Below are 44005 nucleotides of genomic sequence, written 5' to 3'. Positions count from 1 at the left end.
ACCCGGAAGTTAAGCCCTTCAGCGCCGATGGTACTGCACGGGAGACTGTGTGGGAGAGTAGGACACCGCCGGACTCTTTTTGTGAAAGGCCCCGCCATTCGGCGGGGCCTTTCTCATTTCTCCAGCTCTTTCAGAAGTGACTGCACGGCCAGCAGGTCGTCCTCGCTGAAGACGCTGACGCCGTTGCGTTCCAAGAGGACGGTGGTCACTCCGTCTCCCGCGACGGACACGCCGGCGAACGTCCCGTCGTGGACCCGCCCGTTCCCGCAGGAAGGGCTGCCCTGTTTCAGAAGCGCGATCCGGGCGCCGGCGCGCTCAGCGGCCTCCAGGGCGAGCCGGGCCCCGCGGACGAAGTGCTCCGTGACGTCCTCGCCTGCGGCGGTTCGTACTTGGGCCGTGCCGTCGAGCACCGCCGCGGCGTCACCGACGATCTCGGCCGGGGGGCGCGGCACCGGCAGACCGCCCGACACCTCCGGGCAGAACGGGACGAGACGTCCCTCCGTGCGCCACTGCGCGAACAGTTCGTCGTGCACGGCCTTCCCGCGCCCGTCGTACCGGACGGGCCTGCCGAGCAGACAGGAGCTCACCAGAATCGATTCCACACGATCAGCCTATGCGGACCGCTTCGATGGGACTCCCCGGCGACTCCCACTGGTCCTGGCCGGCGGGCCGTCGTGGGGCGGATGCTCACTGAAGTGGGTCCTGCCCGCTGCCAACTTCGCGTCGGCCCTGTGTATTCGTTCGGAACGGCGAGCGCTCCGTGCAGTTCGCGGGCGGCGGTGCCGGTAGAAAGGCAGGCGCTCTTGGTAGGCGGGGACTCCCGGCGGGACAGGCATTTCTGGCGAGGAAGGCAGCTCTGGCGAACCCGTCGCTGCTTTTCGCCGATATCCCGCTGCAAAATGTGATCACCTGACTACAATCGGCCATTGTCACTGACACTGGGTACCTCGTCCAGGGAGAGCGGCGATGCTTCATGCCTCGATCGCACCAGCCCGGCCGCAGCACCGGATTCGCGGGGGCGATGCCATCGTGATCACGCTCGCCGCCCTCATCGGCGCCATCACGGCCGCCGACCTCGTTCTGCCCGACCGCTACACCACCATGGCCCTCCTGGTCGCCGTCCCCACGCTGGCGGCGCTGTACCCCTCCTGCCCGCCCCGATACGCGCTGCTGATCGGGGCGCTGACGCTGGCCGTCGCGACGCCGCTCGCGATCCTGCACCGCGAGGCCCATCCGATCGTCGCGGTCGGCAGCCCGCTCGGCATCGCGGCCACCACGGCGATGATGTACATCTCCGCGCGCAGGCAGCAGCGCAGCGATACCGCCCAGGCCGACCTGCGCGAGATCGCCGAGGCGATGCAGCGGGCGCTGCTGCGGCCGGTGCCCGAACGGCTCGGCCCGGTGCACGCGCGGGTCCGCTACCTGGCCGCCGCGGCGCAGGCCCGCGTGGGCGGCGACCTCTACGACGTCGCCAGCACCCCCTACGGGGTGCGGCTGATCGTCGGCGACGTGATGGGGAAGGGGCTGGCCGCCGTCGAGCAGGCCACCGACGTGCTCGGCGCGTACCGCGAACTCGTCCAGCACGAGAAGTCGCTGCCCGAGGTCGCCGCCCGGCTCGACGCGTTCCTCGCCACCCGGACCGGTGAGGAGGAGTTCGTCACCGCGCTGTTCGCCGAGGTCTCCGCCGACGCCGACACCGTTGAGCTGGTCACGTGCGGGCATCCGCCGCCGCTGCTGCTGCGGGCCGACGGCCGGGTGGGGTTCGCCGACATGCTGCCCCCGGCCCCGCCGCTCGGCCTGCTGCGCATGGTGGAGGGAGGGTGCGCGGCCACCACCCTTGCGCTGGGGCCGGGGGACCGGATGCTGATCTACACCGACGGGGTGAGCGACGCGCGGAACGCGGCCGGCCGCTTCTACCCGCTCGCCGAACGCGCCCGCGCGTTGGCCTGCGACGATCCCCGAGAGCTGATGGAACGCCTCGAGACCGACCTGCGTGCCTACGTCGGCGGACGGCTCCACGACGACACGGCACTGCTCCTGGTGCGCTTCGGCTGGTGACCCCCGCACGGCGCGGCGCGCATCACGCGGGGCATGAGCTCCGGAGGGCGCGGGGTGCGCGGCGCGCGAGTTGGGGCCGGTGGTGGAGCGGCCCGGTCGCGTCCGGCCGAGGTGCGGGCGGGTCAGCTCTTCTTGTCGGCGCGGACGCGGTCGACGGCGATCTGCGCGACGCGCACCGCGGCGGCCGGGTTGAGGCGCACGCCCCGCCAGGCCAGCCGGCCATGGGCGGGGGCGACGATCAGCGCCTGGTTCTTGTCGATGCCGCGGACGATGTCGCGGGCCAGCTTCTCGGCGGTGTAGAGGCGGGGCGACGCCTTCTTGATGTCGTTCTTGGCGTCGCCGCTCATCGGGGTCTCGGGCAGGTCGGGGTTGACGTTGGCGAGCAGGGGGGTGTCGACGAAGCTCGGGCAGACCACGCTGACCCTGACGCCGCGTCCGGCTGCCTCGGCGCGCAGGCCGAGGGACAGCCCCACCACGGCGTGCTTGGTGGCGGTGTAGGGGATGCCGATCGGCATCGGGACCAGCCCGGCCAGTGAGGCGGTGTTGACGATGTGCCCGGAGCCCTGCGCCAGCATGATCGGGTACGCGGCGTGCACGCCGTGCACCACGCCCTTGAGGTTGATGTCGATGGCCCGGTTCCAGTGGTCGAGGGTGAGCTCCTCGGCCAGGCCGCCGATCGCGATGCCGGCGTTGTTGAAGACCAGGTCGAGCCGGCCGTGCTCGGCGGCGGCGCCCTTGTACAGCTCCTCCACCGCGCCCGCGTCGGTGACGTCCAGCGCCGCCGAGGTCGCCCTGCCGCGGCCGAGGGTGTTCAGCCGGGCCGCGACCTTCGCGGCGCCGCCCGCGTTGATGTCGGTGACGATCACCGTGTCGCCGCGCGCTACCAGGGACGTGGCGACCGCGCGGCCGATGCCGGACGCGCCTCCGGTCACGATCGCAATGCTCATCGGGGCTCCGCTCGCTGCGAGGGCCGACCGCGCGGCCGGGCCCGAAGGGGGAGTGGGCCCGGCCCGCGGCGACTAATTGGATGGGGCGTTTAATTGGGTGGATTCTACGGGGCGGTGGACCGTCCCGGTACTCACCGCGGTGCTAAGGACGGCCGGCCGGCTGCTCCAGCCGCTCCACCTCGAAGTCGGCCGGGTCCAGGCGCCGGGTGCGGAGCCAGTAGTTCACCGTCGAGGCGGGCCAGGCGGCCCGGTTGGCGCCGTCGCGGTCGAGATACCAGCCGGTGCAGCCGCCGGCCATCCAGACGGCGCCCTCCGACTTGCGGCGCACCCAGGTGGTGAACCCGAGAAGCCGGTGCCGACGATGACGACCTTGTACGGTCCGCCCGGTCCCGCCGCGGGCGTCACCGCGGCGGGACGGGGGGAGGGCGCGGGCGCGTCCGCCGCGGCGCGTGCGCGGGTCACGGGTCACGGGTCAGGCGGCCTTGGCCGGCTGGACGGCGCGGCGCCGCTTCGGCTCGTCCCAGATGCCGAACGCCTTCCACACCCGCTTGTTGACCGGGTTGACGACGTCGAGCTCGGCCATCAGATCGCGGATCTTGCCGACGGAGTTGGCGATCTCGGCCTGGGCCGCGTCGTTCTTGTAGGCGTCGCGGACGACGTCCTTGGGGATGTTGAAGTGCCGCACCATCGGGCCGGGCGGGGAGAGCATGATCCGCGCCATCACGCCGAGCACGATCGGGGTGGCGACGCCGAGGATCCGGCGCCGGATCGGGTTCATGTTCGGCACCCGGTGCTTGAGGTAGTGCCGGGCGAAGGAGATGTGCCGGGCCTCCTCGGCGATGTGGATCTTCATGATGGTCTCCTCGAGCGGGTGCTTGATGTGCCCGCCCTTGAGGGACTTGCGCTGCACGTAGTCGATCGGGTCCTCGCCGCCGAGCACGAACACGAAGAACAGCTCGGTGTTGACCAGCGGGATCCACGGGGCGGCCTGCGCGACCGCGCTGAGCGCCCGCGGCATGCCCTTGATCGGCATCTTGGTGCGGTTGACGAACTCCTGGAACATCATCCCGTGGTGACATTCCTCGGTCGTCTCGTGGTAGACGTAGCGGAACTCGGGCCGGCCGTTCGGCAGCCGGTAGGCGTAGTTGAGCAGGCCGCGCTTGAGCAGGTTCTCGAACTGAAGGCCGATCTTCATGGCGGTGGCGACCCGCCACAGCCCGATCTGCGCCTGGATCTCGGGCGGCTGGGACTGGTACCAGGCGGTCTCGCCGAGCCGGTCGAACGGCGGGAGGATCCAGCGCGGGTCGGTCTTGTCGACCAGGAACTCGGGCTCGTTCCACGGGATGTCGGCGTACGCCTCCCAGTGCTTGTCCACCGAGGCCTTGTTGAGGCGCTCGATGACACCCAGGTAAGCCTTCTTGTCCTTGACCTGCTCGCGGACTTCCTCGGCGAGTTCGGTGGGGGCCTTGGTCATGTCGAGCGCTCCCTCGGGAGGTGGGCGGTGTTCAGGGGGTCGGCGTGCTGGGTGCGGTGAACGGGGTGGGGTGAACGGGGTGCGGTGCGGGGTTCACGGCGTTCGAAGCGCTGTGTCGGGATGCTTCAGGTGTGCGTCGCGGCCGGGGCGTCGGGGGCCCTGAACTCGGCCACGGGTGCTTTGCCGAGGGGGGAGGCGGATTCGGAGGCGGGTTCGGAGGTCGCCGCACTGGAGGGGGGCGCGGTGGCCGCCGCTCCCCTGGTGCAGGCGGTGGACGTGACGCTCGTGGGAGCGGCGTCGCCCGGCGGGGTGGAGCCGGTGTCGGTGGTGGGCGGCGGGGACGCCGCGGTGGCTGTTCCGGGCTGGGGGACGATCAGCCGGGCGAAGTCCTTGACCTGCCTGAGCACGGCCTCCTGGTGGCTGCTGGCGTCATCGTCCAGCGCGTTCTGCACCGACAGCCCGACGAACATCGCGAACAGGCCGCGCAGCAGCGTCGGGACGAAGTCGGGCGCGAGCTCGTTCTCGGGGAACATGCGCTCGAAGGTCTCGGTGATGACCTGGAGGATGCGCTCGTTGAGGTCGCGGCAGAGCGGGCGCAGCTCCTCGTCGGTGCGGGCCGCGACGGCCAGCTCCATGAGCGCCTTGGCGGGCGGGCCGCGGAAGACCTCCCAGAGCAGGTCGAGCGCGCCCTCGACGTTGCGCCGGCCGGCCGGCAGCACCGCGAACGCCGACTCGTACGCCAGCCGCTGCGCCTCCAGCAGGTGCTCGAGCGACGCGGCGACCAGCACCATCTTGGTCGGGTAGTGGTGCTGCTGGGCGCCGCGCGAGACGCCGGCGCGGCGGGCGACCTCCGTGGTGGAGGTGCCCGACCAGCCCAGGTGGACGAGGCAGTCCATGGTCGCCTCCAGCAGGCGTGCCTGCGTCTGCGACCGGCGCTCCTCCTGGGTGCGCCGACCGCCGCCGCTGCTGCCGCGCCTGCGCGGATGACGTCGCCGAGTGCTCACTGACACACCCCGACCGTACGAGCGCGACATACAAGCAAGCAAGCCTGCATGTATGTTGCGCGGGTCACAATTGGACGGCGAGTCTGATTCGCGGGGCGTCCCGGGCCTGTTCCTCCGGGCTCGGAACGTTCCCGCACCCTGTTCACCGGCTGACCGGACGGCCGGTACCGCGTTGGGCGTACGCGCGCCGCAGGTGGTGCCGCACGGGGAGCAGGCGGGGTGCCTCTCCTGGCCGGACGACGCGCCGCAGACCATGGCGCGACGATCCGGTCCATGGGAAACGCAGCGGAGGCAAGGCGATCGATCACCGACGGGGCGCCCGGACGGCGCCCGGTCCCCGAGGACGAGGCGGCCGGCGGTCCGTTGGGGGGCGGTGCGCCGGAGGGTGGTGCGCGGACCGTGGGGCTCAGCAAGGTGTACGGCACGGGGGACATGGCCGTGCGCGCGCTCGACAACGTCAGCGTGGTGCTCCCGGCCGGCCGGTTCACCGCCGTCATGGGACCGTCCGGGGCCGGCAAGTCCACGCTCATGCACTGCGTCGCCGGGCTGGACGGCGCGACGTCCGGCAAGGTCTACGTCGGCGGCCAGGAGCTCGGCGCGCTCTCCGACCGGCGGCTCACCCGGCTGCGGCGGGAACGGATCGGGTTCGTCTTCCAGGCGTTCAACCTGCTCCCGACGCTCACCGCGCTCGACAACATCACGCTGCCGATGACGCTGGCCGGCACCCGTCCCGACCGGGAGTGGCTGGACACGGTGGTGCGGGTCCTGCGCCTCGGCGACCGGCTGACGCACCGTCCGTCCGAGCTGTCGGGCGGTCAGCAGCAGCGGGTCGCGCTGGCCCGCGCGCTGGTCACCCGGCCGCAGATCGTGTTCGCCGACGAGCCGACCGGCAACCTGGACTCCCGCACCGGAGCCGAGGTCCTCGCGCTGCTGCGCGGCGCGGTGGACGACCTCGGCCAGACCGTCGCGATGGTCACCCACGACCCGGCCGCGGCGGCCCGCGCCGACGCGGTGGTGTTCCTCGCCGACGGCCGCGTCGCCGACGTCATGGACGCCCCGACCGCCGACCGCGTCCTGGACCGGATGCACGGCCTCGGGGGCCTGTCGTGACCGGGCTGGTCCTCAAGGAGCTGTGGGGGCGCAGGCGGCGGCTCGCGGGCTCCCTCGTGGCCGTGTTCCTCGGCGTGGCGTTCCTTACCGGCACGCTGGTGCTCGGCGACACGCTGGCGGGGAGCATCGACGACTACTACGCGCGCGCGTACGGGGACACCGATGTCACCGTACGGAACGCGACCAAGGTGAGCGACGCCCCCTGGGGCCCCCGTGGGCAGATCGACGCCGCGGCCCTGGACCGGGTACGGCGCGTGGACGGCGTCGCGAACGCCGAACCGGTCATCCAGGGGTCGGGACAGTTACTGGCCAAGGACGGCACCACGATCCAGTCGCGCGGCCCCAGGACGGCCGGGAACTGGCTGACCGACCCGAAGCTCAACCCGTACCGCCTCGCTGAGGGACGGGCACCCCGCGCGCCCGACGAGGTCGTCATCAACAAGATGTTCGCCGACGAGGGCAGGCTCCGTGTCGGGGACCGCACGGCCGTGCTCACCCCTGAGAAGGTCCCGGTCACCGTCGTCGGCATCAGCAGGTTCGGAGACGAGGACGCTTTCGGCGAGACCGCCTTCACGGCGTTCACCCTGGAAGGCGCCCGCCGCTACGTCGCGCGTACACCAGACCGCATCACCGCGGTCTGGATCCGGGCCGCGGACGGGCTGAGCCAGGACGCGCTGGCCGCGCGCGTGCGGCCGGTCCTGCCGGCCGGGACCGAGGCCATCACCGGCGACGGTCAGGTGGACGAGGGACTGAGCGCAGTGGAGAGCGGATTCCTGCGGGGCTTCCGCGTCGTGCTCGCCGCGTTCGGCGGGGTGGCGCTGCTGGTCGCGGCGTTCAGCATCCACAACACGTTCGCCATCACCATGGCGCAGCGGACACGGGAGTCGGCTCTGCTGAGAGCGCTCGGCGCCCGGCGCCGCCAGGTCGTGGCGATCGCCGCCGCCGAGGCCCTGGCGGTCGGCGCCGTGGCCACGCTCGCGGGGCTGGCCGGCGGGATCGGCTTCGCGGAGCTGCTGAGACGGCTGTTCTCGGCCTTCCGGATCGGGATCGCGATGCAGGGGCTGGTGTTCACCGCCACCGCCGCCCTGGTCGCCGTGCCGGTCGGCCTGGCCGTCACGCTGATCGCCGCGCTCGGCCCCGCGCTGCGGGTCTCCCGGGTGCCGCCGCTGGCCGCGCTGCGCGAGGTCGCCGCCGAGAGCACCGCGCCCACCGACACCAGGATCATCATCGGTTCGGTGCTGGCCGCCGTCGCCGCGGGCTCGGTCGCCCTCGGCGCGCTGACCGGGCGGGTCCCGATGACCGCCGCGGGCGCCGTGCTGTGCCTGATCGCGATGGTGGCGCTCGGGCCCGTGGTGGCCCGCCGGGCCGCCGCGGTCGCCGGCGCGCCCGCGGCGCGGCTGCGCGGCGTCCCCGGCGCGCTCGCCCGCGACAACGCCCGGCGCAGCCCGCGCCGCACGGCCGGCGCCGCGACCGCGCTGATGATCGGCGTCGGCGTGGTCACCCTGCTCATCGTGCTGATCGGCTCGCTGCGCGCGGGGCTGGAGGACGGCGTGGCGGGCTCCTTCCATGGCCGGATCGTGGTCAACGCCGGCAGCAACGAGACCGGTGGATTCGACACCCGCTTCGCCGCGGACGCCGCCGAGCTGCCCCAGGTCCGGAACGTCGCCGGGATGGGACGGGGCGACCTGCGGGTGGACGGACGGCCCGCCAACGTGCGGATCGCCGACCTGGTGAGCCTGCAACGCGTGCTGGACCTGGACGTCGTCCAGGGCGGCCTCGCCGCGACCCCCTCCACGGGCGGGGACGGCGCGACCGGCGGGCTGGCGGTGTCGGAGAAGATCGCCCGCGACCGCGGCTGGCGGCCCGGGTCCCGGGTCGGCGTGACGTTCGCCGACGGGACCCGGCAGACCCTCCAGGTCGGCGCGGTCTACAAGAACACCGATCTCGCCGGCGACTACCTGGTGCCCCGCGCGGTGTGGAACGCGCACACCGGGCAGCCGCTCGACACCCTGGCGTTCGTCGACCTGAGGCCCGGGGCGTCGCCCGCGGACGCCGAGCGGGCCCTCACCAGGGCCGCCGCGCCTTACGGGGCCCCCGAGGCGCAGTCACGGGACCGCTTCGTCGCCGCGCAGACCGAGGACATTAACGGTTTCATCGCCGTCGTGTACGGGATGCTCGCGCTGGCGATCGTCATCGCGCTGCTCGGCATCGCCAACACCCTGGCGCTGTCGGTCCACGAGCGGACCCGCGAGCTCGGCCTGCTCCGGGCCGTCGGCGCGACCCGGTCCCAGGTCAGGTCGATGGTGCGCTGGGAATCGGTGATCGTCGCGCTGTTCGGGACGGCCGGGGGGATCGGGCTCGGCCTGTTCCTCGGCTGGGGGCTCGGCCGGTCGCTCGGCAACCCGTTCGCGCCGTCCGGGACCCAGCTCGCGGTGATCGCCGTGGTGGGCGCGGTCGCCGGTGTACCGGCCGCGATCCGTCCGGCCCGGCGGGCCTCCCGGTCGGCGATCCTCTCCTCGATCGCCGCGCCGTGACGCCCTGACCTGATGCCGGTCCCGGCCCTGACCCGGTGGCTCCGGGCGGGTCCGGGCCGCGCAGCGTCCGCAAAACCGGCGGAAACCTCTGATCGCGCCCGGATATGGTGTGTCCATGCAGGTCAACCAGTCGGGAAAGCTCAGCAACGTCTGTTATGACATCCGCGGGCCGGTGCTCAAGCGCGCCAAACAGCTCGAGGCCGAGGGGCAGCGCATCCTCAAGCTGCACATCGGCAACCCCGCCCCGTTCGGGTTCGAGGCCCCGCCCGAGCTCCTCCAGGACATGATCCGCAACCTGCCGGAGGCGCACGGCTACAGCGATTCCAAGGGCATCCTGCCCGCGCGCCGCGCCATCGTGCAGCGCTACGAGGGCCAGGGCGTCACCGGGCTCGACGTGGAGGACGTCTACCTCGGCAACGGTGTCTCCGAGCTGATCGTGATGACGCTCCAGGCGCTGCTCAACGACGGCGACCAGGTGCTGATCCCGGCCCCGGACTACCCGCTGTGGACGGCGTCGGCCTCGCTGTGCGGCGGCACGCCGGTGCACTACCTGTGCGACGAGCAGGCGGGCTGGGCCCCCGACCTGGACGACATCGAGGCGAAGATCACCGACCGCACCCGGGCGATCGTGATCATCAACCCGAACAACCCGACCGGCGCGGTCTACCCGCGCCCGGTGCTGGAGCGGATCGTCGAGGTGGCCCGCCGCCGCAACCTGATCATCTTCGCGGACGAGATCTACGACCGGATCCTGTACGACGACGCGGTGCACACCTCGATCGCCTCTCTCGCCCCCGACCTGCTCTGCCTCACCTTCGGCGGGCTGTCCAAGAACTACCGGGTCGCCGGGTTCCGGTCCGGCTGGGTGGCGCTGTCGGGCCCGAAGGGGCACGCCGCGTCCTACATCGAGGGCCTGGACATCCTGGCCAACATGCGGCTGTGCCCGAACGTGCCGGGCCAGCACGCGATCCAGGCCGCGCTCGGCGGCTACCAGAGCATCGACGACCTGGTCCTGCCGACCGGGCGCCTCGGCGAGCAGCGCGACAGCGCCTGGAAGCTGCTCAACGACCTGCCCGGGGTGAGCTGCGCCCGCCCCGAGGGCGCCCTGTACGTGTTCCCGAGGCTCGATCCCGAGATGCACCCGATCGACGACGATGTGCGGTTCGCGTTCGAGCTGCTGGAGCAGCAGAAGATCCTCGTCGTCCAGGGGAGCGGCTTCAACTGGCCCGCCACCGACCACTTCCGCGTGGTCACCTTGCAGTACGCCGAGGACCTGGAGGAGGCCATCGGCCGCATCGGCGAGTTCCTGGAGAAGCGCCGCCGCTGAGCGGCGGACCCCCGAGCGGCGGACCCCTGAGCGGCGGACCTCGAGCGGCCGGCCCCGGGCCGGAGTCGGCCGGACCGTCCGGAAAGCGGTGGGACGGCCCGAATCTGGGAAGGCTTGCGACGGGGGTGAACGATGGACACAACTGATGGGACCGGAAGCGCGCCGGGACGTTCGGCACTGCGGGAACTGGACCGCGAGGAGTGCCTGCGGCTGATCGCCCCCGGCGGCGTCGGCCGGGTCGCGTTCGACGATGGGGAGGGCCCCACCGTCATCCCGGTGAACTACGTCCTGGACGGCGAGGCGGTGGTGTTCCGCACCAGCCTCGGCGGACGCCTGAACTGGAGCCTGACCACGGGCCTCGTCGGCGCCGAGGTGCGGATCGCGTTCGAGGTCGACCGCATCGACGACGCCGAGCACGAGGGCTGGAGCGTGCTGCTGCGCGGCGGCGCGCACCACCTGTCCGACGACGAGACCGCGGCCGAGGTCGTGCCCTGGCCGGGCGGCGAACGCGAGGCCCGCGTCCGCCTCACCCCCGGGGAGATCACCGGCCGCCGCCTCCACCGCGACTGAGCCCGCCGTCCGGTCGTGGCGGCGGTGGGGTCAGGGGCGGAGGTAGGGGCAGGGGCGGTGCGGATGTCGCCGTCATGCCCGACCGCCCCTTATGAGCCGTCCCCGCCCTACCTCACGCCGTCTTAGCCTGCGTCGCCCTAGCTTGCCTCGTCCTTGCCTGCGCCGTTCTGGCCCGTGCCGGGCTGCCCGGCCGCCTCGTCCAGACGGCGGAGGGCGCCGCGCACGGTATCGGGGTCGGTCGTCGCCCAGAACGGGGGCAGCGAGGTCTTGAGGAAGCCGCCGTAGCGGGCCGTCGCCAGGCGGGGGTCGAGGATCGCGACCACGCCGCGGTCGCTCATGGAGCGCAGCAGGCGGCCCGCTCCCTGGGCGAGCAGCAGCGCGGCGTGCGTGGCGGCCACCGCCATGAAGCCGTTGCCGCCGCGGGCGGCCACCGCGCGCTGCCGCGCCGAGGCGATCGGGTCGTCCGGCCTGGGGAACGGGATGCGGTCCATGATGACGAGCTGAAGCGCGGGACCCGGCACGTCCACGCCCTGCCAGAGCGACAGTGTGCCGAACAGGCAGGTCCGCTCGTCGGCGGCGAACTGCTTCACCAGCTGGGACGTGGAGTCCTCGCCCTGGCAGAGCAGCGGATGGGACAGGTGGTCCTTCAGCTCGTCGGCGGCCTGCCGGGCGGCGCGCATGGACGAGAACAGCCCGAGCGTCCGTCCGCCCGCCGCCTCGATCAGCTCGGTGATCTCGGTCAGGTACGCGTCGGCGAGGCCGTCCCGTCCGGGCTGGGGGAGGTGGCGGGCGACGTAGAGGATCCCGGCCTTGGGATGGTCGAACGGGGAGCCGACGTCGAGCCCGGACCAGCTGATCTCCTTGCCGCCGCCGCCGCCGGCGGCGTCGCTCGCACCGCCGCCGGTCTCCGCGTCGTCGGTCGCGGTGGTCGCGATGCCCTCGGCGGCCGTGCGGGCGCCACCGTCCTCGCCCCGCCGGGGACGGGCGGCGCCGCTCGGTCCGCCGAGGGACGGCAGGCCCCACTGGACGGCCAGCGGCTCGAACGAGCCGCCCAGGGTGAGGGTCGCCGAGGTCAGGATCGCGGTGCGCTTCTCGAACAGCGTGGTGCGCAGCAGGCCGCCGACGCCGATCGGGGCCACGCGGAGCGTCGGCGGGCGCCGGGGCCGGCCGTCCTGGACGAACGGCTTGTCGAGCCAGACGACGTCGGACCGCGCGGAGATCTCGGGCTGGAACGCCTCCAGCAGCCGCACCGCCGTGTCGTGCAGGTCGTTCAGCGAGGACCGGGCGGCCTTGCGCGCGCCCATGTCGCCCGGGTCGGTGTCCTTCTTCTCCGGGCCGATGGCGGTCAGGCAGGCGTGCGCCGCGTCGCGCGCGACGGCGAGGGCGGTGCCGATCGCGGGGGACAGGACGTCCATGCGCCCCGCCGGGTGGTCCTCCAGGAGAAGTCCGAGGCCCTCCGCCGACTCCGTCAGCCGCTCGGCGACGGACTCCTCGACGAGCCGTCCGCAGCGGCGCGCGGCGGTCTCCACCGCGGCCCCGCTCAGCTCGCCGGTCGCGACCGAGGTGACCCGGTCGACCAGCTCGTGCGCCTCGTCCACGATCACCACGTCGTGCTCGGGCAGGACCTGGAACTCCTCCAGCGCGTCGATCGCGAGCAGCGCGTGGTTGGTGACCACGATGTGCGCCTCGCCGGCCTCGGCGCGGGCCAGCTCGGCGAAGCACTCGGTGCCCTGCGGGCAGCGGGTCGCGCCGAGGCACTCCTTGGCGGTGACGGCCACCTGCCGCCACGCCTGCTCGTTCACGCCGGGGACGAGCTCGTCGCGGTCGCCGGTCCTGGTCTCCTCGGCCCACTCGTTCAGCCGCTTGACCTGCCGCCCGAGGGACGAGAGCTGCTGCGGGTCGAACAGGCTCTCGCTCTCCTCCTGGTCGTCGGGCATCCCGGCCTGCACCCGGTGCAGGCACAGGTAGTTGCGCCGGCCCTTGAGGATCGCGAACTTCAGATCGCGGCCGAGCAGCGGGCGCAGGGCCTCGGCCAGCCGGGGCAGGTCGCGGTCGACGAGCTGGCGCTGCAACGCGATCGTCGCGGTCGACACCACGACGGTGGTGCGCTTGTCCATCGCGTGCCGGATCGCCGGGACGAGGTAGGCGAGCGACTTGCCGGTGCCCGTGCCCGCCTGCGCGGCGACGTGCTCACCAGAGCCGATCGCCTGCTGGACGGCCTCGGCCATCTCCACCTGCCCGGGACGTTCAGCCCCTCCGATGGCCTCGACGGCGGCGGACAGCAGGGTCGCCATGTCTGGAATCTGGGTATCGCTGGCGGTCAGCAGATCAGGGGCGGGCACGTCGGCCAACGCTACCGGTCGTGGAGGACGAACGCGCCCGGCACCCATGAGCCGGGCCACATGATCGCGCGGACGCCCGGAGCGGGGCGGCCCCGGCGGGGGCGCCGCGCGGACCCGGCGTGTCCGGCACCGCCGCGGATCGGTCAAAATAGACGCCGTGTCTGCTGAAAGAGAAGTCCTGACCTGGGAGTCGTTCGGCACGGCCAGCCGTGAGCTGGCGCAGGAGGTCGCCGACAGCGGCTACCGGCCGGACCTGATCCTGTCCATCGCGCGCGGCGGCCTCTTCGTCGCCGGCTCCCTCGGCTACGCGCTGGACGTCAAGAACCTGCACGTCATGAACGTGGAGTTCTACACCGACGTGGACCAGCGCCTCGACCTGCCGGTGATGCTCCCGCCGGTGCCGAACGCCGTGGACCTGTCGGGCGCCAAGGTGCTGGTCGCCGACGACGTGGCCGACACCGGCGCCACCCTCAAGCTGGTCAGGGACTTCTGCGCCGATCACGTCGCCGACGTCCGGTGCGCGGTGGTCTACCAGAAGCCCCACTCGTCGGTGAAGTCCGAGTACGTGTGGAAGCACACCGACCGCTGGATCAATTTCCCCTGGTCGACGCAGCCGCCCGTGGTCAGCGCGGAGCACCAGGTGCTGGACGCCTGACCCCGGTTATCCACAGAACGCGATTCCAGTATCCGGGGCCCCGCGGTCCTGCGAGCGTCGAGTCATGCATCCCACGCCGGGAGGCGGCCCGACACCACTGGTGATCCGCACCGCCCCAGACGCCATCGCAGCCGTCCCCTACCTGCTGGGCTTCCACCCGTCCCGCAGCCTCGTCGTGATCGGTTTCTCCGGTCCCCACCAGACCTGCGCGATCCGCCTCGACCTGCCCTCCGCCGAGCTGACCGGCGAGGCGGCCGAACGGGTCGCCGCCATGCTCGCGGGCAACGCCTTTCGCGGCGCCCTGCTGCTCGGCTACGGGCCGGCCGACGAGGTCGCCCTCGCCGTCGGCCCGATGAGCGCGGCCCTGGAGGCACGGGGCCTCGCCGTCCCCGAGGCCATCCGGATCGCGGACGGCCGCTGGTGGTCCCTCACCTGCCCCGACGAGACCTGCTGCCCGCCCGGCGGCACGCCGTACGACAGCTCGGGCAGCGCCATCGCCGCCCAGGCCACCTTCGCCGGGCAGGTGGCCCTCGCCGACCGGGCCGAACTCGTCCGCTCCGTCGAGCCCGTCGGCGGCCTCGTCCGCACCGCCATGCGGGCCGCCACGGGCCGGGCCGAGCGGCGCTTCCTGAACTGGGCGCGCGACGGTCTCGGCCACGCCCAGATCCAGTCCCGCCTCTCCCAAGAGGGCCTGGCCCTGCTGCCCGGCCTGCTGGCCCGCACCCGCGACGGCCCCCCGAGCCACGACGAGACCGCCTGGCTCGGCGTCCTGCTGACCAGCCTGCGCGTCCGCGACGAGGCCTGGATACGCGTCGACCAGGACGCCCCCGGTGCCGACATCGCGTTCTGGCGCGACATCCTGCGCCGCGTCGAACGCCCCTACGCCGCGGCCCCCGCGTGCCTGCTGGCGTTCGCCGCCTACTCGGCCGGTGACGGCGGCCTGGCCAACATCGCCCTCGACCGCGCCTGCGACGCCGACCCCCGCTACTCGATGGCGTTCCTGCTCCGGGAGGTCATCGCCGCCGGCATCCCCCCGTCCCAGGCCCAGATGCGCATGACCCCCGAACAACTGGCAGCCGCCTACACCGACCAGGGGGACGGCTCCCCCGGAGAGGAGACCCATAAGGCCGGCTGACCCAGAGCCCGGCATCTCCCGACCACCCCTTGCCCGGATGCCGGGCCACCCACGTCCGCGCCATCGACCCGTCACCGCGTCCCTCATCACCTCAGAAACGCCGGCCGGCGTTCGGCAGGGGAGGCCCGTCGGCAGCCGCCCCATCAGTCGATCTCGGCGGCCGGCCGACCTCGGGCAGCGGGTGGTCCACAGCACGGCGGTGTTGAGGACCAGGCCGAGCTCGCGCGGACTCGGGCTGTCAGGAGGAGACGGCCTCGCCGGGGGTGCCCGGGTCGATGCGGCGGTCTCGGTTGCGGTCGTTCCAGGCGCGCATGCGCGGCGGGTAGCCGACGATCTGGACGTCGTAGATCGGCAGCGCGAGGTCGCGCGCGACCTTGCCGATGACCTTGGGGGAGCCGACCCGGCGGCGGGTCCACTCGCCGTCGGTGGCGACGGCGACGGCGGTGGTGTCGGTGGCGAAGGTCTCGGGCTCCACATAGAACTCGACGCCGGGGCGGGAGCGGGCGAACGCGATCAGGGCCTCGATGTCGGAGTCGGTGGCCTCGCGGTCGAGCCTGGTCACCGTGGACCCGCGGTTCTTGCGGATCCCGAAGCGGTCCCGGAACCTCATCGCGTTGCTCCGTCGTCTGCCAGCCCCGGGCGGATCCCGGAGTCACCGTGCGTGTACGACCATAACGATCCTTCCCCGCGCGCGGGTTCCCCGACACAGCCCCGTTGTCCGGTGGGCGGGGGGTGGTCCAGCCCTAAACTGGCGGACTCGAGTGATCAACAAGCGGGGGCGAGGGGGCGTTCATGGACGCGCGGCACGGGGCGGGCCTGGCCCGGCGATGGTCCGCCGCGGTCGTCGCGGCGGCGGTCTGCGGCTGGCTGAGCACGATGGCCCCCACCACGACGACGACGGCGGCGGCCGGGGCCGGCCCAGGCTCGGGCTCCGGCGTCCTGGTGAGCGGCCGCGGCGAGGGCGAGGCGGCACCGCCGCCCAAGCCCACGCCGCCGCCGGTCGACTGCGGGCAAGCGAAGTGCGTCGCGCTGACCTTTGACGACGGCCCGATGAACAGCACCGCCAAGCTGCTGGACATCCTCGCCGAGCGCAAGGTCAAGGCCACCTTCTTCATGGTCGGCGGGAACGCCGGGACCTACCCCGCGCTCGTCCGCCGCGAGCACGCCGAAGGGCACGAGCTCGGCAACCACAGCTACACGCACGCCGACCTCGGCCGCGCCTCCACCACGAAGATCATGTCGGAGCTGACCCGGACCCAGCACGCGATCCAGCGGGCCGGCGGCGTCTCGCCCAGGCTGATGAGGCCGCCGTACGGGTCCACCGGGCCCAAGCTGGCCGCCGCCACCAAGCGGCTGGGGCTGGCCCAGGTCCTGTGGACGGTCGACCCGCTCGACTGGAAGATCCGCAACAGCGCCGCCGTCGAGCGCAAGGTCGTGCGCGCGACCAGGCCCGGCTACATCGTGCTCATGCACGACATCCACCCGACCACCGTCGCGGCGGTGCCCGGGATCATCAAGCGCCTCGCCGCCAAGGGCTACGTCTTCGTCACCGTCTCCGAGCTGTACGGCGACCCGATGACCCCGGGCAAGAAGTACATCCAGCGCCCGGCCCCCCGAAAGGCGCCGACCAGGACCCCGTCTCCGGAGACCCCGGGCACAGCCGCCCCAGCGGATCGCTGATCCCGGACGTCTGCCGGCCGGGGGTCGCGGGACGCAGGGGGAGCGTGGGCGGGGCCGCCGGGCTTGGGAGGAGGGGCATCTCAGGGGCGGGTCAGGGTCTTCCCCGATGGCAGCGGGAAGACGGGGCGCCGACGATGGGGGATATGGACAGCAGCCACACGGTGGGGGACCTGCGGGTCTCGGACGCCGAACGGGAACCGGTCATCCAGCGGCTTCAGGAGGCGTACGCGGACGGGCGCGTCGATCATGAAGAGTTCGAGATGCGCATGCACCTGGCCATGACGGCCAAGACCCGGTCGGACCTCGCGGTGGTGTGCAGGGACCTGGTGCCGCCGGAGCCGGACCGGCGGCCGGCCGAGGCGGTGAGCGGGGAGGACCGGATGCTGGCCGCGGTCGCGCACGGGATCGGGTACGTCACGCTGTTCGTGGGGCCGCTGGTGCTGATGCTGCTGAGCGGCAGGCGGTCGGAGTACGTGCGCCGGCACGCGGCGGAGGCGGTGAACTTCCAGCTGACGGTGCTGGTGGTCACGATCGTGACGTTCGGGCTCGGCGGGATCCTGTACGCGGTGACGTGGATCGCGGCGGGCATCGCGGCGCTGATGGCGCTGAGCGGGCAGGACTTCCGCTATCCGTGGATCCTGCGGCTGGTGAAGTAGCCCGGGGGCGGCGGGTTCGGACGATGGCGGGGTGTCGCGGGGAGGCATCGAGGAAAGGCTGATATGACCGCGGGGGGCCGCGGTCGTCAGGGGCTGGGGCTGCCCCGCGCTGCACGCGCGGAGGCGGCCTCTCGGTTTTCGCCTATCGTTTTATTCCCCTCGCGACCTGTGATGACCCTAACGTCCTAGTTATGTGGAAGATACATGGGATGATCGATTTACTGTGTCCGGGAGGGGTAGATGACGGAGCTTCTGATCAACGGTGATCACCAGCGGGCGGTCGAGGCGCTCGAGCGGTCGTACGCGGCGATTCCGGCGGGTTCGCCGGTGCGGCTGGCCAAGCGGACCTCGAACCTGTTCCGGTGGCGGGACCCCTCGGACGCGCCGGGGCTGGACGTGTCCGGCTTCGACAAGGTGCTGAGCGTCGACGCCGACGCGCGCACGGCCGAGGTCCAGGGGATGACCACCTACGAGGACCTGGTGGACGCGACCCTCCCGCACGGGCTGATGCCGACGGTGGTGCCGCAGCTCAAGACGATCACGCTGGGCGGTGCGGTCACCGGCCTCGGGATCGAGTCCACCTCGTTCCGCGACGGGCTGCCGCACGAGGGCGTCCTGGAGATGGACGTGCTGACGGGCGGCGGCCGGGTCGTCACCGCGACGCGCGACAACGAGCACGCGGACCTGTTCTACGGGTTCCCCAACTCCTACGGGACGCTCGGCTACAGCGTGCGGCTCAAGATCGAGCTCCGCCGGGTCAAGTCGTACGTCCGGGTGCGGCACCTGCGCTTCGACGACGCCGAGACGTGCGCGCGGGCGATGGCGGAGATCACCGACAGCGGGGTGTACGAGGGCGAGACCGTCGACTTCATGGACGGCACGGTCTTCGGCCCGCGCGAGCAGTACATCACGCTCGGGTTCTTCGCCGACACCGCGCCGTACACCTCCGAGTACACCGGGCAGGGGATCTACTACCGGTCCATCCAGGAGCGGTCGGTCGACTTCCTGACCGTCCGCGACTACATCTGGCGCTGGGACACCGACTGGTTCTGGTGCTCGGGCGCGTTCGGGGTGCAGAACCCGCTCGTGCGGCGGGTGTGGCCGGATAAGGCCAAGCGGTCGGACGTCTACCGGAAGCTGGTGGCCTACGACCGCCGCTACCAGGTCGTGGCGCGGGTGGAGCGGTGGCGGGGGCTGCGGCCCCGCGAGGACGTCATCCAGGACATCGAGGTGCCGGTCGAGCGGCTGCCCGAGTTCCTGGAGTTCTTCCACGCCAAGGTCGGGATGAGCCCGATCTGGCTGTGCCCGCTGCGGGCCCGGGAGCGCTGGCCGCTCTACCCGCTGGAGCCGGGCCGGACGTATGTGAACGTGGGCTTCTGGGGGACGGTGCGGCTGCCTCCAGGGCAGATCCCGGAGTACCACAACCGGCTGATCGAGCGTGAGGTGGCGGCCCTGGACGGGCACAAGTCGCTCTACTCGACGGCTTTTTACGGCCGGGACGAGTTCTGGCGGTACTACGACGGGGAAACCTATCGGCGGCTCAAGTCGTCGTACGACCCCGACGAGCGGCTGCTGGACCTCTACGACAAGTGCGTGCGCGGGCGCTGAAACGCCCGCGGTATCGGGGGGAGGGCCCTGGTCGGGGCCGATGGGGAACCCATCGCCCCGCCGGGGCGGAGAGACAGGAGGAGCAAGATGACGCTGGCCAGGGTCTTCGAGCAGCTAGCCGGGGCTGAGGCGCCAGTGGAGTTCGCGGCCTACGACGGCTCGCGCGCGGGGGTGAGCGGCGCCGACATCAGGTTCGACGTGCGTTCGCCGTACGCGGTGTCCTACCTGGTGCATTCGCCAGGGGCGCTCGGACTCGCGCGCGCGTACGTCAGCGGCATGATCGACGTCAGCGGTGACATGTACACCGCGCTGTCGACGATGCAGCAGGTCCTCGGCGATGTGACGGCGCGCGACAAGGGGCGGATCCTCGGCGCGGTGCTGGGCGATCCGCTGCTGCGCGGCGCGCTCAGCCGGCGGCTGGACCCGCCGCCGCAGGAGGCGCCGTTCAGCCGCGTGCCGACCTGGCTCCGGCACTCCAAGCGGCGCGACGCCAAGGCGATCTCGCACCACTACGACGTGTCCAACGCGTTCTACGAGATGGTGCTGGGACCGTCGATGGCCTACACCTGTGCCTGCTATCCCGAGGAGAACTCCACCCTTGAGGAGGCGCAGTACTACAAGCACGACCTGGTGGCCGGCAAGATCGGCCTCAAGCCGGGGATGCGGCTGCTGGACGTGGGCTGCGGCTGGGGCGGCATGGTCATGCACGCCGCCGAGCACTACGGGGTGAAGGCGCTCGGCGTCACGCTCTCCAAGCAACAGGCGGAGTGGGCGCAGAAGGCCATCGCCGACCGGGGGCTGTCGGAGCTGGCCGAGGTCCGGCACATGGACTACCGGGACGTGACCGAGACCGGCTTCGACGCGGTCAGCTCCATCGGGCTCACCGAGCACATCGGCAAGGGCAACCTTCCCGCGTACTTCTCGTTCCTGTACGGGAAGCTGAAGCCGGGCGGCCGGATGCTCAACCACACCATCACCCGTCCCGACAACCTGGCGCCCGCGATGAAGCAGAACGGCTTCATCAACCGGTACGTGTTCCCGGACGGTGAGCTGGAGGGGCCCGGCTACATCCAGTCGCAGATGAACGACGCGGGCTTCGAGATCCGGCACCAGGAGAGCCTGCGCGAGCACTACGCCAGAACGCTGCTCGGCTGGTGCCGCAATCTGGACGAGAACTGGGACGAGGCGGTGGCCGAGGTCGGCGACGGCATCGCCCGGGTGTGGCGGGTGTACATGGCCGGTTCCGCGCTCGGCTTCGAGCAGAACTGGATCCAGCTGCACCAGACCCTCGGCGTGAAGGTCGGCGACGACGGCCTCTCGCACATGCCGCTGCGTCCCGACTGGGGGCCCTGAGCGCGCGTGAGGTGAACGGCGGGCGGCGGACCGGAACCCGGTCCGCCGCCCGCCGTCGTACGTCCAGGGGACGGGCTCAGAGGAGCTCCATCGTGTTCAGGATGTCGCCGGTGCTCGCGGGCATCGCGCCCTGCTTGGCGGTCACCGTCACCGTGCAGGTGCGGTCGCCGTCGGGGACCTGTCCCTGGTGGCCGGACAGCGTGCCCAGCGCGGACGCCATCTCGTAGGTGGCGCGGACGCCGGGACGGCCGCCGATGGTGGCGGTGGTGGCCTGGACGTTCCTCGCGCCGATCTGCTGGAGGCCCGTCCGGGTGGCGGCCTTGACCTGCTCCAGGGTCGTGCCGCCCGAGGGGGTGCACAGCGCGTTCACGTTCGTGGCGAAGGGCGTCTCCGTCGAGGCGGCCAGGACCGCGAAGACGCCCTTGCGCTCCTGGAGTTGGGAGATGCTGCGCATCATGACCTCCCGGTCGGCGCCCTTCAGCCCGAGCCGGTCGAGCCCGGAGGCGGCCTCGCCGTTGGAGATCGCGATGTCAACCCAGCCCTCCGGGATGGAGATGCGCACGCCGTTGTCCGGCCCGCCGACGGTCTTCCAGCCGCTCGGCGCCGCCTGTGCGGGGGGCGTGGTCTCCGGCGCGGCGGTGCCGGGCGGGCTCGCCGGCGGGGCGGCCGTCTCCGGCTCCCGGACGCCCAGGCACGCGGTCAGGGAGAGCGCGGTCAGGCCTCCGGCGAGCGTGCGGGCCACAGCCCGGCTGACGGTCATGGGGTTCCTTTCGCAGGCCTGTGTGGAGAAGATGCGTGGAACTGTAATTTGGTTGGCCCTCAGAAGGGTGACGTACACCACGACCGCGCCACCGGCCGGCGAGGAGACGCACCGGACATGACGGAGATCGACATGGCTGAGATCACGACTGGAACGGTCACCGCGAACGGGCTGGAGTTCGCCTACCTGGCGGCGGGGCCGGAGGACGGCCCGTTGGCGCTGTGCCTGCACGGCTTCCCCGACTCGGCGCACACCTGGCGGCACCTGATGCCGCTGCTCGCCGGGGCGGGCTACCGGGTGGTCGCGCCGTTCATGCGCGGCTACGCCCCGACCGCCGTGCCCGAGGACGGCGCCTACCAGGGCGGGGCGCTGGCGGCCGACGCGGTCGCGCTGCACGAGGTGCTCGGCGGCGGCCCGGACGCGGTGCTCATCGGGCACGACTGGGGCGCGTTCGCCACCTATGGTGCGGCCGGGCACGCGCCCGGACGCTGGCGCAAGGTGGTCGCGCTCGCCGTCCCGCCGATCACCGCGATGGTGAACACCTTCCTCGACTACGAGCAGCTCAAGCGGTCGTTCTACATGTTCCTGTTCCAGACGCCGCTGGCGGAGATGGCGCTGGACCGGACGTTCGTCGAGGGGCTGTGGCGCGACTGGTCGCCCGGGTACGAGGCGTCCGAGGACGTCGGGCACGTGATGGACTGCCTGGCCGCGCCCGCGAACATCGCGGCGGCGATCGGCTACTACCGGGCCATGCTCGACCCGTCGCGGCTCGTGGAGCGGTACGCGGCCGAGGAGGCGGCGACCACGGGGGAGTGGGAGCGCCCGATCCTCTACCTGCACGGCGCCGACGACGGCTGCCTGGGGGCGGACACGGTGATGCGGGGAGGCGGGCCGGACGCGGTGCTCGCCTTCCTGCCGGAGGGGTCGCGCGCCGAGATCGTGCCCGGCGGCGGCCACTTCCTGCACCTGGACCGGCCCGCCGAGGTCGGCCGCCTCATCATGGACTGGATCGCCGTCTGAGCCGCACCGGGCACTCGAATGTGATGCGCGTCACCCGGGATCAGGCTCCGCATGCCGCTCTCCTTTGAGATGGTTCAGGTAAACCGAATCCCATTCTATTCAGCGGGGGTCGCGTGATGCCGAGCGTCGAGGACATCGACCTGACGGACTGGGGTTTCTGGAGGCGCCCGCCGGACGAGCGGCACGCGGCGTTCCGGATCCTGCGGTACGAGCCCGGGCTCATCCGCTTCGAGGAACCCGACATCATCATCGCGCCGAAGGGGCCGGGCTACTACGCGCTCACCCGGCACGCCGACGTCGTCGAGGCGTCCCGGCGCCCGCAGGACTTCTGCTCGGGCAAGGGCGCCATCAGCATCCCGGACATGCCCGGCGACATGCACGAGTACTTCGGCTCGCTGATCAGCATGGACGACCCCCGGCACGCCAAGATCCGGCGGATCGTCTCCCGGGCCTTCTCGCCGCGCATGATCCAGCGGTTCGAGGACCAGGTCGAGGCGGTCGCCGGCGGGCTCGCCGAGCGGCTCGGCGCCGACGGCACCGGCGACTTCGTCGCCGACGTCGCGGCCCGGCTCCCACTGAAGATCATCTGCGACATGATGGGGATCGGCGCCGAGCACTACCGCGCGGTGCTCGAGGCCACCAACGTGATCCTGGCCGGCAACGACGCCGAGTTCCTGCCCACCGGCGACGTCGAGCAGCACGCGCTGGCCCTGCTCACCGCGGGCCAGACGCTCAAGGACCTGGTGGAGGAGATCGGCCGCGAGCGTCGCCGGGACCCCGCCGACGACCTCATCTCCGCGCTGGTCAACGCCAATATCGACGGCGAGTCGCTGACCGACCAGGAGCTCGGCTCGTTCTTCATCCTGCTGGTCGTGGCGGGCAACGAGACCACCCGCAACGCCATCGCGCACGGCCTGGACCTGTTCACCCGCGAGCCCGCGCAGCGCGCCCTGCTCACCGCCGGCTTCGACGCCCGGATGCCCGGCGCGGTGGAGGAGATCGTCCGGTACGTCTCGCCGGTGATCTGGATGCGGCGCACCGTCACCCGCGACACCATGCTGAACGACCACGAGGTCAAGGAGGGCGACAAGCTCCTCCTCTACTACGGGTCGGCCAACCGCGACGAGACCGTCTTCACCGAACCCGAGCGGTTCGACATCCTGCGCGACCCGAACCCGCACGTGGGCTTCGGCGGCCCCGGACCGCACTTCTGCCTCGGCGCGCACCTGGCCCGCCGCGAGATCACCGTGATGTTCCGGGAGCTGCTGCGCCGCCACCCCGGCATCCGCGCCGACGGCGAGCCCGAGCGCCTGGAGTCCAACTTCATCAACGGCATCAAGCGCCTGCCGTACGCGCTCTGACCGCCGGGCGGGCCCGTCCGGTCGACGCGCGGGTGAACACTCGGAGGCAGGGCGGCGAGATCCTCGGCGAACGGGCGGCGCTGCTCTAGCGTGGACGCGTCGAAGCGACGGCGTTCGGCCGTCGACCGCCCGCCCGGGAGTGCCCTGTGACCGAGACCGACCCCGCCGAGCTCGCCGGGCTGCGGGCGCGGGGCGACCTGCTGGCGGCCGACAACTCGGCCGTGCGGCTGCGCCTCGCCGAGCTGGAGAACGAGCGGGACGAGCGCGACCGCCAGATCGCCCGCCTCACCGGCGCGCTCACCGACGCCGCCCGCCGCATCGGCGACCTCGACCGCGAGCGGGCCGCGCAGGAGCACCGCGCCGAGCTGGCCGAATGGCAGATCGCCGCGCTGGCGACGCGGCGCTGGGCGCGGCTGGGCGGCGCGCTCACCGCGTTCCGCGCGCGCCCGGCCTCGCCCGCGTCGTTCCGGCGGCTGCGCGGCGCCTTGCGGGCCGAACCGGAGCCGCCCGAGCCGCCCGCCGAGCGCCGTCCGCCGCGGCACCCCGAGGTCAAGGTCGCCGACACCGAGTCGCTCGACGTCCCCGCCGCCGAGGTGCCCGAGGGCCCGGTCGCCCGGCCGGGGCTCACCGCGGCGGTGGTGCTCGGCCCGGTCCTGGAGGCCTCGCTCCGGTACGAGTGGCGGCAGGTCTCCGGGTTCGGCGCGGCCGACTGGCGCGAGGTCTTCGAGGCCGAACGCCCCGGCCTGCTGCTCGTCGAACCCGTCGCGACCGGGCTCCCGATCGCCGACCTGGCCCGCTGGTGCCGCGACCGCGGCGTCCCGTCGGTGTACTGGGACACCGGCCCTGGCCTCAGCGCCGACGCCGCGCTGTTCGACCACGTCTTCACCGTCGACGCGGACGCGGTCCCGGCCCACCGCGAACGCCTCGGGCACGACCGCGTCCACGCGCTCCCGTTCGCCGCCCAGCCCCGCCTGCACAACCCGGTCAGAGCCGGGGACCGGGGCCGCTACCCGCTGCTGTACGAGGGTGAGTACGACGCCGCAGCCGAACAACTGATCGCCCCGGCGCCGCGCCTCGGTGCCCACTTCTACGGGACGGGCTTCCCGCACATGTACCGCCAGCGGGTCGTGGCGCCGCTCCCGTACGGTCCGTCCCTCGCGGCGCGCAAGCGCTACCGCCTGCTCCTCGCCCCGGACCCGCGCCGGGCGGTCGAGGCCGCGGCGGCGGGCGTCCCGGTCGTCCACCACCGGGAACCCGCCGTGTCGCCCGCGTTCGGGCCGGTCGCGCGTGACGGCAAGGACGCGTCGAGGCTGCTGCGCGCGCTCCTGAACGGTCCCGAGCTGCGCGACCGGCAGGCGCACCTGGCGGTGCGGAGCGTCCATGAGGCGCACACCTACCGGCACCGGATCGACACCGTGCTGCGGATGCTGGACGAGGAACGCCCTGGCGGGGAGGCGCACTTCGCCGAGGCGGAGCGTCCGGCCGTCTCGCTGCTCCTGCCGACCTGCCGTCCCGAGCAGATCGGCCCGGCCATCGAGCAGGCAGCGCGCCAGACGTGGCGGCCCTTGCAGCTCGTCCTGGTGCTGCACGGGCTGGGCCTCGACCCCGCGGACGTGGAGAAGCGGGCGCTCGCGGCGGGCGTCGACGACGTCGTGGTGATCGCGGCGGACCGCTCGGTCTCGCTCGGCGGCTGCCTCAACCTCGCGATCGACGCCGCCGACGGGACCCACCTCGGCAAGATCGACGACGACGAGCTGTACGGCCCGCACTACCTGTCCGACCTGCTGCCCGCCTTCTCCTACACCGACGCGGGCGTGGTCGGGAAGCTCGCCCACTACGCCCACCTCGCCTCGATCGGCGCGACCCTGCTGCGCTATCCCGAGCACGAGCACCGGTACGTGGACGTGCTGCGCGGCGGCGCGCTGCTGGGGGAGGGCGACCTCATCCGCGCCTACCGGTTCGCCGACCTCGGACGCGGCGAGGACACCGACCTGTTCCGGCGGCTGCGCGCCGACGGAGTGCGGGTGTACGCGGCGGACCGGTTCTCGTTCATCACCATCCGGCACGCGGACGCGACCCGGCACACCTGGCGGCCGAGCGACCTCGAACTGCTCGCCGACAGCCGGCTCGCGTTCTACGGCCTCGCCGAGGAGCACGTCCTGTTCTGACGGCCGCCGCCGGCAGCGACGGCGGCGGCGGCGCAGTGTGATCGCCGCCGCCGTCCGGGCCCGGGCGGTGCCTCGGGTCAGCGCAGCTCGCGCTTGAGGATCTTGCCGGTGGCGGTCATCGGCAGCTCGTCGCGGAACTCCACGATCCGGGGGTACTTGTAGGCGGCGAACTGCTCCCTGCCCCAGGCGATCAGCTCGTCCTCGGTGACCGTGGCGTCCGGGGTGCGGATCACGTACGCCTTGATCTCCTCGCCGTGGGTGTCGTGCGGGACGCCCACCACCGCGACCAGCGAGACCTGCGGGTGGGTCAGCAGGACCTCTTCCAGCTCGCGCGGGTACACGTTGTAGCCGCCGCGGAGGATCATGTCCTTGGAGCGGTCGATGATGAAGTAGTAGCCCTCGTCGTCGCGGCGGGCCACGTCGCCGGTCCGGAACCAGCCGTCGCGGAGGGCGTCGGCGGTGGCCTCGGGCCGGTTGTAGTAGCCCTTCATGATGTTGTGCCCGCGGACGGCGATCTCGCCCGGCCCCTCGCCCTCGACCTCTTTCCAGTCGTCGTCGATGAGCTTCATCTCCACGCCCCAGATCGGCAGGCCGATCGACCCCGGCTTGATGGGCCGGTCGGGCCGGTTGAACGAGGCGACCGGCGAGGTCTCCGACAGTCCGTACCCCTCCAGGATGTCCTCGCCGAACTTGTCCTTGATGCCCTTGATGACCTCCATCGGCAGCGCCGCGCCGCCCGAGACGGCCACCCGCAGGTTCTCCCGGACGGCCGCCAGGTCCTCGGCCGAGGTGTCGTCGTTGAGCAGGCCCCAGTACATGGTGGGCACGCCCGCGAAGACGTTCACCTTCTCCTTGACCATCAGCGCGATGGCCTCCTTGGCGTCGAACCTCGCCTGCATGACCAGCGTGGCCCGCCGGTAGAAGCCCACGTTCATCACGCAGGTCTGCCCGAAGATGTGGAATAGCGGCAGCGTCACCAGCGAGGTGTCGTGCAGCGTCCTGGCGAACAGGGTGTCGTCCACCATCGCGTTGGTCAGCAGGTTGCCGTGCGTCAGCTCGGCGCCCTTGGGCTGCCCGGTGGTGCCGCTGGTGTAGATGATCACGGCGGTGTCGGTGGCCTCGGTCGGCTCCGCGTCGAAGGTGCCGGGCTGGCCCGCCAGCGCCGCCCAGAACAGCTCGGCGCCCTCGATCGGGGACTCGATGGTGGCCAGGCTCGCCGGGAGCAGGAAGAAGTGCTCGCAGCCGTCGGCCTGGTCGAACCCGGCCTTGCCCATCTCGCCCAGCGGGAGCTGCGGGGCGCCCTCGAAGCAGAACAGCGCCTTGGCGTCGGAGTCGGCCAGGTGGTAGGCGATCTCGCGTGGTTTGAGCAGCACGTTCAGTGGGACGACGATCGCGCCGGCCTTGAGCGCGCCGAAGTAGATCATCGGGAAGTAGGGCAGGTTCGGCGAGGAGAGCGCGACCTTGTCGCCCGGGCCGATGCCGCGCGACCGGAGCAGGTTGGCGACCTGGTTGGCGATCGAGTCGACGAAGGAGTACGAGAGCCGCATGTCGCCGAAGACGACGGCGTCGCGGTCGGGCGTCTCCCGGGCGGCATCCTCAAGCAGGACCGACAGGTTGAGCATGGCTCTCCTCGCGCGGGGATGGTTCACCAGCGGTTGTTACCGACGAGTGTATGAATCGCTGGCCACATCCTGGTGCATCGGCTTCCGCCCGCGCCATCCCCTGTGCGCCGATTTGGTCCGGTGCACAACGGGGGACGGCGCGGGTTGGTCCCGCGGACGGGGAGCGGGCCGGGATCAGCCGAAGTTCACGTCCGCGCAGGAGTAGAAGGCATTGCCGGTGTCGGCGATGTCCCACACCGCCAGGAGCAGGTGCCGGCCGTGCTTGGCGGGCAGCGTGCCGGTGTGCGACACCGTGCTGGACGGGCGCTGGCCCCCGTAGCTCTGGCTGAGGAACGGCTGGGAGTCGAGCGCGGCCCTGGTCAGCGGCTGGGACGGGTTCCAGCCGTCCCTGGTCAGGAAGTAGCGGAACGAGGTGGTCGCGTGCACCGCGGTGAGCTTCCAGGAGATGGTGAACGACGAGCCGCCGGACACCGCGGTGGCCGGCCACTGCCCGCCGCGCGGGTCGTCGAGCGGCGCCCACCGGCTGTCGCCCGCCGCGCAGATCTTGCCGTCGGCGGGACCGGAGCCGGGGAACCCCTTGGGGCCCTCGACGCTCTGGGGCTCCCACTGGATCTCGCCGCAGCCGGTCACCTGGCCGGTGGCGCACAGCGAGCTGCGGCTCGGCGGCGAGGTGGTGTAGCCGTGCGAGAGGGCCGGCGTGGCGAGCGCCAGCGGCAGGCCGACGGCCGCGGCGGCGCCGAGGGCGAGGGTCCTCTTCCTCGGGAGGGCGGGTCTCGGGATGCGTGGTTTCCTGGGCATACTCGGTTCTCCTTGCGGGGGGTCTGCGGGGGATGACCTTGATCGGAGTCGGCAGCCGGGGGAGCTCCGGACACCTCCCTTCTTATAGGAAACCTTCCTATTGACTAGGAGGTTCGGCGCTCGGGACCGGCACGTCAAGGCCCAACCCGCCCGTCGGTGCGGCGCGACCCGGACCGGTCCGGGTGGACGGGTGGACCGGTGGCCGGATCCGGCCTGCGCCGGTTCCGCGGACCGCGATATGTCGCGTGCGGACCGGTCCCGCCCGTTACGATGACCGGTCCCGACGAGGAAAGGCGCACAATCTTGATCATCTTCGGCTGGCGGGTGGTGTTCTTCACGCTGAGCAGGGGCGTCTTCCACTGCCCGGAATGCGGCGGCGACCGGGAGTACCGGCGGCGCTACGGCCGCAACTTCTTCAGCCTCTTCTTCATCCCCGTCATCCCGCTCAACAAGTCGGGGGGCGAGTTCGTCCAGTGCGACACCTGCAAGGGCCGCTGGAACACCGCTGTGCTGGAGATCCCGACGACCGCCGAGCTGGCCCAGATGCCCGCGATGCTGCTGCGCATGGCGGTGTCGCAGGTGCTCCGCTCCGGCGACCCCGCCCACCAGGGCGCCCGGCGGCGCGCGGTCACCGTCGTCCGGCAGGCGGGCGACGCCGGCTACGACGAGGCCGCGCTCGACGGCGACATGGGCCGCTCGTTCGACCAGGTGCGCGCGGAGATGGCCCGCGCCTCGTCCGCGCTGGCCCCCGAGGCGCGCGAGAGCATCCTGCGCGCCGCCGCCGAGATCGCCCTGGCCGACGGGACGCTCAGCGTGTCGGAGGAGGAGACCCTCGCCGCCGTCGGCACCGATCTGGAGCTCACCCGCGTCCAGGTGACCGGGGTCGTCTCCCTGGCCCGGCAGTCCTCGGGCCACTGACGCTCGGTCCGGCGGGAAGGCTTGCGGTTGCGCTAGTCTTCATGTATGCCAGCCAGGCTGCTCCCCGACCGGCCACGCTGACGCACTGGCGTCAGCGTGGTGGCCCCTCCTGCGAGAGGGGCCGTTTCATGTTCGGCGGACGGCCCCCACGATCCCGTTGATGAAAGACCGGAGTCTGTAAGCGTGAGCAGCGACGAGCAGTACGACCCGCGGGCGGTTCAGGACAAGTGGCAGGACCGCTGGGCGGAGCTCGACCCGTTCGCGGCTGCGGCCGGCGACGACGGCCGCGAGCGCCGTTACGCGCTGGACATGTTCCCCTACCCCTCCGGTGACCTGCACATGGGCCACGCCGAGGCGTTCGCCATCGGCGACGTCGTGGCGCGCTACTGGTTCCAGAAGGGCTACAACGTCCTGCACCCCATCGGGTGGGACTCCTTCGGGCTGCCCGCCGAGAACGCCGCGATCAAGCGCGACTCGCACCCCGCCGAGTGGACCTACGCCAACATCGACACGCAGGCGGCCTCGTTCCACCGCTACGCGCCCTCGTTCGACTGGTCCCGCCGGCTGCACACCTCCGATCCCGAGTACTACAAGTGGACGCAGTGGCTGTTCCTGCGCTTCTACGAGCGCGGCCTGGCCTACCGCAAGGGCGGCCAGGTCAACTGGTGCCCCAACGACCAGACCGTGCTGGCCAACGAGCAGGTCGTCGGCGGGCACTGCGAGCGCTGCGGCGCCCTGGTCGAGAAGCGGGTGCTGACCCAGTGGTACTTCAAGATCACTGAGTACGCCGACCGGCTGCTGGACGACATGGCGCAGCTCGAGGGCAAGTGGCCCGAGCGGGTGCTGCTGATGCAGCGCAACTGGATCGGCCGCTCCACCGGCGCCGACGTCGACTTCGTCATCGAGGGCCGCGACGCCCCCGTCACCGTCTACACCACCCGTCCCGACACGCTCTACGGCGCGACGTTCATGGTGGTCGCCGCCGACGCCGCGCTGGCCGACGAGATCTGCGCCCCCGAGCAGCGCGCCGCGTTCGAGACCTACCGCGAGGAGGTCTCCCGCGAGAGCGAGATCGAGCGGATGTCCACCGAGCGCGAGAAGACCGGCGTCTTCCTCGGCCGCTACGCGGTCAACCCGGTCAACGGCGAGCGGATCCCGGTCTGGGCCGCCGACTACGTGCTGGCCGAGTACGGGCACGGCGCGATCATGGCGGTGCCGGCGCACGACCAGCGCGACCTCGACTTCGCGCTGAAGTTCGGGCTGCCGGTCCGGGTGGTGGTGCGGACCGGCGAGGCCGACCCCGCCGAGACCGGCGTGGCCACCTCGGGCGACGGCGCGATCGTCAACTCCGGCCCGATCGACGGGCTGACCAAGGCCGACGGCATCGCCGCGATCACCGAGATCCTGGCCGGCAAGGGCCTCGGGAAGGCCGCGGTCAACTTCCGGCTGCGCGACTGGCTGGTGTCCCGGCAGCGGTTCTGGGGCTGCCCGATCCCGATCGTGCACTGCCCCTCGTGCGGGGAGGTCCCCGTTCCCGACGACCAGCTCCCGGTGACGCTGCCGGGCAACCTGCGCGGCGCCGACCTGTCGCCCAAGGGCACCTCCCCGCTGGCCGCCGCGTCCGACTGGGTGAACGTCGCGTGCCCCAAGTGCGCCGGCCCCGCCAAGCGCGACACCGACACCATGGACACCTTCGTCGACTCGTCCTGGTACTACTTCCGCTACTGCTCGCCGGGCTACGAGGGCGGCCCGTTCGACGCCGAGCAGGTCCGCCGGTGGATGCCGGTCGACCAGTACACCGGCGGCGTCGAGCACGCCATCCTGCACCTGCTCTACAGCCGGTTCTTCACCAAGGTCCTGCACGACATGGGCATGGTCGACTTCACCGAGCCGTTCACCCGGCTGCTCAACCAGGGCCAGGTCATCCTCAACGCCAAGGCGATGTCCAAGTCCACCGGCAACCTGGTCGACCTCGGCGAGCAGATCGCCGAGTACGGCGTCGACGTCGTCCGGCTGGCGATGCTGTTCTCCGGCCCGCCCGAGGACGACATCGACTGGGCCGATGTGTCCCCGCACGGGATGTCCAAGTTCCTGTCCCGGGTCCACCGGATCGCCGCCGAGACCGCCGCCGCGCCCGGCACCGACCCCGCGGCCGGCGACGTCGCGCTGCGCCGGGTCACCCACCGGACCATCGCCGAGGCCACCGCGCTGGTCGAGGGGCACCGGTTCAACGTGGCGATCTCCCGGGTGATGGAGCTGGTCAACGCCACCCGCAAGACCGTCGACTCGGGTGCCGGCCCCGCCGACCCCGCCGTCCGCGAGGCGGCCGAGACCATCGCGATCGTGCTGTCGCTGTTCGCCCCCTACACCGCCGACGAGGCGTGGGAGCTGCTCGGCCGCACCGCGCCGGTCGCCACCGCCGGCTGGCCCGCCGCCGACCCGTCGCTGCTGGTCGAGGAGTCGGTCACCTGCGTCGTCCAGGTCGCGGGCAAGGTCCGCGACCGGATCGAGGTCGCCCCCGGTATCGCCGCCGAGGAGCTGGAGCGCCTCGCGCTCGACTCCGCCAAGGTCCGGGAGGCCCTGGCCGGCGCCGACATCAACAAGATCATCGTGCGCGCCCCCAAGATCGTGAACATCGTTCCGTCCCGCTGAGCGCCCGCGCCGTCTTCGCCCGCGCCGTCTTCGCCCGCGCCCGACCGGCGGACGAGGACGGCGGCCGTGCGGCCCCAGGGCCGGACAAGGCGGAAGCGGCCTCGGGAAATCCCGGGCCGCTTCCGTTCTGCCGTCTCGGCGCGGGGTCCCTCCGGTCTCGGGGCCGGGGGGCGCCGTGCCGCGTCACATCTTGCGGAGGACCGCCACGACCCGGCCGAGCACCGACGCCTCGTCGCCCGGGATGGGCTCGTAGGCGGAGTTCTGGGGCATCAGCCAGATGTGCCCGTCCTTGCGCTTGAACGTCTTCACCGTGGCCTCGCCGTCGATCATGGCGGCGACGATGTCGCCCTGCTCGGCGACCGGCTGCTGTCGGACGACCACCCAGTCGCCGTCGGCGATGGCGGCCTCGATCATCGAGTCGCCGCTGACCTTCAGCAGGAAGTGGGTGCCCTCGCCGACCAGCTGCTTGGGCAGGGTGAACACGTCCTCGACGGCCTCCTCGGCCAGGATCGGGCCACCGGCGGCGATCCGGCCGACCAGCGGCACGTACGCGGGCGCGGGCCGGGTCGAGGCCTCCTGTCCGTTGGCGACCTCGTAGGAGTCGGGCTCGGTGCGCACCGGGGTGGCGCCCGGCACCCGTACCTCGACCGCGCGCGGCCGGTTGGGGTCGCGCCGCAGGAAGCCCTTGCGCTGCAACGCCCGGAGCTGGTGCGACACGCTGGAGGTGCTGGTCAGTCCGACCGCCTCGCCGATCTCCCGCATGGACGGAGGGTAACCGCGGCGCTGGACCGAGTCGCGGATCACCTCGAGCACCATGCGCTGCCGCTGGGTCAGGCCGCCTTCGTCACCGGGGCCGTCGGGCGTTTCCCGGACCTTGCTCATCGCTGGTCGCCTCCTGGGCGCTTCGATCCGTCACTCCTTGTCATGGAACGTTATCGCGTCCGGGCTGGATGATCAAACAATTGTTCGAAGAAGGTGCTCGCGTTTCGGGGCTGGGCTGCGGTAGAACATCGTACAGACGTTCGATCGAAAGTTAGTTCGAAGATCAACGATCGGCGGCTGACCGTGAGGAGGCCGGGATGGCGGGTTCGCTCCACCGGGGGGACGCGGTGCGGGGTGGTCCGGGGTCGGGGGACCTGAAAGCGGGCGGTGCGGGACGGGCGGGGGCCGACAGGCGGCTGAGACTTGTCCGCTCCGGTGAGGCGACGGCGCGACGGGGGACGCCGTCGAGAAGGGCGGGGCCGCGCGCGGCGGGGTCGCGTGGGGCCGAGCGGCAGGGGGCGGGGCCACGGAGGGTGGCGCCGGGGCGGCAGCCGATCCGGCTCACGCGGCGGGGGCGCGTGGTGCTGGTGACGTTCGCGGCGGCCGTTCTGCTCGTGGCGCTGTGGCTGACCGTCGGCCGGGAGGCCAGGGCCGGTTCCGGGGACGCGTCCGCGGCGGAGGGCGGTGTCGTCGCGGCGAGCGAGGGCGTCCGCACCGTCGTGGTCGAGCCCGGCGACTCTCTGTGGGAGATCGCGGTCGGCGTCGACTCCGGTGCCGATCCGCGCGTGATCGTGCAACGCGTCATGGACCTGAACGGCCTGTCCGACGCCTTCGTCCAGCCCGGCCAGGAGCTCCGCCTGCCGGAGCGCTGAGCGCCCGCCGGGGCGGCCCTGCGGGCACCCTCGCGATGACCTTCGCTGACCTGCGGAGAACGACGAAGTCGCAGCTCAGAGTGACCGTGCGGGCGCGACACGCCCGGGGTGGGGCCCGTAAGGCTCGATGTGACCAGGGTCTACGCGGGAGGCTCCCGTTCCAGGTTGCGAAGCCCCCTCCGGCCCCTTACGGTTGACCACAACATCTAGTAGTCACACGGATGTCATTAACCACAAGTTGTGTTCTTGTGGCGCTGTCCTGACCGTGTGACCGGGTAAAGGGTCAGGGGAGGAGGGAACGCGTGCACTGCCCGTTCTGCCGCAACCCTGACACCAAAGTGATCGACAGCCGTTCCACCGACGACGGCGGGGCCATCAGGCGCCGCCGCTCGTGCCCGGAGTGCGGCAAGCGGTTCACGACGCAGGAGAACGTGCTCCTGATGGTGGCCAAGCGCAGCGGGGTCACCGAGCCGTTCTCCAGAGAAAAGATCATCGCCGGGGTGCGCAGGGCCTGTCAGGGCCGCCCGGTCGACGAGGATGCGCTGGCCAAGCTCGGTCAGCGGGTCGAGGAGGCGCTCCGGGCGGCCGGAGCGGCGGAGGTCCCCTCGCATGAGGTCGGCCTCGCGATCCTCGGGCCGCTCGGCGAGCTCGACGAGGTCGCCTATCTGCGATTCGCCTCGGTCTACCGGAGCTTCGAGTCGCTCGACGACTTCGCCAAGGAGATCGAGTCCCTGCGGACGGCCGGTTCCTCGGGGGAGCCTGGCCCGTCCCGGTAGGGGCGGATCCGACACAACGGCACATCAGCACGACGACAGCACTTGAGAAGCGCCCGCGACCGGGATGACCCGGGCGGCGGGCGGAGTTGTTCCTGGACAGGGCCCGGCGGGAGGGCCCGGAGGGGGAAGACCATGACGGAAACGGTGAGCGGCTCGGCGGCCCGGCGCGGCAAGGGGGGTCGCAAGGGGTTGAAGGTCGAGCGCATCTTCACCACGCCCGGCGTGCATCCGTACGACGAGATCCGCTGGGAACGCCGTGACGTCGTCATGACCAACTGGCGCGACGGCTCGGTCAACTTCGAGCAGCGCGGGGTGGAGTTCCCCGACTTCTGGTCGCTGAACGCGGCCAACATCGTGACCTCCAAGTACTTCCGGGGCGCGGTCGGCACCCCGGTGCGGGAGTGGAGCCTCAAGCAGCTCGTCGACCGGGTCGTGAAGATGTACGTCGACACCGCCCTGGAGCACGGGTACTTCGCGTCCGAGGCCGACGCCGAGATCTTCGACCACGAGCTGAAGCACGCGCTGGTCCACCAGATGTTCAGCTTCAACTCGCCGGTGTGGTTCAACGTCGGGACCCGGTCCCCCCAGCAGGTGTCGGCGTGCTTCATCCTGTCGGTCGACGACACGATGGAGTCGATCCTGGACTGGTACAAGGAGGAGGGGGTCATCTTCAAGGGCGGCTCGGGCGCCGGCCTGAACCTGTCCCGGATCCGGTCCTCCAAGGAGCTGCTGTCGTCCGGCGGCACCGCGAGCGGCCCGGTGTCGTTCATGCGCGGCGCCGACGCGTCCGCCGGGACGATCAAGTCCGGCGGCGCCACCCGGCGCGCGGCCAAGATGGTCGTGCTCGACGTGGACCACCCGGACGTGGCCGAGTTCATCGAGACCAAGGCGCGCGAGGAGGAGAAGATCCGCGCGCTGCGGGACGCCGGGTTCGACATGGACCTCGGCGGTCGGGACATCGCCAGCGTCCAGTACCAGAACGCCAACAACTCGGTCCGGGTGTCCGACGAGTTCATGCACGCGGTGGAGGCCGACGGCGACTTCGCGCTGCGCGCCCGCCTCGACGGGACGCCCGTCGAGACCATCAAGGCCAAGGAGCTGTTCCGGCTCATGGCCAAGGCGGCGTGGGGGTGCGCCGACCCGGGCATCCAGTACGACGACACGATCAACGACTGGCACACCAACCCCGAGTCGGGCCGGATCACCGCCAGCAACCCGTGCTCGGAGTACATGTCGCTCGACAACTCCTCCTGCAACCTGGCCAGCATCAACCTGCTGAAGTTCCTCGGCCCGGACGGCACCTTCGACGTCACCAGGTTCGTCCAGCTCACCGAGCTGATCATCACGGCGATGGACGCCTCGATCTCGTTCGCCGACTTCCCGACCGAGAAGATCGCCGAGACCACCCGCGACTACCGGCAGCTCGGCATCGGCTACGCCAACCTCGGCGCGCTGCTGATGGCCACCGGGCACGCCTACGACTCCGAGGGCGGCCGGGCGCTCGCCGCCGCGATCACCTCGCTGATGACCGGTGTCGCCTACCGGCGGTCCGCCGAGCTGTCCGGCGTGGTCGGCCCGTACGCGGGGTACGCGCGCAACGCCGACGCGCACAAGCGGGTCATGCGCAAGCACGCCGCCGCCAACGACGAGGTCCGCACGTTCGCGGCGATGGACAAGGCCGTCCTCGCCGCCGCGTCCAAGGAGTGGCAGGACTGCCTGAAGGCCGGTGAGAAGCACGGTTACCGCAACGCCCAGGCGTCGCTGCTCGCGCCGACCGGCACCATCGGGCTGATGATGGACTGCGACACCACCGGCATCGAGCCCGACCTGGCGCTAGTGAAGTTCAAGAAGCTGGTCGGCGGCGGCTCCATGCAGATCGTCAACCTCACGGTGCCGCGGGCCCTGGAGATGCTCGGCTACCAGCAGGAGCAGATCGAGGCGATCGTCGAGTTCATCGCCGAGAACGGCCACGTCGTGGACGCGCCGGGGCTGCGCCCCGAGCACTACGAGGTGTTCGACTGCGCGATGGGCGAGCGGGCGATCAGCCCGATGGGGCACGTCCGGATGATGGCGGCGGTCCAGCCGTTCCTGTCCGGCGCGATCTCCAAGACCGTCAACATGCCCGAGCAGGCCGCCGTCGAGGACATCGAGAAGGTGTACTTCGAGGGCTGGAAGCTCGGCCTGAAGGCCCTGGCGATCTACCGCGACAACTGCAAGGTCGGCCAGCCGCTGTCGGCCGCGGGCAAGAAGGAGGCGGCCGAGCCGGAGGCCGTCCCGGCCGAGGTGGCGACCCGCCCCGTCCGCAAGCGCCTGCCCAAGCAGCGCCCGGCCACCGTCACCCGCTTCTCCGTCGCGGGCGCCGAGGGCTACATGACCGCCTCGTCCTACCCCGACGACGGCCTCGGCGAGGTGTTCCTCAAGCTCGGCAAGCAGGGCTCGACCCTGGCCGGCGTGATGGACGCGTTCTCCATGGCGATCTCCATCAGCCTCCAGTACGGGGTGCCGCTGGAGACCTGGGTGGAGAAGTTCACCAACCTGCGGTTCGAGCCGGCCGGGATGACCGACGACCCCGACATCCGCATGGCCACGTCGATGATGGACTACATCTTCCGCCGGCTGGCCCTGGACCACCTGCCCTACGAGGTGCGCGCCGAGCTCGGCATCTTCACCGCCGGAGAGCGCGCGCTCCAGGCCGAGGGGAAGGACCCGGCGGCGCTGCACGCCGAGGACGAGATCGAGCACGAGACGCTGGCCCAGTCGGCCGAGATCACCCGGCGCGCCGCCGAGCCGCGGGCGGCCCGGTCCGAGGCCCCGGCGGCCGAGCCGCGCTCCTCGACGGAGGTCATCGAGAGCCGCCAGGGCCGCACCGCCGACGCGCCGCTCTGCCTGACCTGCGGCACGAAGATGCGCCCTGCGGGAAGCTGCTACGTCTGCGAGGGCTGCGGCTCCACCAGCGGTTGCAGCTGAAGCAGCGCGGAGTCGCATCCGACGCGGCATTGTTCTTGACCGGATGCGACTGAGATGAAAAGTCGGAGGGGGAGTCGATTTCTATCGACTCCCCCTTCTGCTTAGGCGAACGGCCGCCCGGGAACTGTTCCAGCGCCTGCCGAGGGGACACCTCGCCGCGTGTGCGACGCCATCAGTCGAAGGTGCCGCTGTCACTGTCGTAGACGTATCGGCCACTGAGCAGCTCGTCGCGATAGTTATGCAGGTAGTCATCGAAGTACCAGGCCTTCAGACCGCTTGGGCCCCCGTGGATCTCCCACGAGAAGAGCTGGCCTCGAGCGCCGCGCGCCGCCGGTGCGAGATCGATGCACCACAGGTTGCCGCCGCCGTCCGCGGCGAAGGGGATCCATCCCGGATGCCACCACGTGTACCGGAGGTACGGGTCGTCCGGATCCAGTTCGACCGGGGCCCAGCCGTCGAATGTTCCGTCTTCACGAAGACTTTCAAGGGACCGCCATGTGCCCAGCATGTCTTTGACCGACAGCCCCGCGTATTCGAAAATGTCCAGCCCGCCGGAATCGCCGAACAGCCGCAGGTACGCCCGGAACTCGTCCGGGAGACGCTCTCCGATCGCGGCTTCGAGGTCGGCCACGGCCGCCGGGTCGGCGGCGCCACGGGCGGCGGCCAACCGCGCGTACGCGGGACGCGCGTGCTCGGCGAGCCAGCCGGCGATGTCTGACACGGTCTCGGTCAACGACGCCGCGCACGCGTCGAGCTCCGCTACGTCCTCGGGGTCGGGAGGGCCATGACGGGTGATCGACTCCTTGTGCGCGGGACGTGCGTGCTCGGCGAGCCAGGCGGCGATGTCGGACGTCGATCGGGCGAGCCGGTCAGCCCGATGGCTGGTCGCTCCATGGTCGCGCAACAACTGGGCGGTGCCGTCGTGTCCCCGGCGTTCGGCAAGGCTGAGCGCGTTCACTTTGCCCTCGTCGACGGACGGGAGCACGCTCGCGCCGGCGGCCAGAAGCGCTCGCACGACCTCGATGCTCCCTCTATGGGCCGCGCACATCATGGGCGTCCAGCCGTCCGGGCGCGGCAGATCGGGATCGGCGCCCGCGCGGAGCAGCATCGACACGAGCGCGGCCGACCCAGTCAGCAGGCACGCGTGGGTCAGCACGGTTCCGGTCTCCACCTCACCGCGCTCGCTGCGGTTGACATCCGCGCCCCGTGTGATCAGGAACTCCACCAGCGGAAGGCGCCCGATCCTGACGGCGGCGCTGAGCGGAGTCGTCCCCAGGACGTCGTCCTCCGCGTCGACCGGAAGGCCGCAGTCCAGGAACGGCCGCACCAGCTCGATCTCGCCCGTGTCCGCCGCATGCAGGACGATCGGGCAGCGGTCCCCGTCGGTAGCGCCGGGGTCAACGCCACTCTCGAAGAGGCGAGTGAGCGCCGCGGAATCTCCCCTGGCGATCGCATCCAGCAGAGCTCGGCCATCCTGCATCTGTCGATACCTTCTCTCGCCCGCGGCGGATCCACGTCGCGGGCTCGTGGCCCCATCCGTCCGGGACATCGTAGGGATCGGCAGTGACAGTCCCCCTCGGCATGCTCGCCGGTTTCCGCCGCCTGCGCCAGGTGTGATCGGCGGCGTGGGGACGTCCGGTTCCTACAAGACCGCAAGAGACGACGATCAGTAGCTTCACCTGGATGAACGACTTCTCAGGGCCCGTCTTCGCGCCGGGGGACGAGGTGTGCGAACCTGGCGGAGCCGACCGGAACCGGATCGCGCACGCGGCACTCCACGACGCCATGCGCCCCTGGTCCACCGGCGGTGCCTTCGCCAACTTCCTGGGTGTCGGCGACACCGGCCACGACCGCGTGCGCTCCGCGTACCCGCCCGCCGGATTCGCCCGGCTCACCGAGCTCAAGACGGTCTACGACCCGCGGAGCCTGTTCCGCGTCAAGCACAACATTCCACCTCGCTGAACGGAGCACACCCATGCCCGCCAAGATCGACCTGATCGGCCTCGTCGTCACCGACATGGCCCGCTCGCTCGCCTTCTACCGCCACCTGGGCCTCGCCCTTCCCCCGGAGGCCGACGACGCCCCGCACGCCGAGTTCGAACTGCCCGGCGGCCTGCGCCTGGCCTGGGACACCGAGGACACGATCCGCTCGTTCGACCCGGACTGGACCCGCCCGTCCGGCGGCCACCGCGTCGCGCTGGCCTTCCACTTCGACACGCCGGACGAGGCCGACGCCGCCTACGCCGACCTCGTCGCGCTCGGCTACGAAGGCCACAAGGCGCCGTGGAACGCCCCATGGGGTCAGCGGTACGCGATCGTCAACGACCCCGACGGCAATGCCGTCGACCTCTTCAGCCCGCTCTCCTGACCCGGCCCCGAGCTGCGCTGTGAGGACCATGCAGGCCATCGCCGTTCGACCGGCCCGACCGGCCTGATGCGGCACCCCCGCGCGCACGAGGCGCCGAGTGATCGGGCATGGTTGCCGGTGGGACACCTCCGACGCGTCGTCGAGCATCGTCGGCGGGAACGAAAGGCGAGGCGATGAGCGATCTCGATCCGCGTCCGACCCCGACGACCTGCGGCGGCCGTGACGACGTCGCGGCGGGACCCGTCCACGAACTGCTGGCGCCCCGCCGGGTGCCGCTCGGGGAGAGCACCGTCGTCAGGAGGCTCCTGCCGAGCCTGGGGCGCCGGATGGTGGGCGCCTGGTGCTTCGTCGACCACTACGGTCCCGACGACATCGCCGACGAACCGGGCATGCAGGTTCCGCCGCACCCGCACATCGGCCTGCAAACGGTGAGCTGGCTGCACGCCGGCGAGGTACTGCATCGAGACAGCCTCGGCAGCCTGCGTACGGTGCGGCCCAAGGAACTGGGCCTGATGACCGCCGGTCGCGCCATCGCGCACTCGGAGGAGTCGCCCCGGGCCCACGGGCAGATCCTGCACGGCGCCCAGCTGTGGGTGGCCCTCCCCGGCTCCGACCGGCATTCCGACCCGTCCTTCGAACACCATGCCGACCTGCCCGTCGTGACCGCGCCGGGGGTCGACGCCACGGTCATCATGGGCGAACTGGACGGCGCATCCTCGCCCGGGACCACCCACACCCCCATCGTCGGGGCGGACCTCGTCCTCGCCGACGGAGCCGACATCAGGCTGCCCGTGGAGCCGGACTTCGAGTACGCGGCGCTGACCATGTCGGGCGTCACCGAAGTGGACGGCGTCCGCCTGGAACCGGGATCGATGCTCTACCTGGGGTGCGGACGCCGCGACCTGCGCCTGCGCGCCGACGGCGAGAGCGGCCTGCTCCTCCTCGGCGGCGAGCCGTTCGAGGAGAAGCTGATCATGTGGTGGAACTTCGTCGGCCGCACGAACGAGGAGATCGCCGAAGCCCGCCGGGACTGGATGTCAGGCGACCGCTTCGGCACCGTCCACGGCTACGCCGGCGCCCCGATCCCGGCACCAGCCCTGCCCGCCACCCCGCTCAAACCACGAGGCAGAACCCGCTGAACACCGTCCGTCCCCCTGTTCGAAGCCCTGCCCCGCCCGCCCTGCCGCGCCCGCCGCGTGCCCGGGGAGTCGGGCGATCGACTGGTCAGTGCGCGCCTGAACGCAGGACATCGCCCGCTTCGCGTCCCTGCCGCCCTCCCGCTCTCGATCGCTCGGGCGAAGCGGAATCGAGCAGGGCACGGCATGGTTGTGGTGTACGTGATGCATGGTGAGTACAAGGTGCCCGGCGGAAAACTCGTGGTCGCGGACGTCGACGTCGTCGACGGGCTGCTGCGGTCTCCGCGGATCAGCGGCGACTTCTTCCTCGAGCCGGACGAGGCCCTCGAAGCGATCAACACGGCCCTCGACGGGCTCCCGGCCGGGCTGGAGGCCCGGGAGATCGCGGCCCGCGTGGACGCGGGGCTGCCGCCGGGCACGGTGATGCTCGGGCTGTCCGCGGAGGCCGTCGGGATCACCGTGCGGCGGGCGGTGGCCCGGGCTTCGGACTGGCATCAGCACGAGTGGCGGCTGATCCACGCGGGGCCGCAGGAACCCGCGCTGCACATGGCGCTCGACCAGGTGCTCGCCGAGGAGGTCGGCGCCGGCCGGCGCCCGCCCACACTGCGGATCTGGGAGTGGGCCTCGCCGTCGATCATCATCGGCAGCTTCCAGTCGCTGCGCAACGAGGTCGACGCGGAGGCGGCCCGCCGGCACGGGGTGACGGTGGTCCGCCGGATCAGCGGCGGCGGCGCGATGTTCGTGGAACCCGGGAACACGATCACCTACTCGCTCTACGCGCCCGAGTCGCTGGTCGCCGGGATGTCGTTCGCCGAGAGCTACGCCTTCCTGGACGACTGGGTGCTCGGGGCGCTCGGAGAACTGGGCGTCAAGGCCTGGTACCAGCCGCTGAACGACATCACCTCCGACCAGGGAAAGATCGGTGGCGCGGCCCAGAAACGCCTGGCCAGCGGCGCGGTCCTGCATCACGTGACGATGTCGTACGACATCGACGCCGACAAGATGCTCCAGGTGCTGCGGATCGGCCGGGAGAAGGTCTCCGACAAGGGCATCACCAGCGCGAAGAAGCGCGTGGACCCGCTCCGCCGGCAGACCGGGCTGCCCCGCGAAGAGATCATCGACCGGATGATCGGCCACTTCCGCGCCCGCCACGGCCTGGCGGCAGACCACCTCACCGACGACGAGACGCGCCTGGCCGAGAAGTACGTGACGGACAAGTTCGACACCGAAGCCTGGACCGCCCGGGTCCCCTGACCTCGGGCTCCGGCCGTGCATCCGCGACTTCGGCGCGGCCGGGCAGCGGGCCCTCTGCTGGACGATCATGCGCCCGTCTCCCCCTGGAACCTCAGGTACAGCGCTTCGGTCGCTCCGACGGCCAGCAGGCGGCGTGGGTCGTCGTAGACGTCGACCTCTCCGTCGGGGGACCGCCAGAACCGGCCGTCCGTGTCCGCGTCGGCCCACAGCATCAGGTGGCCTTCCGCCCCGCCGATTCGTTCGATGGGGGCGCTGACCAGTTCGTCCAAGAGTTCGGGGGCCAGCGCGGCCCGAGCGGCCCCCACGGCGGATACGGCCGTGTCGTGGGCTGCGGTGCGCAGGTGGGCGACCTCCTCGGAGAATCCGGCGATCTGTAGGAGGTGCATTCCGTCGTTCAACGTCCATGGCCCCGATCGGCTCGACGCCGTCGGACCACCGAGCGAGACGCACTCCTTCTCGACCCAGGCCGCCGTGTCGGACAGCTCGTCGAACTCCTCGTCCGAGACGGGCGTGTTCTGCCCGTCGGCATGCGAGTCGTAGTGGGTGAAGAGGTCATCGACGTACTCGTGGTTCCACGGGGTCTCACCCCACCAGGTGCGCACGGAGTCCAGGGCGTTCTCCCCGCGCGCGCCGGGGGAGAGCCCGTGGCGCGTCCAGCCGACTTTGAACGCCGCATGTCCTTCGCATCCCAGCAGTGCCTGGAGGACGGTCCCGGCACAGACGGCCCGCAGGCGGGCCTCGGCCATGTCGTGTTGATCGGGCGCGAGCGGATGCCCTCGGTCGCACCAGTGGCCGGCGAACGAGCAGGCCGGGTCGGCCGCGACACGGACCTGGTCCGCGCCGGGAGCGACGACGCTGACGCGGATCAGCTCGTCACCCAAGGACAGCACCGCGTGGACCTCGCCGTCGACGGCCTCGCCCGTGTCCGGATCCGCGACCGTCACCAGCGCCGCTTCGGCCGGATCACTGTCGACGATCGCCCCGTTCAGCTCCTTGAGCATCAGCTCGACGCGCGGCGACATCCGCTCGACCGAGCTGAGCACGGCACTGTGGACGAGGCCGGCGACCTCCTCCACCGGGACGGATCGACAGGCGAGCGGCTCCCGGTTCAGCCGGCGCGCGGGGTCGATGAGCGGGAACAGACCGTGGGCGACGAGCACGGGCACGTTCAGCCCGTCCGCTGCGTCTCCGTGACGCCTGTCGGTGTGAAGGGCCGGAGGGCGGGCGGTGTCGTCGGCCAGCCAGCGATCGAGCAGGTGAGCACGTGCGGGAACGGCCATGCGATCGTCCCATTCCCGCACGGGGTGCGAGCCCGCCTCTTGCGCGGTCGCTCCCTCATGCCCCAGAAACGCGCTGATCTCATACGACTCGGTTCTCACCGCGACCTCCCCAACGAGACGACGAATATCGATCACCAAGCCTCTCGTGGATCGTGTACAGGCGAGGGGGTCCGGCCGCGCTCGAACGTGTGGCCGTTCTCGCGGAGGTGGTCAATGAGGCCCTCGGCGGCAGGTTCGGCGACGCCCGGTCCGACCTGCGCGACCGCATCCGGCTGCTGGTCGAGCGCGCTCAGAGCTCCGGCGCCATGCGGATGGACGTGGCCTGGGAGGACGTGGCGTTCCTGCTCACCGGCGTGTCCACCGGCAACCACACGATCGGGCTGCATGCCGGTGACCGGCAGTGGGAACGCAACCTCCAGATCATGCTGGACGGGCTGCGCACACCGGTGCCGGCCCCGCTGCCCGGTGAGCCGCCGCTCCTCGGCGCCCCGGGAGCCGCGCCTTCGGAACCGGCCGCCCAGACCTGACGCCGTGCCCGAGCCACCAGGTCGCGAGCCGCGCGCGGATGACCGTCGTGACCACGGCGTCCAGCCGTCCCGAGTCCCGTCTGGGACGGCACGACCAGTGGTGATGCGGTTGCTCTCCGTAATGCGATCGGGTTCGGCGGAACTCGGGCCGGGTTCCGTCCGTCTGGCTCAGAGGGCGGCCTTTCCGCTGTGAACGTGGATGCCCGCTGGCAGGTCGCAGGGCCGGGCGACTGCCCGTAGGTTGGTGATGTCGGATGACGAAGAGGAGCGTTCATGTCTTTGCAGAAGGGTGCCAACACCCCGGTGCCGGT

38 protein-coding genes and 1 rRNA gene (1 of these 39 running past the window's edge) are annotated in these 44005 nt (G+C 71.7%); 26 read left to right on the top strand and 13 right to left on the bottom strand.

What is annotated here, in order from left to right:
- A 5S ribosomal RNA gene (gene rrf / locus QP090_RS37700) occupies positions 1-74 on the top strand; the annotation flags it as partial.
- Positions 75-113: 39 nt separating this feature from the next.
- Here rrf and QP090_RS23800 read toward each other — a convergent pair.
- Complete coding sequence (locus QP090_RS23800) at positions 114-602, bottom strand: 2-thiouracil desulfurase family protein (protein ID WP_285941367.1); 489 nt, start codon at positions 600-602, stop codon at positions 114-116.
- A 427-nt stretch (positions 603-1029) separates the two neighbouring features.
- Between QP090_RS23800 and QP090_RS23795 the strand changes: the two genes are divergently transcribed.
- A complete protein-coding gene (locus tag QP090_RS23795) occupies positions 1030-2058 on the top strand; it encodes a PP2C family protein-serine/threonine phosphatase (RefSeq protein ID WP_285941365.1) in 1029 nt (342 codons plus the stop codon).
- A 122-nt stretch (positions 2059-2180) separates the two neighbouring features.
- On the opposite strand, the gene QP090_RS23790 is transcribed toward QP090_RS23795, so the two are convergent.
- The 4 genes from QP090_RS23790 to QP090_RS23775 all read right to left on the bottom strand — a co-directional run bounded on the left by QP090_RS23790 (position 2181) and on the right by QP090_RS23775 (position 5489).
- On the bottom strand, positions 2181-3005 hold the full coding sequence (locus tag QP090_RS23790; RefSeq protein WP_285941363.1) for an SDR family NAD(P)-dependent oxidoreductase: 825 nt from the start codon (positions 3003-3005) through the stop codon (positions 2181-2183).
- A 142-nt stretch (positions 3006-3147) separates the two neighbouring features.
- Positions 3148-3333, bottom strand: a complete 186-nt coding sequence (locus QP090_RS23785; RefSeq protein WP_285941362.1) for a hypothetical protein — start codon at positions 3331-3333, stop codon at positions 3148-3150.
- A 144-nt stretch (positions 3334-3477) separates the two neighbouring features.
- On the bottom strand, positions 3478-4479 hold the full coding sequence (locus tag QP090_RS23780) for an AurF N-oxygenase family protein (RefSeq protein WP_285941360.1): 1002 nt from the start codon (positions 4477-4479) through the stop codon (positions 3478-3480).
- 125 nt (positions 4480-4604) lie between these two features.
- A complete protein-coding gene (locus QP090_RS23775) occupies positions 4605-5489 on the bottom strand; it encodes a TetR/AcrR family transcriptional regulator (protein ID WP_285941358.1) in 885 nt (294 codons plus the stop codon).
- Positions 5490-5882: 393 nt separating this feature from the next.
- On the opposite strand from QP090_RS23775, the gene QP090_RS23770 reads away from it, so the two are divergent.
- The 4 genes from QP090_RS23770 to QP090_RS23755 all read left to right on the top strand — a co-directional run bounded on the left by QP090_RS23770 (position 5883) and on the right by QP090_RS23755 (position 11024).
- The gene (locus QP090_RS23770; RefSeq protein WP_432763069.1) at positions 5883-6593 is read left to right on the top strand and encodes an ABC transporter ATP-binding protein; all 711 of its coding nucleotides are present in this window, start codon (positions 5883-5885) and stop codon (positions 6591-6593) included.
- Complete coding sequence (locus QP090_RS23765) at positions 6590-9127, top strand: ABC transporter permease (protein ID WP_285941356.1); 2538 nt, start codon at positions 6590-6592, stop codon at positions 9125-9127. Before QP090_RS23770 ends, QP090_RS23765 begins: the two co-directional genes overlap by 4 nt.
- 115 nt (positions 9128-9242) lie before the next feature.
- The gene (locus tag QP090_RS23760; protein ID WP_285941354.1) at positions 9243-10454 is read left to right on the top strand and encodes a pyridoxal phosphate-dependent aminotransferase; all 1212 of its coding nucleotides are present in this window, start codon (positions 9243-9245) and stop codon (positions 10452-10454) included.
- Between the two features lie 132 nt (positions 10455-10586).
- On the top strand, positions 10587-11024 hold the full coding sequence (locus QP090_RS23755) for a pyridoxamine 5'-phosphate oxidase family protein (RefSeq protein WP_285941352.1): 438 nt from the start codon (positions 10587-10589) through the stop codon (positions 11022-11024).
- Between the two features lie 137 nt (positions 11025-11161).
- Here the strand turns inward: QP090_RS23755 and QP090_RS23750 are convergent, their stop codons facing one another.
- The gene (locus QP090_RS23750; RefSeq protein ID WP_285941420.1) at positions 11162-13318 is read right to left on the bottom strand and encodes an ATP-dependent DNA helicase; all 2157 of its coding nucleotides are present in this window, start codon (positions 13316-13318) and stop codon (positions 11162-11164) included.
- 205 nt (positions 13319-13523) lie between these two features.
- On the opposite strand from QP090_RS23750, the gene QP090_RS23745 reads away from it, so the two are divergent.
- Positions 13524-14021: a phosphoribosyltransferase gene (locus QP090_RS23745; protein ID WP_285941351.1), complete on the top strand. Its 498-nt coding sequence runs from the start codon at positions 13524-13526 to the stop codon at positions 14019-14021.
- 64 nt (positions 14022-14085) lie between these two features.
- Positions 14086-15156 carry a DUF4192 domain-containing protein gene (locus QP090_RS23740; protein WP_285941350.1) on the top strand — a complete coding sequence of 357 codons (1071 nt, stop codon included), beginning with the start codon at positions 14086-14088 and terminating at the stop codon, positions 15154-15156.
- Positions 15157-15394: 238 nt separating this feature from the next.
- Here the strand turns inward: QP090_RS23740 and QP090_RS23735 are convergent, their stop codons facing one another.
- Positions 15395-15766: a hypothetical protein gene (locus QP090_RS23735; RefSeq protein WP_285941349.1), complete on the bottom strand. Its 372-nt coding sequence runs from the start codon at positions 15764-15766 to the stop codon at positions 15395-15397.
- Between the two features lie 182 nt (positions 15767-15948).
- On the opposite strand from QP090_RS23735, the gene QP090_RS23730 reads away from it, so the two are divergent.
- The 4 genes from QP090_RS23730 to QP090_RS23715 all read left to right on the top strand — a co-directional run bounded on the left by QP090_RS23730 (position 15949) and on the right by QP090_RS23715 (position 20453).
- Positions 15949-16836, top strand: a complete 888-nt coding sequence (locus QP090_RS23730; RefSeq protein ID WP_285941347.1) for a polysaccharide deacetylase family protein — start codon at positions 15949-15951, stop codon at positions 16834-16836.
- 143 nt (positions 16837-16979) lie between these two features.
- A complete protein-coding gene (locus tag QP090_RS23725) occupies positions 16980-17492 on the top strand; it encodes a DUF1707 and DUF4870 domain-containing protein (RefSeq protein ID WP_285941345.1) in 513 nt (170 codons plus the stop codon).
- A 240-nt stretch (positions 17493-17732) separates the two neighbouring features.
- Entirely contained in the window at positions 17733-19100 is a 1368-nt protein-coding gene (locus QP090_RS23720; RefSeq protein WP_285941344.1) for an FAD-binding oxidoreductase, read from the top strand.
- Positions 19101-19187: 87 nt separating this feature from the next.
- Positions 19188-20453 (top strand): class I SAM-dependent methyltransferase, encoded by a 1266-nt coding sequence (locus QP090_RS23715; RefSeq protein ID WP_285941343.1) that lies wholly within the window; start codon positions 19188-19190, stop codon positions 20451-20453.
- 76 nt (positions 20454-20529) lie between these two features.
- Here QP090_RS23715 and QP090_RS23710 read toward each other — a convergent pair whose 3' ends face one another.
- Complete coding sequence (locus QP090_RS23710; RefSeq protein ID WP_285941341.1) at positions 20530-21213, bottom strand: hypothetical protein; 684 nt, start codon at positions 21211-21213, stop codon at positions 20530-20532.
- A 132-nt stretch (positions 21214-21345) separates the two neighbouring features.
- Here QP090_RS23710 and QP090_RS23705 point away from each other — a divergent pair, with 132 nt between their 5' ends.
- The 3 genes from QP090_RS23705 (at position 21346) to QP090_RS23695 (ending at position 25762) form a co-directional block, all read left to right on the top strand.
- Positions 21346-22233 carry an alpha/beta fold hydrolase gene (locus QP090_RS23705; protein ID WP_285941339.1) on the top strand — a complete coding sequence of 296 codons (888 nt, stop codon included), beginning with the start codon at positions 21346-21348 and terminating at the stop codon, positions 22231-22233.
- Between the two features lie 116 nt (positions 22234-22349).
- Entirely contained in the window at positions 22350-23594 is a 1245-nt protein-coding gene (locus QP090_RS23700; RefSeq protein ID WP_285941338.1) for a cytochrome P450, read from the top strand.
- A gap of 146 nt (positions 23595-23740) precedes the next feature.
- Positions 23741-25762 carry a glycosyltransferase family protein gene (locus tag QP090_RS23695; protein ID WP_285941336.1) on the top strand — a complete coding sequence of 674 codons (2022 nt, stop codon included), beginning with the start codon at positions 23741-23743 and terminating at the stop codon, positions 25760-25762.
- A gap of 77 nt (positions 25763-25839) precedes the next feature.
- Here the strand turns inward: QP090_RS23695 and QP090_RS23690 are convergent, their stop codons facing one another.
- Together QP090_RS23690 and QP090_RS23685 are read right to left on the bottom strand one after the other, a co-directional pair.
- Entirely contained in the window at positions 25840-27384 is a 1545-nt protein-coding gene (locus QP090_RS23690) for a long-chain-fatty-acid--CoA ligase (RefSeq protein WP_285941334.1), read from the bottom strand.
- A 174-nt stretch (positions 27385-27558) separates the two neighbouring features.
- The gene (locus tag QP090_RS23685) at positions 27559-28182 is read right to left on the bottom strand and encodes a lytic polysaccharide monooxygenase auxiliary activity family 9 protein (RefSeq protein ID WP_285941333.1); all 624 of its coding nucleotides are present in this window, start codon (positions 28180-28182) and stop codon (positions 27559-27561) included.
- 303 nt (positions 28183-28485) lie between these two features.
- On the opposite strand from QP090_RS23685, the gene QP090_RS23680 reads away from it, so the two are divergent.
- A complete protein-coding gene (locus QP090_RS23680; protein WP_285941332.1) occupies positions 28486-29100 on the top strand; it encodes a zinc-ribbon domain-containing protein in 615 nt (204 codons plus the stop codon).
- 183 nt (positions 29101-29283) lie between these two features.
- Complete coding sequence (leuS, locus tag QP090_RS23675) at positions 29284-31752, top strand: leucine--tRNA ligase (protein WP_285941331.1); 2469 nt, start codon at positions 29284-29286, stop codon at positions 31750-31752.
- A gap of 183 nt (positions 31753-31935) precedes the next feature.
- On the opposite strand, the gene lexA is transcribed toward leuS, so the two are convergent.
- A complete protein-coding gene (gene lexA, locus QP090_RS23670) occupies positions 31936-32634 on the bottom strand; it encodes a transcriptional repressor LexA (RefSeq protein ID WP_285941329.1) in 699 nt (232 codons plus the stop codon).
- Positions 32635-33095: 461 nt separating this feature from the next.
- Between lexA and QP090_RS23665 the strand changes: the two genes are divergently transcribed.
- The 3 genes from QP090_RS23665 (at position 33096) to QP090_RS23655 (ending at position 37129) form a co-directional block, all read left to right on the top strand.
- On the top strand, positions 33096-33386 hold the full coding sequence (locus QP090_RS23665; RefSeq protein WP_285941327.1) for a LysM peptidoglycan-binding domain-containing protein: 291 nt from the start codon (positions 33096-33098) through the stop codon (positions 33384-33386).
- Between the two features lie 302 nt (positions 33387-33688).
- A complete protein-coding gene (gene nrdR, locus QP090_RS23660) occupies positions 33689-34162 on the top strand; it encodes a transcriptional regulator NrdR (protein ID WP_285941326.1) in 474 nt (157 codons plus the stop codon).
- Positions 34163-34294: 132 nt separating this feature from the next.
- Entirely contained in the window at positions 34295-37129 is a 2835-nt protein-coding gene (locus QP090_RS23655; RefSeq protein WP_285941325.1) for a vitamin B12-dependent ribonucleotide reductase, read from the top strand.
- A gap of 172 nt (positions 37130-37301) precedes the next feature.
- On the opposite strand, the gene QP090_RS23650 is transcribed toward QP090_RS23655, so the two are convergent.
- Positions 37302-38609, bottom strand: a complete 1308-nt coding sequence (locus tag QP090_RS23650) for an ankyrin repeat domain-containing protein (RefSeq protein WP_285941324.1) — start codon at positions 38607-38609, stop codon at positions 37302-37304.
- A 203-nt stretch (positions 38610-38812) separates the two neighbouring features.
- On the opposite strand from QP090_RS23650, the gene QP090_RS23645 reads away from it, so the two are divergent.
- From QP090_RS23645 to lplAB, 4 genes are all read left to right on the top strand, one after another.
- A complete protein-coding gene (locus QP090_RS23645) occupies positions 38813-39091 on the top strand; it encodes a BBE domain-containing protein (protein WP_285941323.1) in 279 nt (92 codons plus the stop codon).
- Between the two features lie 13 nt (positions 39092-39104).
- Positions 39105-39497, top strand: a complete 393-nt coding sequence (locus QP090_RS23640; RefSeq protein ID WP_285941322.1) for a VOC family protein — start codon at positions 39105-39107, stop codon at positions 39495-39497.
- Positions 39498-39670: 173 nt separating this feature from the next.
- A complete protein-coding gene (locus QP090_RS23635; protein ID WP_285941321.1) occupies positions 39671-40636 on the top strand; it encodes a pirin family protein in 966 nt (321 codons plus the stop codon).
- A gap of 201 nt (positions 40637-40837) precedes the next feature.
- On the top strand, positions 40838-41887 hold the full coding sequence (gene lplAB, locus QP090_RS23630; RefSeq protein WP_285941320.1) for a lipoate-protein ligase LplAB: 1050 nt from the start codon (positions 40838-40840) through the stop codon (positions 41885-41887).
- 65 nt (positions 41888-41952) lie between these two features.
- Here the strand turns inward: lplAB and QP090_RS23625 are convergent, their stop codons facing one another.
- The gene (locus QP090_RS23625; protein WP_285941319.1) at positions 41953-43167 is read right to left on the bottom strand and encodes a hypothetical protein; all 1215 of its coding nucleotides are present in this window, start codon (positions 43165-43167) and stop codon (positions 41953-41955) included.
- A 188-nt stretch (positions 43168-43355) separates the two neighbouring features.
- Between QP090_RS23625 and QP090_RS23620 the strand changes: the two genes are divergently transcribed.
- On the top strand, positions 43356-43694 hold the full coding sequence (locus QP090_RS23620; RefSeq protein WP_285941318.1) for an SbtR family transcriptional regulator: 339 nt from the start codon (positions 43356-43358) through the stop codon (positions 43692-43694).
- Positions 43695-43967: 273 nt separating this feature from the next.
- Positions 43968-44005, top strand: partial view of a TerD family protein gene (locus QP090_RS23615; RefSeq protein WP_285941317.1) — the 5' end (the start) only. Its footprint extends 1519 nt past the window's final position; the window shows 38 of its 1557 coding nt (coding positions 1-38); its start codon is at positions 43968-43970; its stop codon lies off the right edge, out of view.

This window comes from Actinomadura xylanilytica, assembly GCF_030283145.1.
GTDB classification, from domain to species: domain Bacteria; phylum Actinomycetota; class Actinomycetes; order Streptosporangiales; family Streptosporangiaceae; genus Spirillospora; species Spirillospora xylanilytica.
The sequence above is the reverse complement of the archived record's forward strand: the minus strand, read 5'-3'. Positions and strand labels throughout refer to the sequence as shown.

Bases quoted from the DNA above. Each gene is read 5' to 3' on its own strand.
- QP090_RS23790 (WP_285941363.1), bottom strand. From the start codon at position 3,005: ATGAGCATTGCGATCGTGACCGGAGGCGCGTCCGGCATCGGCCGCGCG.
- QP090_RS23780 (WP_285941360.1), bottom strand. From the start codon at position 4,479: ATGACCAAGGCCCCCACCGAACTCGCCGAGGAAGTCCGCGAGCAGGTC.
- QP090_RS23760 (WP_285941354.1), top strand. From the start codon at position 9,243: ATGCAGGTCAACCAGTCGGGAAAGCTCAGCAACGTCTGTTATGACATC.
- QP090_RS23755 (WP_285941352.1), top strand. From the start codon at position 10,587: ATGGACACAACTGATGGGACCGGAAGCGCGCCGGGACGTTCGGCACTG.
- QP090_RS23750 (WP_285941420.1), bottom strand. From the start codon at position 13,318: ATGGCGACCCTGCTGTCCGCCGCCGTCGAGGCCATCGGAGGGGCTGAA.
- QP090_RS23740 (WP_285941350.1), top strand. From the start codon at position 14,086: ATGCATCCCACGCCGGGAGGCGGCCCGACACCACTGGTGATCCGCACC.
- QP090_RS23735 (WP_285941349.1), bottom strand. From the start codon at position 15,766: ATGAGGTTCCGGGACCGCTTCGGGATCCGCAAGAACCGCGGGTCCACG.
- QP090_RS23730 (WP_285941347.1), top strand. From the start codon at position 15,949: ATGGACGCGCGGCACGGGGCGGGCCTGGCCCGGCGATGGTCCGCCGCG.
- QP090_RS23725 (WP_285941345.1), top strand. From the start codon at position 16,980: ATGGACAGCAGCCACACGGTGGGGGACCTGCGGGTCTCGGACGCCGAA.
- QP090_RS23720 (WP_285941344.1), top strand. From the start codon at position 17,733: ATGACGGAGCTTCTGATCAACGGTGATCACCAGCGGGCGGTCGAGGCG.
- QP090_RS23715 (WP_285941343.1), top strand. From the start codon at position 19,188: ATGACGCTGGCCAGGGTCTTCGAGCAGCTAGCCGGGGCTGAGGCGCCA.
- QP090_RS23710 (WP_285941341.1), bottom strand. From the start codon at position 21,213: ATGACCGTCAGCCGGGCTGTGGCCCGCACGCTCGCCGGAGGCCTGACC.
- QP090_RS23705 (WP_285941339.1), top strand. From the start codon at position 21,346: ATGGCTGAGATCACGACTGGAACGGTCACCGCGAACGGGCTGGAGTTC.
- QP090_RS23700 (WP_285941338.1), top strand. From the start codon at position 22,350: ATGCCGAGCGTCGAGGACATCGACCTGACGGACTGGGGTTTCTGGAGG.
- QP090_RS23690 (WP_285941334.1), bottom strand. From the start codon at position 27,384: ATGCTCAACCTGTCGGTCCTGCTTGAGGATGCCGCCCGGGAGACGCCC.
- QP090_RS23685 (WP_285941333.1), bottom strand. From the start codon at position 28,182: ATGCCCAGGAAACCACGCATCCCGAGACCCGCCCTCCCGAGGAAGAGG.
- lexA (WP_285941329.1), bottom strand. From the start codon at position 32,634: ATGAGCAAGGTCCGGGAAACGCCCGACGGCCCCGGTGACGAAGGCGGC.
- QP090_RS23655 (WP_285941325.1), top strand. From the start codon at position 34,295: ATGACGGAAACGGTGAGCGGCTCGGCGGCCCGGCGCGGCAAGGGGGGT.
- QP090_RS23650 (WP_285941324.1), bottom strand. From the start codon at position 38,609: ATGCAGGATGGCCGAGCTCTGCTGGATGCGATCGCCAGGGGAGATTCC.
- QP090_RS23645 (WP_285941323.1), top strand. From the start codon at position 38,813: ATGAACGACTTCTCAGGGCCCGTCTTCGCGCCGGGGGACGAGGTGTGC.
- QP090_RS23640 (WP_285941322.1), top strand. From the start codon at position 39,105: ATGCCCGCCAAGATCGACCTGATCGGCCTCGTCGTCACCGACATGGCC.
- QP090_RS23635 (WP_285941321.1), top strand. From the start codon at position 39,671: ATGAGCGATCTCGATCCGCGTCCGACCCCGACGACCTGCGGCGGCCGT.
- lplAB (WP_285941320.1), top strand. From the start codon at position 40,838: ATGCATGGTGAGTACAAGGTGCCCGGCGGAAAACTCGTGGTCGCGGAC.
- QP090_RS23625 (WP_285941319.1), bottom strand. From the start codon at position 43,167: ATGGCCGTTCCCGCACGTGCTCACCTGCTCGATCGCTGGCTGGCCGAC.